Source organism: Salinirubrum litoreum (assembly GCF_020567425.1).
Lineage (GTDB): Archaea > Halobacteriota > Halobacteria > Halobacteriales > Haloferacaceae > Salinirubrum > Salinirubrum litoreum.
Window position 1 is genome coordinate 341105 of sequence record NZ_JAJCVJ010000001.1, and the last position, 56569, is coordinate 397673.

A 56569-nucleotide genomic window follows, 5' to 3' on the forward strand; every position below is an offset into this window, starting at 1 on the left:
GTTCCTTCAGTCACCCGAAGACACTTCTCCCCCGACTCTCTCGTCTGAAGCGATGCCCTCCACCAGTCACCGACTCGCGGTCGTCGGCCTCGCCGTCGCACTCGTCGGGACAGCTCTCCTCGCAGGTGTCCCGACCACCGACGCCCGCGCCCCACCGACACCGCTCTGTGGGGCCTGTAGCGAGCGACTCGACGAGTCGGCCGAACGCCGAGGTGTCGACCTCACGCGCGGCGAGACGGATCTCGTCGTCCAGGTTCACGAGAACGGGTCGACCTCGTGGCGCGCGACGGTCGAACTCACCGCCGGTGGCGACGCCCTCGAGAACGAGACACTCCGCGCGGAAGTCGTCGACTCGGCCGTCCAGCGCGGGGTCGGCGACCCGACCGACGTCCGGAGCCGACTCGACGGCGAGACGCTGGTCGTCACCCACCGAGATCGGAACGCGACCAGCCGTCATCTCGGCGTCGTCGTCTTCACCCACGTCGTCCCGGACAGTCCGAGTGTGCCGTGGGTGATCGGCGGCGAGGGCGCACGCTACGTCGGTGCCGACCGCGTGACCGTCGAAGCGCCGCCGGGCTACCGCGTCACCGGCGGCTACGAGTACGCGACCGTGAGCGAGGACCGCGTCGTCTGGACCGGTAGTGACGACGGCCGCCGGTTCATTGAGGGAGAGAACCAGCCGACGATGCTTCCGGACGGCTCGCTGTTCCCGAACCTGCGGACGACTGTCGCGCGCTGGTTGGTCTGAGAGGTCCGCGCAGACCGACGACGGGGACGTGTCTTTACTCGAATACGACGAGCCGTGAACGGTGGTACGTATTCATGCGGGTGTGTCACCTAGCCCCACGGTGCGATGCTACTCGAAGACAGCACGGCAGTCGTCACCGGTGGATCGAGCGGCAACGGGCGGGCGATCTCGCTGGCGTTCGCCCGCGAGGGCGCGGACGTGGTGGTCGCCGACATCCGCGAGGAACCACGAGAGGGCGGTACGCCGACCCACGAACTGGTCGAACAGGAGAGCGACGCACGGGCGACGTTCGTCGAGTGTGACGTGACCGACCTCGCCGAGTTGGAGGCCGCAGTCGACGCGGCCGACGAGTTCGGCGGTGTCGACGTGATGGTCAACAACGCCGGCATCTTCCGCTCGGAGGAGTTTCTGGAGGTCGAACCCGACGCATTCCAGCAGATGATGGACATCAACGTCCGGGGCGTCTACTTCGGCTCACAGTACGCCGCCCGGAAGATGGTCGAGTCCGGCGGCGGGTCGATCATCAACCTCTCCAGCGTCGCGGGACTGGAGGGGACCGGGCCGTACGTCGCCTACTGCACGAGCAAAGGCGCAGTCCGACTGATGACCTACGCGCTGGCGTCGGCACTCGGTCCCGAGGGGATCAGGGTGAACGCGATCCACCCCGGCCTGATCGAGACGAAGATGACGACAGAGGACGTGCCGATTCTCGGGACCGATGCCGGCGACCAGTACATGGAGACGATTCCCTCTCGCCGCGCCGGACAACCCGAAGACGTGGCCGACGCCGCGCTGTTCCTCGCCAGCGACATGGCGGACTACGTGAACGGCGAGTCGCTGGTCGTCGACGGCGGGATGACCTCGACCGGCTGAGTCGGTCGCCGGTGTCCGTCGGTGCGGGTCGGCACGGCCCCGACACGTGCCGACACGGACCGACGTTCGTCGAGCACCGGACGAAGATACAAGACGGTCACAGACCGAGTAGTGGTAATGGCGCAGAGATCGCTTGCCGACGAGGAGCGTGCGTCGGAGTCGGACGCACCCTCGTGGCTGGACGTGATCGAGGACGTGATGGACGCCGCGATGGAGGGCGAAGAGGAGTTCGAACTCACCTTCGAGGAGTTCGAGGTCGACGTCCCCGACCAGATGGGCGACGGGGCCGAGCACTACCGGTGGGGACTCGACGGGAGTGTCCGCATCCACGTCGAGGGTGCTCACGGTCCGCTCGCCGACTGGCTGAAGTGGTGGCACACTCGACTCTCCTGAGTTCGACGGCCACGCGACACGGGATCGGTGCGTATCGCTCTCAGGAGTCGTCCAGTCCCGCGACGACGACCGCGAGTCGCTCCGGATCGTACGACGTGAGATCGTAGAGGTTTCGCCCACCGCCGGAGCTGTGGACCGACAGCACGCCGAGATCACAGAACGCGGTCAACACACAGCCGAGCGTCCGAGCGTCGAGGTTCTCGGGTCCCTCGGCGAGAAGTTGGTTCGTCCGGGCGTAGCTCCGGTCGGTCGATTCGATGGCGTCACGGCCGGCTTCCCAGTGGTTCCGCAAGTAGCCGAACAGGGCTGGCTGGTCGGCTCTGTAGCCGACCACCGTCCTGTCCCCGCCTCCGGCGCCGCCCCCCGCGGACCTCCCACTCATAGTTAACACGACCGGTGCGAGGAATATAATCCCCCGAGCGTGGATTCAGGAACTGAAAGAGCCCGTCAGTCGCTCGCCGGAGGGTCCGCGCCGGGTGTCGGTGGACGGACTGCTCCGACCCGGTCAGTCGACGGGCGTCCCACACCGGGTGTCAGTCGACGAGTGTCCCATGCCGGGCGTCACTGGCCACCCCACTGCCGACGATCTGGACCAACCCCGCACAGACGACGAAGGTCCCGCCGAGGGCGGCGACCGCCATTCGAGCGTCGAACACGTCGGCGACGACGCCACTGCCGACCGCGAAGGGGATGCGCGAGAGCGCACTCAGCATCGAGACGGTCGAGAGGACCGTGGCCCGGCCGACCGACTCCAGCCTGTCGTTGAGGTACTGTCCCGAGATGGGGTGGAAGATGGCCCCACCGCCCTTCATGACGAAGAACATCGGGAACGCGAGGACCGGCACCACGACCGGGAGCAGGAACAGACCGGCGATGAGCGCCGGGATACCCAGCAGGGCGGTCCGGGTCCCGAGCACCGACTCGACCTGCTCGGCGCGGTCGCTCGCGATCGCCGAGACCACCGTGAACGCCGAGTAGAGGAAGCCCAGGGTCGCAGGCTCCGGGAATCCGATCGACGCGAGGGCGGCGTCCAGACTCCCCCGGATGGCGTCGAGCGTGACGGGCTGGATGTACGCGTCGGCCGTCATCAACAGTCCGCCGTACAGCGCGGTGAAGACGACGAACGACCGGAGCGGCGGCCGACTGAGTTGGTCCCGGATCAGCGGGAGCGTGTCGAACACGGTGAGCACCTCGTGGTCGTCGGTGTCGGGTTCGTCTTCGGACGTGGTCTCACCCGACTGTTCGCCCGCCGATCCCTCCACGTGAGTCTCGTCGGGTTCTCCCTCGCCCGACCGGTACTGTCGGTTCTTCGGAAGCGAGAGGACGAGGACGAAACTGACCGACTGGAGTGCGAGTCCGGCGACGAAGGGGTAGACCGGATTCTCGACGTACAGCAGGCCCCCGGCGATCATCGTCACCGCCATCGACCACTTCGAGGCGGCGCTCCCGCGACCCTGAACGCGCGTGAACTCGTCGGTGTCCAGTCGCTCCGCGAGGGTGTCGTAGAGCCAGGCCTGCCCCGATCCGGAGATGAACGTCGTCGCGAGCGAGAGGGTGCCGAAGGTGAACAGGAAGCCGAGCAGGTCGGTGACGACGAGAAACGACGCGGTCGAGACGAGAAACAGTCCCTGCGCGACGACGAGGCTGTTTCGTCTGCCGATCCGGTCCCCGACGTAGCCGGTCGGCACCTCGCCGGTCAGGACGACGATGGCCTGTGCCGTGCCGATCACCCCGACGGCGGTGTACGACAGGTCGTTCACGTCGACCATGAACAGGATGTAGATCGGATAGAAGAAGCCGGGGTTGGCTGCCGCGCGATAGAGGTAGTACTGGAGGACGACGCGTGTGTCGGGGTCGGAGTCGAAGGGGAACATACGGGGAGGGCGTGCTGCCGGTCGTGGTGTCACACTGCCGACTGGTCGTACTCGTGGGTCACCCGACCGGGCCCATTCAGTCTTGTGGTCCTCCGAGAAGTCTTGACACGGCGTGGCAGACGTAGACTCGACTCCGGGAGACGAGTGCGACTGGTAGCGACGCCGAGGGGTGAACGCGACCGAACGTGACTCCGGGCGGCAGAGTCGACGGGTACGAAAGGGGGGTGGGAGAGGGGGGCGAAGCGCGGTGGAGGGGGGTCCCCCTGTGAGCCAGAGGGGGTGGGTGGGAAGCTGTCGGGGTCCGACGCCCGTGGGGTCGGTGTGGGCGTGGGGGCTTTCGGGCGGGCGTCGGCGTACGGTACTACCGTTGCCATCCGCATAAAGTTGTCAGAGACTGAAACGACGATTTTACTGTCACGAGTTGACATACTGCGGAACCGTGCAACCGGGCCGAAGCAGGCCGCTGTCCCCAGGTTCCGAGTTACATACGACAACACACCACACGGCAGATCCGTATCGAATCGCTCGCCGAGTCTCGGCCGTCCGGGACGCGCTTCGGTGGGACCGACTACGAACTGTCCGCACGGGACGGCGAGCACACCGACGACCGGCGGAACCCCGGCGGACCTCCCACCGCTGGTGCTGGTTCCCGAAAGACGTCGACGAGGACGCCGTCACCGCTCGCTACGAGAACGGTGGCCTCGAAGTGACGCTCCGGCGGTGCGGACGCCACCGACGCCGAGCATCCGGTCTGTGCTCGACCGCCGACAGGCTTACTCCCGTACCGCGACACCACACACCGTGGACGAACTCGTCCGCGACGGACTGCTCGCGCTCCTGCCAGCAGTCGCGCTCGCGGGCTGTGTCGGCTGGCTCGCAGTTCCGGTGACGGCGACACCGGTAGTGGTCGGGGTCGCCGGGACGCTCCTGCTCGAACTCGTGCTGGCGACTCGCGCCGACACGGTGCGCAGGTACTGGCGGACGTCGTCCGTGCAGGCCGGTGCTGTCGGCGTCCTGCTCGTCGGACTGTGGCTCGGCTGGCAGACCCTCGGCGGACAGGTGTTGGTCGTCGCGCTCGCTGGACTCGTGACGTACCTCCTGCTGGTCGGTGCCGTGCTGGTCGGTCTCGTCCCACCGACGAGCCAGTGGGTTCGGGAGTGATGACGAGGGAGCCTGGTGAACTCAGGTCCAGCGATCCAGTCCGGTCTGGACCAGCGATTCCTCGATGCGCTCGAAGCCGCGTTCCACCTCGCCGGCGTCGACCTCCCACTCCTCGGTGACGAACGCGCGGGCGGCCTCGACGTCGGGGTCGATGTCCAGGTCGTACTCGTCGGTGTAGTCGTCTCTGACCGGCGGGTTCCGGAAGAACTCCCGCACACGCTCGGCGTGTTCGATGTGTTCGTCGCGCGCTTCGAGGACGCCCCAGAGGTCGCCGTGTGCCCGAATCTCCTTCAGGGCGGTCTTCGGGCCGATGCCGGAGATGCCGGCGTTGAAGTCGGTCCCGCAGAGCATCGCGGCGTCGATCAGTTGCTCGCGGGTCAGATCGAGGTCCGCGAGCGTGGCGTCGAGGTCCATCAGTTCGGGATCACCCTTGCTCGTCAACCCCCGGAGCGTGCGTGGCGCGCCGAACAGCAGGGTGTCGTAGTCCTCGCTGCCGACGTAGTCCGCGTCGCCGACCGCGTTCTGGTGGGCCGCCTGCGCCTCCCCCTCGGCGGGCGCGTCGTACCACGGCACGTCCAGAATGTCCAGCAGGTCGCGGGTCGTCTCCTGAATCGTGTCCGTCAGGCGCTGTGTCTGTGCGGACAACCGGGCCGCCTCGATCGCGTCGCCGCGCTCCTCTGCCGCCTGCTTGCGCTCTTCGGCCTTCTCGCGTGCCTCGCGTCGGTCGGCGACCTCCTCGCTCTTGAGGTCGGTGACGCCGCCGTCGAAGACGAAGACGGGCGTGATGTCGTGCTCGAAGAACTTCGGCAGTCCCTGCACGACACCGATCAGGTTCGCCACCTCGACGCCCTCGCCGGTGGTGTACTTCTCGTCGCTGGTCCACTTGACCGTCGTCGTCAGATAGCGGTAGAGCCAGTTGTGCGCGTCGACCGCGACGACGCTCCCCTCCAGGTCCGCGAACGGAACGTCACGGAGCGTCGCCAGCGACCGTAGGTCTGCGTTTCCCATTACCCCGTGGTTGGGCGTCGTCCGGTTTCAATTCCCCGAGTCGTCGGCGTGGTCGGGTGAGGTCTCCCGGGTCCCCTCGGCGTCGGTGACGAGCACCGTCGGCGGGGGGGTCCCCTGCTTCCGGGCGAGGAACGACGCCTCGGGGTCGTCGAGGTCTCGCGCCCGGTAGCGATCCAGCCCGGCTTGATACCTCTCGACGCTCGTGCCGTGTCGGTCTCGATACCGGTCGCGGTCTCCCGCGGTGCTCGGTGCTCGACCGTTGCCAGCGGTCTCGACCGGCGGCGGATGCTCCAAGACGAGTTCGGCCAGTCCCGTCTCCCCGCCGGTCCACGCGAAGCCGGCTTTGTGGAGCGCCTCGTAGGCGAAGGGGTTGTTGACCGCGATGCGGACGCGGTCGTAGCCTCTGTCGTGTGCGCGGTCGGTGACGAACCGGACGAGTCGCGGGCCGAGTCCCTCGCCGCGTCGGTCCTGCCGAACCGTGACGTACCGGAGCCAGAGCGTGCCGGAGTCGGTTCTGTCGGGGCTGAACGCCACCGCCGCCACGACGTCGGTGTCGAACTCGTCGGCGTCGAGTCCCGGCGGCAGTGGCTCGTCGAGTGGTGGCAGGTCCGCGTCGGTCACCGGAGCCGAGTTGCCGGCCGCCGACTCGACCGCCCGGCGTCTGACGACGGCCTTCCCGGTTCTGCCGACGACGAACTTCCCGGCGTAGCTGAACCGTCGGTAGTCCAGCCGCAGGGTCCGCTCCTCGCCGGGCCAGCCGAGAAGCGCGAGTTCGAGCGTCGGGTCGCCGAGGTCCATACCCGCCCGAACGTCGGGGAAACGTAAGAGGGTAGTCACTGGCTGTGAAAGTGAGACCGATGGACTACGGTCCCGGCGACACCCGCTTCTTCGACAGACTCGCCCGCCTGTACGACCTCGGGATGCCCCGCGCCCGCAAGCGCCACCTCGACGTGGGTCTCTCGCTGGCCGAGCGGCCGGTCGGGCGTGTGCTGGACGTCGGCGGCGGCACCGGCCGGGCGGCGGTCGAACTCGACGCGGCCGAACGAATCGTCGTGGACGCGGCACGCGGGATGCTGACCAGAGCGCGCGACCGGGGTCTCGACACGGTGCAGGGCGACGCACGCCGACTCCCGGTCGCCGACCAGTCGGCCGACGCGGTGACGATCGTCGACGCGTTCCACCACCTGCCGGACCAGCGCCGCGTCGTCCGTGAGGCGTGGCGCGTCCTCGCGCCCGGCGGTGTGCTCGTCGTCCGGGACTTCGATCCCGACACACTGCTCGGGCGCGGACTCGTGCTCGCCGAGGACGTCGTCGGCTTCGATTCGACCTTTACCGGTCCGGACGACCTCGCGGCGTTCCTCGGAGACGCCGGCTTCCGGACGGCGGTGCCGGACCGAGGGTTCGGCTACACCGTCGCGGGCGTGAAACCGGGAAGCAAATAAACCCAGTCGCCGACCGTGCCGATATGAGTAGCGAGGTCGGCTTCCTCGAAGAACGGATCGACCGCGCGAGCCTCCCGCTCGCGGCCGGCGACCTGTTGGTCATCGCGGTCGTGTTGAGTCTCGGAGCGTCGTTCCACGACGCGACCATCTTCTCGCGTCCCGGCGAACTGGCGATGGTACTCGCACCCTTCCTCGTCGGCTGGGTGATCGCGGCACCGTTGATCGGTGCGTACTCCATCGGCGCTCAGGAGTCGCGGTCGTCGGTCGCGCTGGTGATCCGGTCGTGGATTCCGGCCGACATCATCGGACTGGCGATCCGCGCGACCCCGTTCGTGGACGGCGGTATCGAACCGATCTTCGTCCTCATCACGCTCGTCACGGTCGGCACAGGACTGGTCGTCTTCCGACTCGTGGCGGCACGACTCTACTGACGCGGTCCTGCGTTTCGAGAGCCCGTCACCGCCGGGCCAGCACCACACCGATCACCGCCGCGAGCGCGCCGAAGCCGGCGAGCGTGGCGAACAGCACGGTCGGCGAGGCGTAGGTCAGGATCGTCCCCGCGACGGTCGTCCCGAGCGCACCGACGCCGAAGACACCGAGGTAGGTGTAGCCGTACGACAGCCCGCGCGTCCCGGCCGGGGTGTACTCCGCGACGGTCGCCTGATAGAACGGCTGGACGACGAACAGCGCGACACCGAGGAGTGCACCGAGGACGAGTAGCGGTGCGAGTCCGAGCGAGGCGACCGGCAGGAAAACCACCGCGAGGACCGCCAGCGCGCCGAAGCCGCCCGCGATACCCCACTCGACCGGGATGCGGTCGGTCAACTTGCCGCCGAGATACTGCCCGACGACACCGATGATGAGCAGGCCGGAGTAGAAGTAGCGGTTCGGTTCGATCGCTCGGCCCGACTCGGCGGTCAGACCGAGCAGGTCTGCGAGTGACGCCGGCAGGAGCGACGAGACCGGGATGGGCTCGAAGCCGGGGTACGACTCCAGCAGGCCGGGCAGGAACGTCAGGACCCCCCGGTAGTAGAGACCGGAACACATCACCACGACGAAGACGGCGGTGAACCCGCCCGCAAAGAGGAGACGCGACTCGGTGAGGAACTCGCCGAGTGAGTCGACGCCTGCGGAGGCTTTCGAGTCACTGTCGTCGGTCGTCGCCGAATCGTCTGTCGTCGTCGCATCTTCGTGTGCCGACTCCGCTCCTGTCTCCTCCCCGCCGTCGGTCGCCACCGCCGCAGTTTCGTCGAAATCGACTCGAACCGCGAAGACGGCCGCCGCGATGGCTGGCACCGCGAGCAGACCGGCGACGACGCGCCAGTCGAAGAACAGCAGGAGGATCGCAGACAGCAGTGGCCCGAGTCCGATCCCGACGTTGCCCGCGATGCCGTGATAGGCGAAGCCGGTGCCGCGCTGTTCGACACCTTTCGAGATCATCGCTAAGCCCGCAGGGTGGTAGACGCTGGCCGACGCCCCCCAGACGAGCAGTGCGAGTGTGATGGTCGGGACGCCGGGCGCGAGGAAGAGGAGCAGGAAGGAACCGGCCATCCCGAGTAGACAGGCCGTGATCAGTCGCCGGGAGCCGATCCGATCCACGAGGACACCGCCCGGTAGTGCACCGACGCCGAACAGGCCGTAGCCGGCCGTGAGGACCACGCCGAGGGTCGCGGCGTTGACCGGGAACTGTGCGACCCCGAAGTCGATCACGGAGAACTCGACGAGCCAGACGGTGAGGAAGATGGGGATGGAGAGTTCGTAGGTGTGGACCATCCCGTGTGCGAGCATCGCCAGTCCGGTGATGGCGCGGTCGTTCCGGTTCACGCTCCGTGGTCTGTCCAGCGTCGGTTTCAACGCTCCGATCCGGGCAAGCCGTGGGTATCGGTGTGCTCCGACTCTGTCGAACCGCGCGGGACGCTCAGGGCGTCGCGACCAGTTTGCCGAGGAAGCTGTCGTCCCGATGAAGCTGACGTCCCGACGAAACTGTCGTCTCGCACCGCACGCACGGCCGGGGCTACGAGGGTGAGAGCGAGAAGAGGCGGTCTCGGTCGGGAGCGACGACGGTCGCGTGTGTCGCGGCGACCGCGGTCGTCGGGGGGTGCTACTCGAACTGCCGAAGCGTCTGGAGGTCGTGTTCGGTCCGCATGAACTCGGCGAGTCGCCGAGTCGCGTGACAGCCGGAGCAACTGAAGTTCTCGCGGTGTCCGGGGAGATCGGTCGGACCGGTCTCCCACTCTTTGCCACACTCGGGGCACAACAGGCGGACGTACGCTTCGACCATACGCTACCGTGTTACAGGGTGACGTGAAAAACTTTGTGCGCGACGTGGCGGTCGGCAAGTGGACGAACTGTGCGCCGGTGGGCGATCAGTTCTCGAGCCACGTCGAAGGGAGGGCGATAGAGCGATGGGTGGCGATCAAGCGAACAGGCCCGCGTCGTCGGCCTCGAGCAGTTCCTTGTACCGGTTGCGGATGGTGACCTCGGAGATGTTCGCCACGTCCGAGACCTGGCTCTGCGTGACCTTCTCGTTGGTCAGCAGGGAGGCCGCGTAGACGGCGGCGGCCGCGAGACCGACCGGCGACTTGCCCGAGTGCAGTCCCTGCTCTTTCGCGTTCTTCAGCAGTTCGCGGGCTCTCCGCTCTGCCTCGTCGGAGAGACCGAGGTCGGAGGCGAACCGCGGCACGTACTGCTCGGGGTCCGCGGGCTGGATCTCGAGCTTCAGTTCGCGGACAACGTACCGGTACGTCCGGGTGAGTTCCATCTTGTCGACGCGGGAGACGCGCTCGATCTCGTCGAGCGAGCGCGGCGTCCCGGCCTGTCGTGCGGCCGCGTACAGCGACGCCGTGGCGACGCCCTCGATGGACCGACCCGGCAGGAGGTCCTCGGCGAGCGCGCGGCGGTAGATGACACTCGCGGTCTCCCGGACCGTCTCCGGGAGGCCGAGCGCCGAGGCCATGCGGTCGATCTCGCCGAGCGCCTGCTTCAGGTTGCGCTCCTTCGAGTCGCGGGTGCGGAACCGCTCGTTCCACGTGCGCAGGCGCTGCATCTGCCGGCGCTGTTTCGACGAGAGGCTCCGGCCGTAGGCGTCCTTGTCCTGCCAGCCGATGTTGGTCGACAGGCCCTTGTCGTGCATCATCTTCGTCGTCGGGGCACCGACGCGGGACTTGGAGTCGCGCTCCGAACTGTCGAAGGCGCGCCACTCCGGGCCACGGTCCACTTCGGCCTCCTCGACGACGAGACCGCAGTCTGCACAGACCGTCTCGCCGTGCTCTTCGTCGGCGACGAGTTGTCCACCGCACTCCGGACAGATCGTCGCTTCCGTGCGTTCCTCCTCGGTCGTCTCGGGTCGGTCCCGCTCGTTCTCGCGGGTCTGACTGTAGGTTCTGATCGTTGTATCGCTCATGTTGGGGTGGGGCGGACGACCCGCTGGTTGGGGGAGAGAGAGAAGTGAGAGAAACTCCGTTGGGGGCGGGTACGTCCTTACCAGTAGTGAAGGGCGGCAAGTATTTAAACTTGTCGCGGGTGTGTACCGGCCGTAACCGACAGACGTGAGCGGTTCTCCCCGGTATCTTTCGGTTCGTACAATATCGCACGACGTGATCGCCGTAACAGTTTTAATCGTTACGGTCGGACCGGTCGTATCCTCACCCGGCGGTCGGCCCGACTCAGACGAAGCCTGCTGGCTCGGTCGGTCGCCGTCCGAGTCTGGTCTCGACGCGCTGGGTCTCGCCGTCTCTGCGGATCTCCAGCGTGACCGTCTGGCCGGGGTTCGCCTCCAGCGCGAGATACCGGAGCAGGTCGCGTTCCGCCCCGACCGGGCGGTCGTCGATCCCGACGATCACGTCCCCGCCGACCGGGACGCGCTGGTTCCGGAGTGTGACGCGCTCCTCGGCCGTGACGAGTCGGTCCCCGACGAGGAGACTCGACACGACCGAGACGACGAGGTAGCCGGTCGCGGCTCGGAGGTCGTTCGCGACGGCGACCGTGGGCGTGACGGTCCGCCCGCGCACCCCGAGAAACGGGTGGTCGTAGCGCCGACCGTCGGCGAGTACGGGGACGACGCGCCGGGCGAGCGGTGCCGACGGAGCGAACGTGACGGTCTCGCCGCCGCCGGCGCTGACGACTCCGATCACGTCCCCGTCGTAGGTGACCAACGGCCCACCGGAGTTACCGGGGTTGACCGCGGCGTCGGTCTGCACCGAGTCCAGCACGAGGCCACCGGTCTCGCCGGTGAAGGTCCGGTGGAGTCCGCTGACGATGCCGGCGCTCGCGGACTGCGGAAGTCCGAAGGGGTGGCCGACTGCGACGACGCGTGTCCCGATCGGTGGGAGTTCGCCCGCGAAGGCGACGGGCGTGACGTAGTCGGGCGTGTCGGCCCGGAGGACCGCGAGGTCGCTGTGGCGGTCGGAAGCGAGGAGTGTCGCGTCGCGCCACTCGCCGCGTGGGAACCGGACTTCGAACACCGAGCGGTCGGTGACGACGTGGTGGTTCGTCACCAGTCCGGCGTCGGTCAGGAAGCCGGTGGCTTGTCCGCTGTCACTCGTCCCGTATGCCGTCACGAGCGCAGTCGTGTCGGCGACCGCCTCGTAGGCGTCGACGCTGGTCGGGTCCGGTTCCGGTGTCGGCGAGGGACTCGGTCTGGGTCGTGGCGTCGGCGTCGGTGTGTCGGTCGGGGTGTGCGTCGGGGAGGGCGGCGGCCCGGTGGTCGGTGCCGGCCCGTCCCGGTCGGTACAGCCAGCGAGGAGACCGGCGAGGACCGCGAGGAGGTGGCGGCGTCGGGGCACGCCGGGTGGTTCGACGGGTGGCCGGGAAACGTTTCCGGCGAACCGGGTCGGTAAATGAGTACCGCCCGGTCAGCGAAGTTTCTCGTAGGACTGTTCGAGGTCGAACACCGGTTCGGGGTAGTCGATGCCGAGTTCGACACCGTACTCCGCCTGCGTCGAATCCGACGTCTTCCACGGTTCGTGGGCGAGTCGCGGCGGCAGGGGGTCGAGTTCCGGGAGCCAGTGTGTCACGTACTCGGCGTCGCCGTCGTACTGCTTCGCCTGTTTGACGAGGTTGAAGTACCGGTCGCGGTTGTCGTTGCCCACGCCGGCGATGTACGCCCAGTTGCCGTAGTTCGAGCAGGGGTCGTAGTCGACCAGTTGGGTCTCGTAGTACGCCGCACCCTTCCGCCAGTCGATTCGACAGTTGTTGACGAGGAACGACGCCGCGTTCTGACGCGCGCGGTTGGAGACGTAGCCGGTCTCGTTCAGTTCCCGCATCGCGGCGTCGACGAACGGGATACCGGTCTCGCCGGCTTTCCAGCGCTCGAACAGTGTCTCGTCGTCGCGCCACGCGATGTCAGTGCGATTTCTGATGCCGCCCCGTCGCCAGAAGTCGGTGCCGTGTTTGGCGAACTGGAACTGGAAGAAGTCACGCCAGACGAGTTCGAAGAGGAGCCAGTACGTCGAGTCGTTGCTGACACGCTGTTCCTCGTACCGGCGCACCTCGCGTTCGACGAATCGAGGCGAGAGACAGCCCTCGTTGAGCCAGGCAGAGAGCTTCGAGGAGAACCCCTGGCCGAGCAGGCCGTTTCTCGTCTCCTTGTACTCGCGCAGGCGGTCTTCGTCCCACAGGTACGTGTCGAGGCGGTCGAGCGCGGCCGACTCCCCGCCAGTGAACCGGAGCGCGCCCCGTTCGGTCGGTTCGCCCTCCGAGTCCGCACCGTGGGGCGCGTCGACGCCGAGGCTGTCGACGGTCGGAATCGCGCCGGCACCGATCTCGTCGCCGTCGGTCGTGGTCGCCACGGGCGGCATCGACTCGGCCTCGGGTGCGCGGAAGGGCGGCCGGACCGTCGAGCGGTTCTCGACGGACTTCCGGAAGGAGGTGTAGGTGTCGGGAATCTCCTCGTAGCCGTTCGGCAGGTCGTCGAGGTGGTAGAGCGTGTGCCCCCAGCGTCGTTCCACGTCGGTCCCGAGTTTGCCGAGGAGGTCCGTGACACCCTCCTCGACGGCCATCTCCTCGCCGGTCGGGTAGGTGTGGAAGTAGACGGCGTCGGCGTCGGTCGCTTTGGCGAGTGCGGGGACGATCGTCTCGGGCTTGCCCTCCCGGACGATCAGGTCGCTGTCCAGATCGCGGAGCGACTCGCGGAGGTCAGCGAGCGACTCCCGGCGGAACCGGGCGCGGTAGGGACCGGTCTTCTCGTAGTCGAAGGAGTCGCGGCCGCCGAACGGTCTGCGGCCGTAGTGGCGTGGATCGACACAGTACACCGGCAGGAGGTGGTCGGCCCCCAGTGCGTCCGACAGCGCCTCGTTGTCGTGGAGTCGGAGGTCGCGTCGGAACCAGACGAGTGCGGTCTCGGCCGTCATGAAGAACGACAGTTCGTATGGGTTACAGCGTCTTGAAACCGCAGGCCACGAGGCCGGGACGATTCTGTGGGGTGGCCGGGACTCCACTCCGCTGGCACGTTCCTGCGGCGAAACCGGGACTTCACTCCGCCGGCGCTTTCCGGTAGATTCGTCGCTCGCTGTCGACCGACTCGAACGTCTCTTTGAAGTCGCGGTGGACCGTCTCCGTCCGGCCGATGACGAGATACCCACCGGGCCGGAGCGCCTCGTCCAGCGTCTCGAAGATCGGTCGTTTGTACTGCGCGTCGATGTAGATGAACAGGTTCCGACAGACCACCATGTCGAACTCCCCGGGCGGCCTGTCCTGAATCAGGTCGTGTTGGCTGAACTCGACGAGAGACTGCACCCGGTCCGTCACCCGGAACTCGTCACCTTCGCGGGTCACGTACTCCCCGGCAGTCGAGAGGGGATCGAGTTCCGCCGCGATGTCGGTCGTTCGGGTCGTGTGGTAGACGCCGTCCCGGGCACTTGCGAGGGCGTTCGGGTCGATGTCGCTGGCGAGGATCGAGAGCCGACTCGCCGCCACGTCCGCGTCGTCCAACGCCAGCATCGACAGCGTGTAGGGCTCTCGCCCGTCCGCACAGGGGACACTCCAGAGAGTCGCCCGCTGTCGCTCCTCGGTGAGCGCCCGAAGGATCGGGACGACCGCCGACCACGTCTCCGGGTTGCGGAAGAACCCGGTGACGTTGACGTTGAGCGAGTCCAGCAGGAGCGCCGGTTCGTCGGGGTCCGCCCGGAGTCGCTCGCGGTACTCGGCGTAGTCGTCGCAGTCCGTCCGGCGCATCCGCGCCGAGATTCGTCGGTCGAGGTACGCGTCGTTGTAGTAACTCGTCGCGAACCCGATCTCACGCTCGACGTAGTCGAGCAGGCGCTGGAAACTCATCGGGGTCTTCGTCCCAGCGAAGGACGGCAGGCGATTAGAGTGTTGCCGTCTCGGGAGTCGATCGAACGAGTTGCGAGTTCGAAACGAACTCGCTTCTCGGGGACGGGTCGGCACCCACTCGTCGGGTATCCACTGGCGCGTCCGAGATCGAACGGCCGGGGGTTTTTACCACCCGTCCGACTGACTTCCAGTACGATGGTGTTCTGTGCGACGGAGGTCGACTCGCTCCGCACGGAGGGCGTCGCAGGGCCCCGGCGATTGCTCCGGTGGGTGAGACGCTGAGATGGACATCGACCTCCAGTCGCTCGAACGGTACAACAGACTCGCTCGGGTGGGGGCGGAGCGGGCGGCCACGTCGCTGTCGGAACTCCTCGGTGTCGAGACCGTCGTCGACGTCACTCGCGTCAGTCTCGTCTCACCCGAGAGTGCGCGCCGGTCGCTGATCGAAACTGTCGGGAGCACGTCACGATCTCGGACGTCGGGCCCGCACCGAACAGACGACTCGGGAACAGACGGCACGAATGGGACGGACGGCGTGAGCGGAGGAGACGGCGTAAGTGGGGAAGACGGCGCGAGTCGGAGCGTCGCTGATGATCGGAGAGACGGAGGTAGGAGCGAGACGAGTGGTGATACCGGAGAGCCGACGTGTGTCGGTATCACGCTCGAGGGCGGCATCTCCGGTCGGGCACTCCTCGGACTGGACGAGTCGAGTCGGGACAGACTCGTCTACGAGTTTCTCCCCTCTGTCGTCGGGTCGAGCGATCCGGCACACGCGGCCGGCGGTGTCGTCGAGGTGGGCAACATCGTCCTGCGGGGCTTCGTCGATGGCTGGGCGGACCACCTGGGGACGAGCGTCGACACGACGCCCCCCAGGCAAGTGGACCCGAGAAGTCTCGACGGCGAATCGGCGTCGAGCGGCATCGAGGAGTTCGTCTTCCTCTTCGAGAGTGAACTCCGAGCAGTCGACGCCGACGTGCGCTTCGACGTCTGTATGCTCCCGGACTACGCGACGCTGACCACACTCGTCGGGGGCGCGACCGGCTTGACCGGTCCGACCGTCTCGCTCCGCCGACTCCGCCAGTTCCGGGCGGTCGTCGAACGCGGGACCGACCGCGCGAGCGACGACATCGCGGCCATGACCGGCTTCGAGACCGACGTGGACGTAGACCGCTTCAGTTTCCTCCCGATCACGGAGACCCCGAACCACGTCGCTCCCGGTCGGCGAGTCGGCACCGTCTTCCACTTCGACGGGCCACCGTCGGGCTACGCGGTACTGTTGTTGTCCGAGCAGTCGGCAGCGCGAGTCGCGGACGAACTGCTCTCCGGAAGCGCGTCTGTCGCCGGCGACTCTCCCGCCGGTCGGTCGTCAGAGAGCAGGAGACGAGGACCTGATAGCACAGACGAGACTGGCCTGACTGCACTAGAGCGAAGTGCTGTCGGGGAGTTCGGAACCGTCGTGACGAGCGGGTTCGTGGACGGGTGGGCCGACGTGTTCGAAAGCGAGATCGACCTCTCGCCGCCACAGGTCGTCGAAGATGACGGGCGGTCGATCCTGAGTCCGATCGCGGGCCGACTCGCTCGAAGGCAGTCGTACGCCTTCGTACTCGACATCGGGGTCGAACCCGACCGGGTACGCTGGGGAGGAGACGTCCGTGAGCCCGCGGACGAAATCGACTTCAGGCTCTCGATCTTCCCCGAGGAGACGAAACTCAGTCACGACTCACGAGAGCAGTCACGGCGTGTTCGGAACGCGGACGTGAACCAGCGACGCGGGCGTCGAAACTCGGGGAGCAGTCGCTGGCGTGGGTACACGCCTCGGCGAGACGAACCTCGACGTCCTCAGGAGCATCGGTCCGGTGTCGAGACCGGCCACGGTGTCGCTGGCGATGACTCCGACGTGGACGGCGGATCAGCCGACAGGAACGACGAACCGGACGACAGGAACGACGAACCAGCCGACGGGAGCACCGAACCGGACGATAGGCACGACGAACCGGACGACGCGGGCAGCGTGCCCGACGGGACATCGAGGAGTCGGGGACAGATCGGAGATACGGACGGCGACCGCCAGCAAGTCGGACTCGGCGAGTGTGCGGTGACGACAGACGGAGAGATACTGGCGACGAGCGGAATCGGCTCCAGTCTCGCACTCTGTCTGTACGACTCGGCTGGCACCGCGGGCTTCGCTCACGTGATGTTGCCGCGATCACGTGATCGTGACGACGCCACCGACGCGACGTTCGTCGATACCGGGATCGAGGCGCTCGTTCGACGGCTGGAGAAGACGGGTCTGGCTCGCGAGGATCTCGACGCGAAACTCGTCGGCGGGAGTCGAATGTTGGAGTTCTCGGCGGACGCGGGCGACATCGGTGCGCGAAACGTTCGCGTAGCCCGGCAGGAGTTCGGTGAACACGGTATTCCGGTCGTCTCGACACACGTCGGCGGTGACTACGGCCGGTCTGTCGTCTTCGACGGGGAGACTGGTGAGGTACTCGTTCGGACGGCCGACGGAACCGACAGTCGTCTGTGAACTGATCGGCGGGACGCAGAGTGTGCACACCGCCGAAGCGTCAAATAGCCGAACCAAACGCCGAAGTAAACAAAACATCGATTATATTACAATTCAAAACATCGATTATACTACGATTAAGTGGGCCGTGAGTCGGGAGGGACGACTCCCGGAGGTGCTCCGGCCGGCGCGGTTCGTTTCTTTCAGCGGGGTAGTCGCGTATCGGCACAACGATCATTACTCCCGGCCACGAGTACGTGATCATGAACCCACGTGACGATATCTCGTTTCTGGTCGGATCGGACAGCAGAGTCCGTGTTCTCCGACTCTTACACGAACAGTCGCTTCGACCGACCGAGATCGTCGATCGCTGTACGTGTACGCGAGAGACAGTGCAACGAACGCTCTCGGGGTTCGGCGATCTCGGGTGGGTCGAGAAGACGGACAAACACTACCACACGACGCTCGCGGGCGACATGGTGCTGGAGTCGTACGAAGACCTCTCGTCGGTCGTCACCGAGGTTCACGAGTTGCGGCCGTTCCTCGAACACGCCAGCGAGGAGTTCCACGACCTCCCCCCGGGTGTGCTCTCCTCGACGACCATCACCACCGCGACGCGGGAGAACCCACACGCGCCGATCAATCGCTATCTCGAACTGATGCGTGACGGCCACGTGGGCCGGTTCCGTGGCGTGACGCCGATCGTCAGCGGTGTGTTCAACCAGGCCTCCGAGTCGGCTATCGGGCCGGAGACCGACATGGAGTTGGTGATCGACGACTCGGTGCTGGAACGGTCACAGGAGGACTACCAGGACGCACTGCAGGTGGCGTACGACCTCGATCAGTTCACGCTGTACCTCTCCTCTGAGCCGATCGAGTTCGGACTGGCGATCATCGACGACGTCTCCTGGCTCGGTGCGTACGACGACAACGGAAATCTGGTCGCGTGCGTCGATAGCGACCATCCGGCGTTGTTCGACTGGGCGATGTCCGTGTACGAACGTCGACGTGAGATGTCGATCGAACTCGACGCACCCGCAGACGAGGCGAGCGTCGCTGTCGCGTCCGACGGTGGAGATGCCACCGCAGAAGGCGAAGCCGAGTCGTCCCTCGAGTCGGAGTAACCGCTCGAGTTGGAGTGACCGCTCGAGTCGGAGTGACTGGCCGACTCGATAGGGTGTTCCGATCTCTCGACTCGATAGGGTGTTCCGGTCTCTCGACAGGGGTGTTCCGCCCGTTCACCCCGATTGTGTGTCTTCGGTCAGCACCTCTTTCACGACGGTCGGTTCTTCGAGCAGTTGGTGTTTCGTGTAGCTTCCTTCCGCGCTTCCGCCGCTGTGTTTCGACTGCTCGATGATGTCGAGGAACGCGTGTTCTTTCAGTAGATCGCGAACCCGGCGGAGCGAGAGGCTGTCGGAGCCCTCCTGTCGGCAGATCTCCTCGTAGATCTCGTAGACGCGACTCGTCCGGAAGCCGTCTTTTCTGCTGTTCGACAGCGAGAGGACCGCGAGCGCCTGCAGGACGTACCGCGAGTGTGGCGTCGAGCCACGGATGAGTTCCCGAAAACGGTCGGTCTCGGCGCGTTCGCGGGCCTGGGTGACGAACTCCTCGCGGACCGTCGTCTCGCCGTTCGACTGCGCGATCTCACCCGCGTACCGGAGAATGTCGATTGCCTTCCGGGCGTCACCGTGTTCGCGGGCGGCGAGCGCGGCGGCTCGCGGGACGGTGGACGGGTCGAGAACACCGTCGCGGAACGCGTCGGACCGCGCTTCCATGATGTCGCTGAGTTGGTCCGCGTCGTACGGCGGGAAGACGAACTCGCGTTCACAGAGACTGGATTTGACGCGCTCGTCCATCCGATCTTTGTACTGGATCTTGTTGCTGATGCCGATGACGCCGAGTTTGCAGTCGGTGATCTTCCCCGCCTCCCCGGCACGGGAGAGTTGCATCAGGATGTCGTCGTTCTCCAGTTTGTCGATCTCGTCCAAGATGATGAGTACCACGTCGTACAGCGCGTCGAGCACGCGCCAGAGTCGTTTGTAGTAGGTGGACGTGGACAGTCCCTTGTCGGGGACGCGGATGCCGGTGACCTCGGGGTCGTTCACGTCGGCGGCGATGGTCTGGACGGCCTGCGTCTCGGTGGTGTCCTGCGCGCAGTCGACGTACGCGAACATCGCCCGGACACCCTCCTCGTCGGCGGTGTCGACCAGTCGTTGGGAGACGTACTTCGCGCAGAGCGACTTTCCGGTGCCGGTCTTCCCGTAGATGAGAACGTTGCTCGGACTCTGGCCGAATATCGCCGGGTTGACTGCGGTCGCGAGGTTGCCGATCTCGTCGTCGCGGCCGACGATCCGACCCTCTCCGGGGAGGTGGCTGATCTCCAAGAGTTCCTTGTTGGCGAAGATGGGGTCGTTCCGCGTGAAGAGTTGTTCGCCGGAGTCGGGCATAGACGTAACACCACGTTTCCGGTGAAATGCGTGTCGCTTCGTCGTCACTGGCGTCGGGGGGAGATCACGGTCGTTCTGTCGTGACGTGTCAGGGATCGTCTTCGAAGACACACACACCGGGTTTCCGGTGAAAGAGGTGGAATGGGGGGTCGGGAGTAGAAACGTCGGTGTGGTTCGGTGGTGGTCGGGATTTGTCGGGGATCCTCGAGTACCGTCGTCCCTTTCACCGGAAACGAGGTGTCTCGGTGGAAGGAACACCCCTACTCGACTGGTGAGCGTTCCTATACTGTCCAATCTAAGAATCTGTACTACACTATCCTGCCGAGAACCTCTACCGGTCACTGTCGCGTCACGACTTATCGACCGAAGACAGCCTCTGTCGGAGTTCTCCGACGTCCCTCGAAGGATCACCGTGACAGTGATCGGAGATCAGAGATTCACACCAGACAACCCTCGTTTCGTCTGGCGGTCAGCCGCGACTACTCATCGTGATTTCGTGCGACTTGTTTAATGAGCTGTAGTCAATTTAGTCACTTAATTCTTGCTGAGTGACTCTCGTTCTCTCTTTCTCTCTCCCGTTCGATTCGGGTCTCACCCGCCGGGCGCGGTTGCCCCAACTGATCACTACACACCGCTATCGCTCCGATTCCAGACCACCACCGAACTGATTCACGGTTTCACCGGAAACCCGGTGTGTGTGTCGAACGGTCGTATCCTCTCGAACTCCGGATAGGTTCGAGTCTCGGGTCGACTCAAGCGGGTCCCGTGCCGAATCGACTTTCACCGGAAATCCGGTGTGTCGCACCACAGTCCACCGAAAGCCCACCCTCGAGACGAGAGTCTACGAACGACACGACAAGGGCCTGCGGACGACACGACAAGGGCCTGCAGACGACGCCACAAAAACCAGCGAACGACACGACAGGGGCCGACGAAGCGGTTTGCTCGATTTCACCGGAAACGCGGTGTCCCTGTCGACCGGAAACGCGGTGTCCACGTCGATCCGATCACGTCCACGTGAGACTGCTGGAGTACTCGGATGGGGTCGACACACCTCCAGAGTGTTCCGTACCACTCCGGAGCACTCTGTCACGCTTTTCACCGGAAATCCGGTGTCCGTGTCGACAGAAGTCGACGTCTGTCGAGACACTCCGTCGAACGGACGGGTTCCGACCGGCGTCAGGGTTAACAACGTCGGGGAGAAAACAGGGAGTATGAGTACCGACGCGGCAGACAGCGGTTCGAAAGGTGCGGTCACCGTCACCCCGGCGGCCGCAGAGGAGGCGCTGTCGCTACTCCGGAGTGAGGAGATGGACACCGACGAGGCCGGCCTTCGACTGTTCGTCCAACAGGGCGGCTGTGCGGGTCTCTCCTACGGGATGCGGTTCGACGACGCGCCCGAGGAAGACGACACGGTGACGACACACCACGGCCTGCGCGTGTTCGTCGATCCGGCCAGCCTGAACTACGTCGGCGGGTCGACCGTGGACTACGAGTCCGGTCTCCAAGCGGCCGGCTTCCACGTCGAGAACCCGAACGTCGTCAGCGAGTGTGGCTGTGGCGAGTCGTTCCGGACCTGACCCGGTCTCCGCCTACTCCTGCGAGTTCTCCAACTGGAAGGCGACCTCTACTTCCGCCTGGTACTCCCGCCCCTCGACGGACGCGACCTCGACACCGAACTCCTTCACCTCGATCCAGTGGACGTTGTTCAGCGTCGCCTCGGCGCGGTCGATGGCGTCGTCTGTCGCGGCGTCGAACCCCTCTGTACTCCGACCGATCAGTGTGATCTTCTTGAAGACCATGTGCGCCGGTAGTACGTCACACGATGACAAAAAAGCACCCGTCGAGCCGGTCGTCGTCGGCCGGTCCTCGCTCACGCACTCCTGACGTGGCTCCCACCTCGCCTCACACGCGTCTCCAGCCAGCTCCCACCGCGGCACACCTGTCCGTGCGCCTCCCACCGCACCACACCTGTCCGTGCGCCTCCCACCGCACCACACCTGTCCGTGCGCCTCCCACCGCACCACACCTGTCCGTGCGCCTCCCACCGCACCACACCTGTCCGTGCGCCTCCCACCGTGCCGTACCCCCATCGATGCGTCTCCCACCGTGCCGTACCCCCATCGATGCGGCTCCCAGCCCGCTATACGCCCGTCGATGCGTCTCCCGACGCGTCGAACGTCCCACACCGTTCCCCAGACGCCTCTCCACTGTCGCACGTGGTGGTTACCCGGCGCGTCGGGCCTCCAGTCGCTCGACCACTGCACCGACCACGTCCGTCAGGTGTGCGGTGCCCCACGTCGCCACCACCACTCCACCGACCGCGTCGAAACAGAGGTCCAGCATGGTGTCTTCCAACCCGTACTGCGTCAACACGGGCGACCCACCGGTCAGCGTACTCAGTTCGGTCACCCCGAACTCGATCACCTCCCAGACGACGCCGAAGGCCAACACGAACAGTATCACGAAGACGAAGGTGAACTGCGGCGGAAGCTGAATCTCGGTCGTGTGAATGTCCAGCGCCCGAACCACGGTGTAGCCGACACCGGCGACGACACTGGCCGATAGGGCGTGGGTCATGTGGTCCCACCAGCCGACCGACTGGTAGAAACTCTGGAGGCCGGTCCCCGGAATGCCGACCGTCCCGAGAGCGTGGAGGAAGACGGCCGACGTGAGCCACAGCGTCAGTCCGGCGTCCATCGGGATCTCCAGGTCACGCTCCAGCACACCGGGGAGGAACGTCACCCCGAGAGCGATGCCGGCGTTCACCAGCACGCCCACGTCTCGACGCCAGACCCCCACTGCGAGGACACCGACGAGCAGAATCTGCAAGACGCGACTCACCTGTCGCTGGCGACGCGCAGACACGTTCAGCCGATCCCGGAGTCTCACGTCCGAGGCACCTCCTCGCGGTCGTCGCCGCCGTTCTCACCGTCATCAGCATCGTCGACGTTGTAGCCGTCGTCCGTATCGTCGGGGTCGCCTCTGCTCACGGCGACCGCCCCTCCGTCGGTCTCCTCGGCCGTACGAACCGCGACCGTCTGCAGTCTGGCTGTGGCGTCGGCGTACCGGCGGAAGTACACCTCGAAGACGACGCCGGCCACCAGTCCAGCGACCGTCGCGGCCACGAAGTCGAGCATCAGCGCGCGTTCGACGACCGACTCCGGGTCGCCGGTCAGAACGAACGCGGTCCCGAGATAGACGTCCGAGAGCCACTGGACGACCGCCCAGACGCCGGCAGCCGCCATCGTCGTCACGACGACGAACAGCACTGCAAAGGAGTAATTCATCCGGACCGGCGTGAACACGTCCAACTCGACGGCGACGATCAGGGCGACCGCCGCCACCGCGAGATAGGTCACGATGCGGCCGGTGAGAACGACGCCGAACAGCGTCTCGCCCACGATCAGTGCTCGCCCGAGTACCGGCAACGACGCCAGTGCGAGCACCTCCCACGGAAGCATCGCCCACGGACTGCGATAGACGACCGCCGGGACGACCGCCAACACCGCGAGTGTCGTCACGAACCCTGCCCAGAGCAGTTCGCCGACCGCCGCTTGCGCGCCGGCCATCCCGCCGAGAAACGCGATCAGCAGCCAGCAGAGCCCGGCGTTGAGTCGCTGACTCCGCAAAACTGGACGGAGTCCGGTCGTATCCATACCCAGCCAGACGCGACGACGGCACAAACCGTTTCGGGCGAACGAGTCGACACATCGTCACACGACCCCCCACGTCGTCCCCCGGTCAGAGTGCGAGATACGCGAGTCCGTCCCGGTCAGAGTGCGAGATACGCGAGTCCGTAGGCGACCCACGCGAGCGTCACCGCCGAGAGACCGGTGACCGCCGCACCGAGTGCGTCTCGGCCGACGCTCTCCTCGCCCAGACCGCCGTCCGACCGCACAGCGAGGTTCTGCGTCGGACTCGGCACGGTGTCGAGTCGGTCGCGTCGGAGTCGGTCGAGTCGGAGTCGGTCGCGTCGGAGTCGGTCCAACAAGCGATGCCGGCGCGACAGCACGGGCGCGACACCCACCACGCCGACCGCGAGGACGCTGAAGACGAAGTGGTAGGAAACGGCGAGTGTCGGCGGCGGCAGGAGGACGACCACGACCGCGTAGCCGGTCCCGAGACCGGCCCACGGACTCGCCACGTCACGAACCGAGACACTACGGAGTCGTGCCCAGACGACCAGCGCGAGCCAGACGGTCGCCAGTTCGAGGCCGAACGCCGACAGCAGGTGGAGCGTCGGGTCGGGATGGAGCGTGACACGCGCCGTGACCAGCGTCACGTCGAAGGGGTAGACCATCGCCGGGGGCTGGCCGGTGAACAGGTCGCCGAACGGGTGCGACAGCAGGCCAGCGGCGGCGGCGAGTCCGACTGCCGTGGCCGAGTGGTCGGTTCTGCGAGCGACCTGTTCTGTGACCAACACGATCAGACCACAGAACAACACGGTGATCGCGGCACCGAGTGGCCCGCTCTCGACACCGGCGACGAGGACGACGCCGCCTGCGATCAGAAGCGCGCCAGCACCGAGCAGACGCCCGCCAGCCAGCGACGACTCGACACGACGCCGACCGGCGAGCCACAGTGCGGCAAGGAGTGCGCTTGGAACTGCGAGGACGAGCGAGTGTGTGACGGCGCGGTGGACGACGTTGCCGGTCGCCCAGAACGCCTGTGCGAGTGTCAGCGCGTCCGCAAGGCCGACACCGGCGACGCCGAGCAACGCGTAGGCCATGTCTACGTCGGGAACGGCGGCGAAGACGGCGGCCACGACACCGATCGACAGCGACCGCTCCCGAGACCACCCCAGAGTGCGGGCGACCGTGGCGGCGAGGACGAAGCCGAGCAGTGCGTGGCCGACGAACACGACGAGCGATACGCGGTCGTCGGAGATAAGCCCGGTGGCGCAGAGCGCGGGGGACGGCAACGTCTCTGCTCCGGGCACCGATACGGTTCGAGCCAAGTCGACGTGGAGTGCGTCGGCGCGGTGTCGATCGACGTCACCACTCCTCGTGAGTCCACGAAGAATGCGACGGAGAGTCGGCGAGCGATCCAGTCTGTGTGCGTATCAGGCGACTGCTCCCTGCTCGCCCCGGACCACGTCGTAGTCCTCGGAGCCGTCGACGCCGATGATGGCCCACTCGTAGCTCGGATCGGCCCGCCGGAGCTGTTCTCGGAGGTCCCCTGTATAGTCTTTCCACGTGACGAAACAGCGAAGGAGCGGTCCCTCCGTCGTTCCGCCGTCTGCGAGTACTCGCGTCGGTGCGGACGCGTCGTCGGCGTCCATCGCGGTCACCTGAACGGTGCGCCACTTGCGCTCGGCGCGGAGTTCCGTCCCGTTGCCGGAGACGGTGTAGCCGAGCCGATTGAAGACCTGTTTGGCCTCCTCGACCGGTGGCATGGTAACAGGGGCCATGTACCCGATAGACGTTCACCAGGGGACATAAATCTTGTTACGGATTAACACAGCAACTGGTGTCACTCGACGTTCGTCCCTCTCACTCGTGGGCCGCGTCCCACTCGTCGGGTTTCCGGATGTTGCCGCAGGTGTTGCACTCGATGCGTCCCATGGTGTCCATCGCGTTGTCGAACGTCTCGCAGTTCGAACAGAGGTAGCCCCAGCGCGTCTCGGCGTCGCTGTCCGTGTAGACGACGAGAAACGGGCCTTTCGAGCCACGCTCTCGGGCCGATCTGTCGACGTAGACCGTCGCGCCGGCGTCGGTCGTGAGCGTCTCCAAGTTCATGTGTGATCAGTCGGCGGCCGAGGGTTTAGCTCTTGACTCTCCTCCGTCGATTCGACGGGCCGTCACGACTTCCAGACACCCGCCGCAGTCGCACGCGCCCGGACCGTCTCCGCCTGAGCGATCAGCGGGGCGTCGATCATCTCCCCGTCGACCTGGAAGACGCCTCTCCCCGCCTGTTCGGCCTCCTCACGGGCCGACAGGACGCGGCGCGCCCACTCGACACGCTCCGGGGCGGGGGTGAAGGCGTCGTTGATCACCGGCACCTGTGCGGGGTGGATCGCCAGTTTCCCGTCGTACCCCAGTTCCAGTCCGAAGGCGGTGTCTTCGGCGAGGCCCTCGGTGTCGTCGAAGTCTGTGTAGAGCGTGTCGATGGCGTCGATACCGGCGGCACTCGCGGCCAGGACGACGTGCTCGCGCGCGTAGAGGACTTCCGTCCCCTCGGTCGTCCGTGTCGCCCCCAGGTCGGCGGCGAGGTCCTCAGCACCGAAGACGAGGGCGTCGGTCGCGTCGGCGTCGGCAATCTCCTCGGCGTGGAGCACGCCCGCCGCGCTCTCGATCAGCGCGACGATCGGAACTGAGCGGCCCGCTTCCGCGAGAGAGTCGGCCACGCTCGCGACGTCCTCGGCCGCTGCGACTTTCGGTACGACGACAGCGTCGAGACGGGTGTCGTCTCCGAGAATCGCGTCGAGGTCCGTCTCCGCGACCCTGCCGGCGTTGACGCGCACCGTCACCTCACAGTCGGGGTCGAAGTCGGGGTCCGACAGAACCGCACGAACTGCCGCGCGGGCCTCTGCCTTGCGGTCGGGTGTGACCGCGTCTTCGAGGTCGAAGACCACCGTATCGGCTCCCGAGCGCGGCGCTTTCCGGAGCAGTTCGGGCTGATCGCCTGGAGAGAAGAGGACACTTCGTCGGGACATACGTCCTCGGTCGTCGGGCGTCGGTTTCAACCTACGGGACGTCAGCCGACGTCGAGGGGAGAGGTTCTCGACGACGTTACGTCCGCCGAGCCACGAACAGTGCGGTTCCGATCAGTGCGACGAGAGCGACCGTCACGCCGAAGCCGGGCGTGCTGGTGGTCGTCTCGCCGTCGCCGTTCTCGTCGTCACCTCCAGCCGAGTCGTCGCCGTCCATCGAGTCGTCGTCGCTGTCGGTCGCGGTGCCGTCGTCGTCGTCACCGTCGGACGCGCCGATCGTCAGCGTCGCGGTCGTCTCGCCGCCACTACTCTGTGGGTTGATATCGATCGTCACGTCGTACTCGCCAGCCGAGGGGTTCGTGAGACCGTCGATGACGACGACGATCTCGTCGCCGGACTCGATACTGTAGCTCCCGCCGGTGTCGATCGTCAGTGTCTCGCCGTCGTTGCTGGCCGAGACGCTGTCGAGGTCGTCGTTGGCGTTCTCGTCGGTCTCTCTGCCGTCGGCGTCGTCGTCACGGTCGATGCCGATCTTGACGATGTCTGACTGACTGACGTTGTTCAGGTCGATGCCGCTGCCCGAATAGTCGACCTCGAGTCCGGTCAGCGAACCGGCCGAGTCGTCGCCGACCGTGACGCTGACGACGTGTTGTGCGGTCTCGCCCGGTGTGGACGGTTCTGCCTCGACAGAGCCGTCACTCGCGGCGACCGCGCCGCCGGTGAACGCACCGGCGACGACGATCACGACGAGAAACAGCGTTCGTGCGTAGCTGTGGTCCTTCATTGGTGGAGAGCGACGGTCCCGACGGAGGGAACACTCACGCGGTGTCCGCCGAGCGCGTCACGTTCTCACCTCTCCGGCCATGAGTAAACCAGTTCCGGCGGTGTAAGTCAGTCGTCGGACACCGACTGGGTCGTCGCTCCCGAGGATCCCGGCCGTCCACGACCGGCACCGTTTTGCAACCGACGCCCGACGACGTGGCTATGTCCGGTCTCTACTACGAGGAGTTCAGGGTCGGTGAGACGATCCGCCACGAGAAGCGGCGAACCATCTCCGAGAGCGACAACCAGCGTTTCTGCGACATGACGATGAACCAGCAACCGCTCCACCTCGACGCCGACTTTGCGGAGGACACCGACTTCGGCCGGCGACTGGTCAACGGACTCTACACGATGAGTCTGGCCGTCGGTCTGTCGATTCCGGACACGACCGACGGGACCATCGTCGCCAACCTCTCGTACGACGAGGTGTCGCATCCTGCGCCGGTGTACCACGGCGACACGATCCGGGCTCAGTCGACCGTCACCGACAAACGAGAGACGTCGGACGGCGAACGTGGCGTCGTGACGATGCACGTCGAGGTGTTCGTCGTCGCCGGCCCCGAGAGAGACGCCGACGAGGAGACCCTCGTCTGTGAGTTCGAGCGGACGGTGTTGTCACTGAAGCGGGCGAACGCGGCGTGATCCGCTCGGCGCGAGGACGACTCTCGGACGAGAACTACGAGGTCCGACGAGTGGGCGATCGTAGGGCGAGCAGACGACGCGGACGGCCCGGTCGGTGCTGCGTCGTACAAGCGCGGGACACCGACCGGCACCGAGTCAGGACACGGCGTCGGTGGTCCCGTTCTCTGTGATAAACTCTCGGCGGTAAGGAGGAACGCAGAGCTCTCAGACGACCGAGAGGATCAGCGTCGCGTTGATGATCACTGCCGTCCACCAGGGGACCGCGAGACAGGCCGGGACGACCGCACGGGCGACGCGCGGGACGATCAGCCACCCGAGACCGCCGACGATCAGTGCTACCGACTTCAGGAGGACCATCGCCCCAAGTGGCGAGTAGGCAGCCATCAGGTCGCGGGCGACCGGGTTCAACTCGGTGAGTCCGAGCGAGAGACCGTAGGCAGTGAGTCCGATGTCCAAGAGGAGCCCAGCGAGCGCGAGTGCCCACAGCGTCGGTTCGTGGGGCCCGAGGCGGACACAGCCGTCGAGGATCGACGCCTCGACTCGTTTCGTCGGAAGTGTCGCCTCTCCCGGCGAGGTGGAGAGTCGGTCGAACAGTGCGTCGCGCCGTGTACTCATCGGCGAGAGACAGCACGGCCAGAGGCGTAGTTATCGGCCGGCTACTCGCCTGTATCGGAGACCTTACCGGTTCCCGCCCGTCGCCTACCACGCCGGTAGGCCCGCCCGGCCGTCTCCCCAGCAGCGTAGTTCGGGGCTCTCGACGTCAGAGGATCGTGCCGTGCTTCTTGTCGGGGAGGTCTTTCTGCACGTCCGCGTAGAAGTCGAAGCGATTGACGAGTTCCTCCCGGAGCGTCGACGGTGGGACGATCTCGTCGATGACGACCTCACTGGCCATCCGGTGGGCGTCGATGTCCTCGCGGAACTCCGCGCGGAGTTCTGCCTCTCTCCGTTTGCGTTCCTCCGGGTCGTCGATCGCGTCGAGTTTGTTCGCGTAGACTGCGTTGATCGCCGCCTCCGGACCCATGATGCCGATCTCGCCCGAGGGGAGCGCGATCACGCTCTCGGGGTCGTAGGCCGGCCCGCCCATCGCGTAGATACCCGCGCCGTAGGCTTTCCTGACGACCACGGTCTGTTTCGGGACCGTCGCCGAGGAGGTTGCGTAGATGAACTTCTTGCCCTTCTCCAGGATGGCGTCTTTCTCGACCTGCGACCCGGCCATGAACCCCGGCGTGTCACAGAGGTAGAGGAGCGGAACCTCGTAGGCGTCACAGGTCCAGATGAACTCGGCGGCCTTCTCGGCGGCGTCGGGGAAGATGGCCCCGGACCGGTGGGCTGGCTGGTTGGCGACGATGCCGACCGGGCGGCCACCGAGGCGAGCGAAGCCGGTGACGATCTCCTTCCCGTAGTCGGGTTTGAGTTCGAAGAAGGAGTCGCCGTCGACCAGTCGGTCCAGCAGGTCGGTCGCGTCGTACGCCTTGTTCGGTGCCTCGGGGATCAGTTCGTCGATGCCGGCAGGGGACTTGCGGGGATCGACCGGGTCACGCTGTGGCGGTTTCTCGCCGGCCTTGTCCGGGAGGTAGGTGAGCAAGTCGGCCACGAGTTCGCGGGCGTGTGCCTCGTCGCGGGCCACGAGGTCGGCCGACCCGGACTCCTCTGCGTGCATCCGCGCGCCGCCGAGGGCCTGCATGTCGATCTGTTCGCCCGTCACCATCTGGACCATCCGAGGACTGGCGATTGCCATCGCGGACATCCCCTCGACCATGATCGTGAAGTCGGCGAAGACCGGGGTGTAGGCGGCCCCGGCGATGCAGGGGCCGTAGAGGACGCAGATCTGCGGGACAGCGCCCGAGAGCATCGAGTGGTTGTAGTAGTACTTCCCGATGCCCTCGCGGTTGGCGAAGAAGCCGCTCTGCTGGTCGATGCGGCCGCCGGAGGAGTCCATCAGGTAGAGCACCGGTTTCCCGGACTTCAGCGCGCGCTGTTGCATTCGGAGGAACTTCTCGACGCCCTTCGCGGCCATCGACCCCGCCTTCACGGTGAAGTCGTTCGCCATGAAGTGCAGGTCGCGACCCTCGAAGGTCGCCGCGCCGGTGATCAGGCCGTCGGCCGGGAGGCGGTTGTTCGGGTCGGACTCCTCGACTTCGGGGCTGTCGGGGTGCCACGAGTCGAACTCGGCGAACTTCCCGTCCTCGAACTTCAGGCCGTTCTCGCCGAACCAGAGGTCGAGTCGGTCCCGGACGAACAGTTTCCCCTGCTCGGAGAGGCGTTCCTTGTACTTCTCGGGACCGCCGTCGAGGATATCCTCTATCTCCGCGACAAGATCGGCCTCGCGCCGGGTCGGGCCGAGGTCGTCTGTCGCCGCGCCTGCGGTCCCGGCCGCCGACTCGGGGGCCTCGGCGGTCGCAGACGGTTCGTCGGCGTCGCCGACGTGGACCTCGATCGCCGTCCCGAGATGTTCCGCGAGGGCGGCCGCGACGGCGCTGGCCTCCGCGTCCGTCGCACCCTCGCCGATTCGGACTCTCATGGATCGCACTGCGGCGGTGTGTTGGAAATGGTTTTCCATGTGGGATTCGCGTGTGACCGGTTCGCTCGCCGGGCGAACGATTTCGGCGGCACGGTGGGGAACACGGGTCGCTCGTACGCCCCACACCACCCCGACTGCTGGCGATTCGGACTGCGAGCAGGGTCTCGCTGTCGCTCGACGACTGCTCGGTGGTGGTCGCCAGCAGATCGCGTCCGGTCGGATTCCGGATCGTCGTGTGGGTGACTGTCTGCGGTCGGTCGCTGTCGGTGTGCCGGGCGGCGGGGTGCGCTTCAGTCGGCGTCGAGCGCCGACGCGAGGCGAGAGTCGTCCGGGACGGCCCGGTGGAACGACTCGGAGTCGAAACCCACCTCGCCGTTGATCGAGAGGAAGCCGAGTTCGCCCGCGTTCGCCCGGTCGAGATTCGTCAGGAAGGCGACCCGGTACGACGCCGGCACCTCGCCGACGCTCCCGGACTCCTCGACAGACTCGTACAGCGCGCGGTGCTCCCGGACGTGGCGGACGCAGGCCGGCGTCGGGGCGAACAGCAGGAGGGCGTGGACCCCCGGTCCGTCGCGGGCGAGTTTGACCCGGACCTCGTGTTCGTCGTCCTTGTAGAAGTAGCGCGTCATCCGGCGGTACTGGCGGAGGACCTCGTTCGCGCCGGTCGCGTGGCGGAGCGCGGCGTCGGCTTTCAGTTCGACGAGGTAGTCGACCGGCGCGGGGTCGTGGACCCGAGCGTACACGTCCACGGACCCCCGGTTGCCGTAGTGGTCGTAGGGCTCTTCGAGCCGGATCCGTGGCTCGTCGAAGGCCGACCGGAAGTGCTCGACGACGGCGGTCGCCAGTTCGTCTTCCCGCATCCACCGACCGGTGGACCGGCCGGGACAAAGCTCCGACGGTTCTGCGAGTCCCGTGCCACGACCGCCGCTGGCGCGTTCGCTCTACCGGAGTCCCCCGAGCGTGACGTCTCTCCCTTCGCGTCGACTTCGACTGTGGAGGAAAACGGCGTCCACCACGCGACCGCCCACCTACCGCGTCGCGGCCAGATACCGACCCACGTCACCGAGGAACAACAGCGTCCCCGAGACCGGCAGAACGACCAGTCCGAGTACCACGAGGAGCGCCAGCGCGGCCGGCACCAGCGTCCCACCGGCGACGACGACCAGGGGTGCGAGCGCACCCAGCAGGTAGAGGTACGCCGTCCCCTGCCCGAACTTCAGGACGACCCCGCCGAACACCAGCGGGAGCGCCGCCAGTCCGACCGGGAACAGCAGTGCCGGCCCCGAGGCGGTGAGCGACGCCTCCAGAAACGCCATCGGCACCTCGACGCCGAACGATCCGCCGAACAGGTTCGCCGGCGACGCGGTCACCGCCGAGAGGAACGACGACAGCGCGTCCGCGTTCGCGGCGAGATACTGGCCGACACCCGCGAGGTACGCCAGGCCGGCGAGCAGGACCGCGAGCCACCCGACGAACAGCGGGGTGAGCGGCGGCAACAGCGACCGGGAGTCGCCGTACTTGCGGTCGAACTCCTCGGCGTCGAAGGTCTCCGGGTCGAACCGGTCGTCGTCCACCGAGGGGCGCGCACCCGAACGCGTCGTGGGACTCGTGGTCACCGTCTCCGTCTGACCGTGAGCGTTCGTCCCACCCGACCCTGCGGCGGTGTCCGCGTCCGTACCTGCGTTCTCGTCGGCCGACGGGGCGTCCGAGTCGCCCCAGCGGGCGGTCGGACCCGCCCCGCCCATCGTTGGGTAGCCGTCCATCTGCTCCGCGACGTACCGCGAGTGGCCCATCTCGTCGTAGACGCGACGCTCCTCGGTGTCGGTGAGAATCTCGTAGGCACGCCGGATGGTCTTGAACTGGGCGTGCGCTCGCGGGTCGTCGTTCACGTCCGGGTGGTACTGCCGGGCGAGCCGACGGTACGCCTGCTTGAGGTCGGACTCGTCGGCGTCCTGCTCCACGCCGAAGAGGTCGTAGAAGTCGTCCATGCGCCTGTCGTTGCGACGGCTACCGCACCGGGTCGGTTTAATCTATCGGACACCGGACACACGCGCGGCTCGCCCGACCCGGTCGCGTCACACGGCCAACAGGCCGACGGCGTAGATGACGACCGTGCCAGCCAGCGCCGCCCCGACCGAGTAGACGTGGATCTGTCGGGCGCGTTTCCTGTCTGCTCGCCGGTCTGACTCGTCTGCGACCTCGTGTCGTTCTCCGCCGCCGGCGCTCACGTCGTAGATACCCGCCAGCGCGAAGCCGGCACAGAAGTTGAACCGGGCCTGAAAGAACCCCTCGGCGACCCCGATCAGTGGGACGACGCTCGCCAGCAGGTACCACGTCGGGTACTGGAAGGCGACGACCCCGACCACGAGCGCCAGTGTCGCGAGCGAGGCCAGCGCACCGAGTGCGTACCGCCTCCGCTGTTCGGCCTCGCCGATGTTACAGACGCCGGGTTGGTACTCGGCCATGCCACGTGTTCGTGATCTCTCCCGAAATTGTTTTCGCCAGCGGCGAGATCCTCGCCGTGGGGTACGACCCTGCGACCTGTCCCCCTCTCGGCGCAGACGTTGCCGCGACCGGAAGTCCGAACGCTCTTGTCGCCGCCCGCCGGAGTCGATGGCGTGAAGCGAATCAGGTTGCACAACACGGTGTTCGAGGGCGCGAACAACGTCTACGTCCTCGACGGGGCGACGACGACACTGGTGGACGCCGGCGTCGCCACCGACGACACGCGGGCGGACCTCCGGGACGGTCTCGCGGACTTCGGCCTGACGTTCGGTGACGTCGACCAGATTCTCCTGACGCACTGGCACTACGACCACACCGGTCTCGCGGGCGAGATTCAAGCCGAGAGCGGTGCGACGGTCCGGGTCCACGAGGCGGACGCGGGACTGGTCGCGGGCGACCACGAGGCACTGGCCGAGGAACGCGAGCGACGGGAGGCCTGTTTCGACGAGTGGGGCATCCCCGAGGGTCCGCTCGCGGAACTGACCGACTTCCTCGGCCACCACGAGGCGTTGGCCGGTGCAGACGTGGACGTGACGCCATTCGAGGACGGCGAGAGGGTCCCGGTCGGCGACCACGAGGTCGAGACACTCCACCTGCCGGGTCACGCCGGGGGATTGTCGGCGTTCGTCTTCGACGCTGACGGCGGCGTGGCCGACACTGCCGAGGCCGAGGTCGGAGACCTAGCCGGCGAAGAAGCCTTCGTCGGGGACGCCATCCTGCCGAAGTACACGCCGAACGTCGGCGGGGCCGACGTGCGACTCGACGACCCACTCGGCGACTACGTGGACTCGCTGACTCGACTGATCGACCGCGACCTGACGCGGGCCTGGCCCGGCCACCGTGATCCGATCGAGGACCCCTCTGCCCGCGCCGCCACGATTCTCGACCACCACCGCGAGCGCACCGAGCGAGTGCTCGGCGTCCTGCGCGAGTACGGTCCCTCGGACGCGTGGACCGTCAGCGCCCACCTGTTCGGCGACCTCGAGAACATCCACATCCTGCACGGCCCCGGCGAGGCGTGGGCACACCTGAACCACCTCGAACGCCACGGCGTCGTGACCCGCGACGACGACTGGAACTACGAACTACGCGACGCCGACGCCGACGCCGCCGACCTGTTCCCGAGCGTCGAGCGTTCGACCTGATTCGTCGGATCGCCCCGCCGAGTCTCCGATCCGGTCCCGGTCGCCGTGTCCGACTCAGGTCTCGCCGACCACGTCGAGTCGCTGGACGGTCCCGTCGTCGTACATCGCGAAGACCTCTTCTCGACCGTCGTCGTCGACGTCCGCGAGTGTCGCGTGGGTGAACGAGCGCGCGTTCCGGGTCGCGGTCAGACGGACCTCGCCGGTCGCCGGGTCGACGACCGAGACGGTGCCGTCGTTGCCCGTGACCACGAGTTCGGGGTCGCCGCCGCCGTCGACGTCGCCGAGCACTGCGGGGGGTGTCATCTGCACCTCGGTCGACGCGAGGCTGGCGGTCCACTCGACCGCTCCCGTCGCGGCGTCGAGACTCCGGAGCGTCCCGCTGGCGTCGGTGACGTACACCTCCGCCTCGCCGTCGGCGTCGCCGTCGTAGATCACGTCCACCGCCGTCAGGCGGTCGAACTCGGTGCGCCAGAGCACCGACCCGTCGTCGTCCAACGCGACCGTCTCGCCGCGTGCGGTGGCGAGGACGGTCTCCAGTCCGGCGTCGCCGTCGGCGTCCCCGACCGCGAGCCACGTGATCCCGCTGTCGGTCGCGTTCGTCCGCCACCGGACGTCGCCGTCGCCCTCGTAGACGGTGACGCGGCCGCTCCGGGAGCCGACGAGGGCCTCCTGCTCGGCGTCGGCGTCGACGTCCGCGACGGTCGGCTGGGCGAAGACGAACCCCGGCACGCGGTCGCGCCAGCGTTCCGTCCCGTCCGCGCCGAAGACGTGGACCACACCGCGCACGTCGGCGACGACGATCTCCTGTCCCTCGGCTGGGTGGAGGTCTGCGACGACCGGTTCGGTGTACCCGTAGTCGGTCAGCGCGTAGCCGAACTGCTTCTCGCCGCCGGGGGCGAAGCCGGCGACCTCCGACTCGGTGGTCGCCGCCAAGACCTCCCGCTGGCCGTCGTCGTCGTAGTCCGCGACGGTCGGATCGGCGACCGCGTGGATCTCACAGTCCTCTGGCGGAATCTGGTAGTCCCACGCGGCGGTGCCGTCCTCGGCCGAGAGCGCGACGAGGGCACACTGGTCGCTGTCGGTCTGGCCGCTGATCGGGGCGTAGACCTGCCCGTCGGCGACCGCGACCGCGTGGTGGTTCCCGCCGACCGGACGGGCGGTGTCGCTCGTCCACGTAACCGTCAACTGCTGGCCGCCGCCGAAGCCGAGGGCGACCACGCCGACCGCGAGGAGGCTCCCGACGAGGAGTGCGACCGCCAGCAGGGTCCGGGTTCGCATCGGTCCGTCTTGGGGGTGTGGCGGTTTAACGACGTTCATCTGGGCGCGTGGCCGACCGACTGCGCTCGGAACCGCCGCCCCGACCGCGTGCTCACGCCGAGACGACCTCGTAGCGCGTCACCAGCACCCGAACCAGCAGGTACGCACCGACCGCCAACACCCCGTAGCCGGCGACCGTCAGATACGTCACCGCGTCGGCGCTCCCGATAGCCAGTTTCGCCACCGTGTTCGCCGGACTGCCCGGCAGCAGTGTCGCGCCGCCGAAGACCGCCAGCACGCCGATGGAGTAGAGGAACTGTGCGGCCCGCCGGTCCGGAGCCAGCAGGCCGACCGCCGACCCCAGGCCGACCACCAGCAGCGAGAACGCCGCCACCAGGCCGATCAACACGACCGGGTTCGAGACGGCGGTCCCGTTGAACCGCAGGAGTGCGATCCAGAGCCCGGCCTGTGCAGGTGCGAGCACTGCCGCCGCGAGCAACTTCCCGTCTACGATGTCCAGCAGGCTGATCGGCGCGACCCGCAGCAGTTCCAGCGTCCCGCGCTCGAACTCCTCGGTCAGGGAGTCCACCGCGATAGAGCCCGAGATGAACACCGGCAGAAAGAGCAGCAGGGGCACCAGCACGGTGTAGGTGAAGCTGTAGTACGGCGACGAGGTTCCCTCGGGCGGCAGGTCCAGCGGCGTCGAATCGAGATAGGCCGCCCGGTCGGCGCGCTCCCCGCGCTCGAACGCCCGGAGCGCGTCCCGGAGTTGGACGACCACCAGCGTCGTCCGGACGTTCGAGTCCGGCGCTAGCGCCTCGACCTGCACCCGTCCCTCTACCGTCTCCGTGGCCAACACCGCGTCCACCTGCCCGTTCTCGAAGGCCGTCAGTGCGGCGTCTCGGGAGTCGTACCCCTCGCCCCCGAGACTCGGCGTCTCCCGCACCGCGTCCAGCAGGTCCGCTCGTGCGTCGCCGGTCACCGCGACCTCGACCTCGTACCCCTCGACGCTTCCAGGGTCGTACAGCGAGACGAGGCCGACGACGAGGAACGACGAGAACGCGGCGATGAACAACTGGATCAGCAGTGCGAGCACGATGGTCTTCTCCCGTCCCAGCACCCGGAGTTCCCGCCCGGCGATCGTCAGGCGCGGGTCAGCCAAGGAGACTCACCACCGCGAGGTTGTAGGCCGCGTGGACCACGACGGCGGCCGACAGGCCGACGCCGTACCACCGGAGGTTCGCCCGCGCGCCGAGTGCCGACAGCGATGCGGTGACGGCGTGGAGTGCGAGCGGTGCGAGCAGGAGCGCCAGCGTGAAGGCCAGACTCGGTCCACCACCACCCGCACCCGCGACACCGACACCCGAGGGGGCGAACGCCGCCTCGCCCAGTGGTAGCTCCGGCAACCCGATCAACTGGACGACGACGGTCAGTTTCTCGCCGACGAAGAAGCCGAGGCCCGACAGCACGCCGAGGACGAGTGCCACGCCCACGGTTCGTTCGAACCGCGCCTTCTCGAAGCCGGCGTAGACGTGGACGCTCTTCGCCACCTCCTCGACGCCCGCGATGGTGACGAGGAGCAGTGGGACCGACACGTCGATGGGGAGCGCGAACAACACCGCGACGGCCAGCAACTCCGCGATGAAGACGAACGGGATGAACAGCCCCGACAGCACCGCGACCGACGAGGCCCCGCGAAGCCGACTGTCCAGCGCGTCCAGCACCTTCAGCGGCACCGGGCGCTGGGTGAACATGTCCTCCTCGCGGTAGACGCCGAGTCCCAGGAGGAACAACACCGAGGAGCCGAAGTAGAACGGCCCGGTCGAGAACAGATACTCGACGAGTGTCGCGCCGCCGCCCTGCAAGTCTCTGACGACGAGCGTCAGCGGCGAGATGAGCGCGATGGGCGTCACGTCGGCGAAGATGGCCGGCACGAAGGCGTAACTCGTCAGGAACGTCGAGATGGCGACCGTGACGAAGGTGAGTTCCTTGAACGACCGGGCGAACATCCCCGCCGTGAAGGTCGCAGAGAGAAACAGCAGCGCGACCGGCACGACCGCGACGACCGACAGCAGGCCACCACCGATGGCGAGGGCGATGCCGGTCGTCACCGCGACCATCCCGAGGAGGTACGGCGCGGTCTTCCCGGCGACGATGTCACCCGGCGTGACCGGCGAGACGAGCAGGAGTTCGCCGCGCCGGCCGATTCGTTCGTCGAGGATCGTACTGCCGTAGGCCTGGATGACGAAGTTCATCGGGACCAGAAAGGCGAACGCGAGGATCAGCGACTCGAAGGGGAACGGCGGGTCGATGTCGGCCGGCGACCCGGAGTCGCCGCCGGACACGAGACCGCCGCCGAATCCGGGAACACCGACGCTCCCGCCGGAGTCGCCGTCTCCGCCCGCGCCTCCACCGCCCGCGCCGACACTCCCGAAGTCCGTGTCGCCGGACCCATCGCTCGATCCGCCATCTGCGCCCGATCCGGTGCCACCGCCGTCGCCGCCGCCACCGGTCTCACCACCGCTCCCGACGTCGGCCCGACTCTCGTAGCGCAGATCGACCAGCACCGGGAACGCGGCCGACTGGTTCGCTTCCCCGGCGAGGAGTCGGTCGTTGTGCGCCTGCACCGCAGCGCGGAACTCCGCGAGCGCCGCCTGTCCTTTCTGTCCCGGCACAGGTCTGACGCGCCCGTCTGCGAGGACGCGGAGGTCGACGTCGTCGGCACCGGGCGGTTTCGCGGTCAGTGCCGGCCGGTCCTTGACGACCTCGTGGTACTGGCTGTCGTCGTCGACGGCGACACGGTAGACGCCCTCGTCGAGTGCCAGTCCGCCCGCGCCGGTGGCGACGACCGTGCCGACGACCGCGACCGAGACGAGAATACTGACGACGCCGAGTATCGCGGTGGTCCGGTCCACGCTGCCGACGCCTCGAGAGACCTCCCACCGGGCGATGCGGGTCACGTCCCGCGTGTGCTCGCGGAGCCACGTCGGAAGACGTTGGAGGCGAGCGAGCAGGGCAGTGAGCCGACTGCTCACCGGCCACCACCCGTGCGGTCCTCCGGCGAACTTGGTCCTGCCCGCTGGGTGCGGTCGGTCCCCGACTCGGCCTGCTGGCCCCCGGCGAGGTCGAGAAACACGTCTTCGAGACTCGGTTCGCGGGTCCGGATGTCCTCGACCGCGCCGCCCGACCGCTCGGCACGCGCCCGGATCGACTCGACCGCCTCCATGTCTGGGACGATCACGCGATGACGGTCGCCGACCTGGTCGCTCCCGTCGACCGGGACCGACGTGAACACGTGGTAGGTCGTCTCGCCGTGTTCGGCGCGGATCTCCGGGACCGTGCCGCGTGCGATGATCTCGCCGCGGTTCATGATGACGACTCGGTCACAGACGCTCTCGACGTGGTAGAGGTTGTGCGCGCTGAACAGCACCGTCTTCCCCTCCTCGCTCAGTTCCTTCGTGAACTCCAGGACGTAGTTCGTCGTGAGTGGGTCGAGTCCCGAGGCGGGTTCGTCGTAGATCAACAGGTCGGGATCGTTCACCAGTGACCGGGCGATGGCGACCTTCCGTTTCATCCCCTTCGAGACGTCGCCGAGTCTGCGCTCCCGGTGGTCGAGTTCCAGTCGGTCGAGCGCACTCCCGATGCGTTCGTCCGCGACCTCGCGGGGGACGTCGTACAGATCGGCGAAGAAGCGCAGGTACGAGTGGGCGGTCATGTCTTCGTACAGCGGCGACTCCTCGGGGAGGAAGCCCAGTTCGTGGCGCATCTCGGGGTCGCCGGCGTCGTACTCGCCGACGCGGGCGGTTCCACCGGTCGGTTCGATCAGACCGGCGAGCATCTTCAGCGTCGTCGTCTTCCCGGCCCCGTTCGGGCCGACGATGCCGAATATCTCGCCCGACTCGACCGAGAAACTGCTCCCGACGACCGCCGCGAAGTCGCCGTACTCCTTCCGGAGGTCCTCGACTGTTATCATCGGGTACTGAACTGGTAAACGGAATCGTCCGCCGTAAACGTGCGGGTAGCTGTCAGTCGTGAGTCGTGTCGGCGGTTGGAAGCCAGTCTTTAGTCGTCGGTCGCCGAACCCGGACCGTGAACCGCGATCTGACACCAGCCTCGGTCCTGTTCGTCACGGGGTTCGTGGCCGTGTTGTTCTTCATGGCTGGCGGACTCGTCCTCGTCGTCGTCGGCGACGTCGGCGTCCCCGCACTCACCGGGTTGGCCGCCGCTCTCGCCGGACTGGGTGGCGTCGTCCTGTTCGCGGGACTGGTCCTCGCTGGACTTCTCCGCGTCCGCCAGAAGGGGTGAGTCGGCCGTCGGTCTCGTCGCCGTACCGGTCGCGTCGGTCGTCTCCGTCAGTCGTCCGTCTCGCGCGTCTCGTCTGTGCCCCGGTCCCAGACGTTCGTCACCGAGTCGCCGGTTCGCGGTGTGTGGCTCACGTCTTTCATCGTCTGCTTCGAGTCAGTCATCGTGGGACACGCTACCACTGGTGACAGCTTAAGCCTTCCCGGAAAGGTATAATAAGATTCTATAGCATATAAGGTCTGGACGTTCGGTCGGAACGACACCCGCTCACGCCGGCGAGACGAACGCTTTTCCACTTGTTGTCCGTATCCTCACCTCGTGAGTCCGAGAGCGAGTCGTGGCCCGCCAGCAGACCACGACCGGGTCACCGACACCGAGAGATCCGGCGAGATCGGTCTGCTCACCGACGGTGGACGACCACGCGAGGGGAGACGACTGGCGAAGACGCCCGACGGACGACGACTGGAACTCTGGCGGGAGATAGACGCCCCCGCCGAGACCGTCTGGTCGCTGTTCACCGACACCGACTACTGGGCGGACTGGGGGCCGACGATCAGCGCGGTCGAACTCGACACGCTCGGGGGTGACACGGCCGACTCCGAGGCCGCCGACTCGACACGAATCGGCCAGGGAACGACCGGCCGGGTTCGCGTCGCGGGTGTCTGGGTTCCCTTCTCGATCACGACCTGTACCGACTGCCGCTGGACGTGGTCGGTCGCACGAATCCCCGCCACCGGCCACCGCGTCGAGTCACTCGGACCCACCCGGTGTCGCGCCGTCTTCGAGCTATCGCCACTGGCCGCCGGCTACGCTCCGGTCTGCCGGACCGCACTCCGCCGACTCGACCGCCTCGCTCGGGAGTCGACGGGCTGAGACACCACCACGTCGGTCACTGTGTGACAGCGATAGTTACAAAAGATTTACGTGGAAAGATACAGAATGGGAGTGTATGTCGTTCGACTTCGACGCCCACGAGACGCTCGCACAGCACCCGAAACTCCTCTCGGCGCTCCTGACCACCGGCGCACTGCTCTCGATGGCCGGGTCCGCCGTGGCGGTCTCCTCGTCGGTCGCCGGCCACTTCGGTCCGTAACCGGTCACTGAACGGCGTAGTCTGTCGACCACCCGAGGGTCCCGTCACGGACGACCGGCATCTCGGCTTGGGTGACGAACTCCCGAAGCGTCGCCTCGTCGACCTCGTACGTCTGACTCTCGCCTGCGACGAGTTCGTACAGACTCTCCTCGGTTACTTGCAGACTGCACATGCTTCCCATCCCCTGGTTCGTCGGGGGGTACGTCGTCACCGACAGGCGGTAGTCGTCGTCGCGTTCGTCGACGTGACAGACCGCCGGTTGCACCGTGTCGAACTGCGTCAGCGCCGCGCCGCCGTCGCCGACGACGATGTACTGGGTGCCGACGAAGCTGTGTTCTCTGACGATGTTCAGCGCAGAGCGCATCGGGAATCCGCAGTTCAGCAGTCGCGCGAGTAACTCGCCGACACCGACCGCACCGGTGTTGCTCACGTCGCTCAGGGTGACGACCCCGCCGAAACTCCCGCGTTCCAGCATGGCGAGTCCCTGCTGGTAGGAGCGACAGGCGTTCAGGAGGAAGGCGTCTACGCCGACGCGGTCGAGTGTTCGCACGTCGAGTCGCCCGTCGCGACACTCGAACCCGTTCGCGTCGATGTGGCCGATGTAGTGCAGAAAGTCGGTGTCGGTCCGCAGCACCTCCGTCAACTCGTCGGCCGACAGCGCCCGGTGATCGGTCACGGTGACGTTCGGAGCGTCACGCGATCCGTAGATGTCGTCGGTGCTGTCCAACTCTGCGGTCATCTCCTCGTCGTTGCAGACGACGGTGATGTCGATGTCGTCGGTCTTCGGGGTGCGAGCGATCCGATTGCGGTAGCCGGCGGCCACGGCCTTCGACGCGCCGACCGGACAGCCCCTGCCGGCCCACATCTGTTCCAGCGAATCGGCCGGTTCGGGCTGGACGAAACTCGGTCGGGGGTCCGCACGCCCCTCGGGGTTCGGGACGCCCTTGCTCCGCGTGAACTCGTCGATGATCGCGTTTCTCGGCGACTCGGTCGGCGTGTACGACTCCGGACAGCGGACGTGGGCGAGTTCGTTGACGACGAACGGGAGCAGTTCGGCGTTGCCCGGTACCGGTACCACGTCGCTCGTGAGTCGCCACTGCGGGAGAGTCGGTTCGACTCGCTCGTAGGGAACCGAGAGGTACGCCCGCAGTTGTTCGGGGATCGACCGGTCGTACAACGCCGGGAAGTCGAGGTCGACGACGTCGGCGATCTCCCGACGCTCGACGAGGGCCACGTCGTAGAACCCCTCGTTGCGGGTGATGCAGTCGAAGAAGAGTACGCGCTCCAGCGTCCGCGCGACGCTCGTCTCGAACCCCGCTGGCCCGTCTAGCCGGTGGGAGAATCCCGTCTCCGTCACGACGCGCGGGACACCCCCCGGCACGACCTCGGCACCGAGGTAGTGTGCCAGCGACGCCACCGTGAAGATGGCGCTCGGGTCGGGCGGCACCTCGATCCTGACGCCCGTCTCCGGGCGGACGACGCCGTCGGGGATCGACAGTTCGTCGCCGAGTTCGACCTCCGGTGGGTGGCCCCGGAGCGTCGGGTAGGAGCGCTCGGGTGAGGTCGTCTTCAGCGCCGACCCGAAGGTCGAGACCGCCCGCATCAGGTCGCGGGGTCGCTCGGTCGTCGTCACGGTCGCGGCCGGCCTGTCGTGGTACGACCGGGCCCCGAGTTCTACGCGGGCCGGCCGCCCGAAGTCGATCCGCATCGTGTCTCTCTCCTCGTCGGTCGTCACCGACAGCGGCCCGACAGCTCTGAGGTAACACTTGATCGGTGCGGACAGTTCGACGATGTACTCGCCCGCCGAGAACGACTCGTCAGGGCCGTAGCCGACCTCACTCAGCATCTCGCCGTCGGCGTTCCGAACTGGAGTGAAGACGACACTCGGCAGTGTTATCGAATCGGTGGTGAACGAGACAGCACTGCTGACCGGGAAGTAGAACCGGTCCGGATCGATCTCGGTCGGGTCGACCGGGGTCGGCGTCGAGAGCACGTAGTGGCGACGTTCGATCGGATCGTGGATTTCGATGCCGGGCTCTGGAACGCGTTCGAACGACGGTGTCTTCATCGAAACCACGTAACAGAAGTTTACCGATCCGGCGAACAAAACTGTGGTGGCTACCGCTTCGTCTTCTAAACTCTCGCCACGAGGTCTATCGCGTCTGCTCAGAGGCCGACGCCGACCGCGTAGGGCCACGGCGTCGTCGAGAGCGTGAGGAAGACGAGTGCCACGCCGAGCAGTGCGGCGTTCTTCAGGAACTGCGTCATCTCGGACTGCTGATCTTCCTCCGGAACGGCCCAGAAGTCGTGCATCAGCGGGGTCGTCACCAGGAGGAAGACGGCGATGGCTCCGGCCGCCAGCAGCGGGAACGCCCCGAGTGCGATCCCGAGGCCACCGAGTATCAACAGTCCGCCGGAGAACGGCACGGCGAGACCGGGTGCCGGGACGCCCTTCGCGCCGGCGTAGCCGACCATCGCCTCTGTGTTCTGGAAGTGGTTCAGGCCGGTGAACGCCATGACCAGACCGAACAGAAGCCGCCCCAGCAAGAACGCCAGACTGCCGCCGGCGGTGTCGAACACCATCAGTCGTCACCTCGTGGGGTCTCGCTGGTCACGTTACGGGTCGTCTCACGTCGCTCTCCTGTCGCTCCGACCGACACGGATTGTGGTTGCGTCACGTTACTTGCTTACGTAGTGCTACCTATTTATCCGTTCCCGGACATAGGAGTCACCCGGTAACACCGAAGTGAGTTGGCGAGTCGTCAGGTCCGAACACCGAAACGACCGACAGGGACTCTGAAGTCGGAGAAACGACAGGTTTAGTCCGACTCTCCTCGAACACGGTCCCGCGTACCAACGGCCGACACAGATATTAAATATATTTTATAATTCCGTAGAACGGGGCCGTCGACCACCAGTCTAACACCAGTCGATCTCTCCAGGTGGCGGTGTACCCTCCCGGCGCGACCGACCACCCGGCGTGGTTCGACAGAACGGTTTTGTAGCCGCCCGACCGTAGCGAAGGATAGATGTCATCCGAACTCTCCGAGTCCTCGGCCGGCGGCGAGGGCTTCTGTGCGGTCGCCGACGCCCTCGAACAGATCGGCTCCCGGTGGCGGCTCGTCGTCCTCAACGACCTCCAAGACGGCGAGAAGCGGTTCAACGAACTGAAGCGGTCCACCAGCGCGAACTCCCGGACGCTCTCGCGGGTGCTCGACGACCTCGGCGAGATGGGCTTCGTCGACCGACGACTGGAGGAGGACGCGCCGGTCGCGACCTACTACAGTCTGACGGCGAAGGGCGAGTCGCTCTGTCCGGTGTTCGAGGAGATCGAGTCGTGGGCCGGCGAGTGGCTCACGAAGCCGTGACGGTAGTCGGCGTCGACGGCTGTTCTGCGGGGTGGATCGCCGTGGTCCGGAGCGACGGCCGTCTCGACTGGGGCGTGTACGACTCCCTCTCGGCAGTCGTCGCCGACACCGCCCCCGACAGTCTGCTCCTCGACATTCCCATCGGCTTGCCGACTGCGGGTCGCCGAGCGTGCGACGAGGCCGCGAAAGAGCGTCTCGGCTCGCGGGCGTCGACCGTCTTCTACACGCCCGCTCGGAACGTGCTGACCGCCGACACCCACGCCGACGCCAGCGACGCCAACCGCGAGGCGACCGGTTACGGGCTGTCGATCCAGGCGTGGCACCTCGTCCCGAAGATCCGTGCGGTGGACACGTTTCTCCGGGATCACCCGGAACTGGTCGGCGTCGACGACGCCGGAGAGGACGGGCCGAGAGACCCCGACGCTGCGGTGGTCCGGGAGAGCCACCCGGAACTCTGTTTCGCCGAACTGAACGGCGGCGGCCCGATCACGGAACCGAAGTCCAGCGAGGAAGGACGCGAGGCCCGACTCGCTCTCCTCGAGGAGGTGCTACCGGAGAGTCGCAGACTGTACGACGAGGTGCTGGCGGAGACGTACCGCAAGCACGTCGCCCGCGACGACGTGCTCGACGCGCTGGTGCTCGCCGGCGTCGCGGATCGCCCACTCGACTCACTCCCGGTCGACCCGCCGCTGGACGCGGTCGGTCTCCCGATGGAGATCGTCGCACCGGCTTCACGATGAGACCGTCCCGTCGGCGTGAGTGACGTCGACGAGGTTCTACGGGGCGGGAAACTGTTCGTCCGGTCGGCCACCACGGGACGACGACGGTGCGTCTGGACGTTTGCGCGAGTAATTGACGAATATGGCCGAATTGAGAGATATATAATGGAACTTAGTGGCTGTGTATTCGCTAAGCCGAAGACTTTTACCTATGACCGGGTATTCTCGAACTGGCGCGACAGACCGTGTGATCAATCCTGTCATGTGAGCCATCAACCACCCACTGCCCGTCGCGCCCGCGGTACCCTCCGTGATCCGGGTCGGTCCAGCCGTCCGGACGGGCGTCGGCTCTGGGTCGACGGCACGGGCGTCCCCCCGTCGCCGTCGCCGACGTTCACGACTTCGAACGAACAGTCACAAGTTCTCACAGCCGTACTGTCGGCCATGTACACCGGGAAGACCGAACAGCCCTGTTGTCTCTGCGGTGATCCCGACACGGCCGCCAGACTCGACCTTCCGCCGCGTGCGGTCCAGTTGATGCAGAACGGCGATCCGATCGCGTGGCGCGACATCGTCGGGGAGGTGTCGATCCACTTCTGCCAGAGCGACTGGGACCTCGTCCGTGATCTGGTGTTGAACGTCGGCGTCAGCCCACTCTCGCGGTGTAACGTCGCCCACGCCTCCTTCGACCTCCGTGAGGACTTCGAGGCGCTGTTGAACCAGACGCGCGAGGAACCGGACCAGACCGAACTCGAGTCCCGACTGCTCGCCCAGAGCGAGGAGGTGTTAGACGCCGACGCCGACGCACTCGTCGAGGAACGCGACGTGGTCGAAGCGACCGTCGTCCGGTGGGCACTCGCGGAGTTCGATCTCCTCTCGTAACTGTCACGTCCGGCCCCGATTCGCGCGACAGTCGACGTATGCCGTCATCTGATCGGCCCTCTCGAACGTGTAAACTAACCAAATTAATATACTACTCGACAGTATCACTCGAGACACGACCAGTCTCCATGTCACGGCCCGCAGTGCTCGTCGTCGACAGGCGCGGTCGCGCCGTCGAGACGGCCGCAACCATCGACGACAGGTACCGAACCCGAACAGCCAGCACGGTCGACGCTGCCGTCGACCTCGCCGGACGGTGTGACGCCGTGCTCTTAGACGGCGCGACGCGCGCGGAGTCCGACGCGAGCGTCGTGGCCAGACTTCGCTCCGTCACTCCACTCCCGCCGGTCGCACTGCTGGTGCGAGAGCGCCCCGACGTTCCGCTCTTTCGGTCGCCGTTCGCCGACTACCTGCGACGACCAGTCACCCGAACCGATCTGTTGGACACGGTCGAGCGACTCCTCGTTCGCGGGGCGTGTGATCGGGTGCTCCGCGCGTCGTACGCGACCGCCAGACGACTCGCCACGCTGGAGACCGACCGCGAGACGGAACGCGCGGAGTACGCCGCCCTCAGAGGGCGGTTCGACCGCCAGCGCGCGCGGCTCTGTGAGCATCTCGGCGACCTCGAAACGGCGAGTTACGACGTAGCGACCCGTCACCGACGCGGCTCCGCCGCCGACCGGACCGATACCTCGCCCGCGAGCCACGACAGCGACGACCCGGCGACCGTCCGTCTCGAGACACGACGACCGGAGGTCGCGGCCGACGAGACGAAGGACCGTCCACACTGAGTCGACGCTGCTCTCTCGTCGTCGAGTGGGGAACGATTTATGTACCCGGTCCGGCGAACTCTCACCGATGTCCCTCCGTTCGGTGATCGACGGCGTCGAGGGGTCGGAGAAGACGCTGACCGTCTACGACGCGGACGACGCGCTCCTCGCGGAGCTACGGGAGTACTTCGGCTCCCAACAGGTGATCGTCGAGGAGGGGACCGCGGTCGGCGGGCCGGTCGGGTTCGCCACGCTCAGCGTGGGCGACAGACTCCTGACCGCCATCGACCTCGACGACCTCTCGACACCACTCGGCGGTGGGCGCGATCTGAACCCCGCGTTTCAGACGCTGCTCGGCCACCTGGATGGGACGACGTTCTCCTCGTACGACACCGGACAGATGGTCGCCACCTCACGAGAGATCGAAGACCGGGCGTGGCGCGCCGGCACGGGCCAACTCCACGCCGGTTTCCAGTACTTCACCGCGCTGGCGACCCAGCAGTCCGTCTACACCGACCTCGCAGAACGCGACCTCGACATCCACGTCTACGCCGCACCGGACGGGACCGAGGTGGACCTGCCGGGTGTGACGGTCCACGCGGAGTCGGTCTCGGAGATCACCGACACGTGGTTCGTCGCCTTCGACGGCGGTGACACCCCTTCGGACAAGTGCGCCCTCCTCGCCGAGGAACGGCACCCAGACGCCTACTACGGCTTCTGGACCTACGATCCCGACATCGTCGACGACATCCTCGCGCATCTCACCGAGCAGTATCCGACGGTCGTCTGAAGGGTCTCGTTCAATCGCTGTTGTGAAGACTCTCGTTCGGTCGCTCTTGTGAAGGGTCTCGTTCGGTAGCAGGTGACGGTGAACCAGTGGGGCGTGAGTCGGTGGCTCATCCAACAGTATCGACTCCTGCAACGTGCCGCCGTCGACGAGAATGGCGCGACAGTTCGTCCGCGTTCGTGTCGAGAATCGAGGTTGTAGAAAAATACAACACCTTATTACCCCGGCGTCCGTTAGCCGTCACGAAGACAGCCACCGACTGATCGACGCCTGGCAGTCGTCGGTGGGCAGTCGCCGGGCATCCAGTCTCCATGAAACAGTCCACGTTACTCGTCCTCGCCGTCGTCGCACTCCTCGTCGTGCCGGCCTCGGCGGTGGCTATCACCGAAGGCGAACCGTCTCTGAGCGTCGACCTGTCCGACAACCGCGTCACCGCCGGTCAGGTCACGGCACTCGAACTGACAGTCCAGAACAAAGGAAACATCGAACGCAGCAACAACCCCTCGCTCAACTCGCAGGTGACGACCGCGAACGGGGTTCGCATCAGTCTCTCGAAGGGTGACGCGCCGGTCACCGTCAAGACGGACACGCAGGCCATCGGCACCCTGCCACAGACCGCCCGGAGCGTCCCCTTCCGCGTCGTCGTCGACGAGGACGCAGAACCGGGCAAGTACAAACTCGACGGCCAGATTCGCTACCGCTACACGAGTCTGATCGATCCCGCCTCCGGTGCGGCACAGGAGGAGGACGCGGTCCGGCGGTTCTCCCTGACGCTGATCGTCGAGGAGGAACCCCGGTTCGAGATCGTCGAGAGCCAGTCCGACGTCGCGATCGGTGACGACGGGCCGATCACCCTGACCCTGCGGAACAACGGGACCGAGGCCGCCAGCGAGTCGGCGGTGACGATCAGATCCGGCAACGACGAACTCACCTTCGCCGGGTCAAAGACGGCACGCAGTTACGTCGGCGACTGGGCACCCGACGAGACCCGGACTCTGACGTTCAAAGGCTCGATGGCCTCCGGCGCGGAGGTCCGCCCGTACAGCCTGAACGCGACCGTCAGCTACGAGGACGGCGAGGGGGTCCCCGGTCGCTCGAAGGGACTCCAGTTCGGCGTCACGCCGCGCGGTGAGCAGACGTTCGCGGTCGAGAACGTCACCAGCAGTCTGCGCGTCGGCGAGGAGGGCACCGTCACGGGTGAGGTCGTCAACACCGGCCCGCAGACGGCGAACAACGCGGTCGTCGTGCTCTCGACGGGCAACGGGAACCTGAACGTCCGGGAGTCCGAGTTCGCCATCGGCGACATCGCCTCCGACGATCGCGCGACGTTCGCGTTCGACGTGGACGTGACCGACTCGGCGGAGGCCGGCCCGCGCCAGTTGACCGCCGAGGTCCAGTACCGGAACAGCGACGGCGATCAGCGCGTCAGTGATCCCCTCGACGTGCGTGCCGACGTGGGCGAGAAGCGCGACGAATTCGGCGTCTCGCCGGTGAACGCGACCTTCCAGGTCGGCTCCGGTGGCCAACTCGAACTGTCGGTGACCAACGCGGGCGAGGAGACCGTCTCCGACGTATCGGCGAAACTGTTCGTCGACTCGCCAGTGTCGGCCAGCGACGACGAGGCGTTCATCGACGAACTCGCGCCGGGCGAGACGCGGACGATCACCTTCGGCGTCGGCATCGCCGGCAGTGCGACCGCGAAGATCTACCCGGTCGAACTCGACTTCCAGTACACCACCGAGGAGGGTGACACGCTCGTCTCGGACACCTACAAACTCCCGGTCGAGGTCACGCCCCGGCAGGGCGGTGGCGGACTCCCCCTCCCGCTGATCGGTGGCGTCCTCCTCGTCGTCCTGCTCGGGGTCGGCGGTTACCTCTACATCCGTAGGTAACAGATGGACTACCAACGTCTCGTCGATTGGGTCGACTCGCGGATCGTCGGCAGCCCCGGCAAGGTGATCGTCGCCTTCCTGCTGGTCTCGCTCGTGTTCGCAGGCGGACTCGGCAACGTCTCGACCGAGGCCGGCACCCAGCAGTTCGCCGAGGACATCCCGGCGAACAACGCCCTGGAGGACATCAACCGGGAGTTCGGTCCGTCGTTCTCGGCGGACACCGGCAGTACCCAACTCATCCAACGAGCCGACAACGTCCTCTCGAAGAAGGAACTGCTGCGGATGCTCGAAGCCCAGAAGCGCGTCGCAGAACAGGAAGAACTGCGCGTGACGGGTACCTCCAGTGCGGCCCAGGTCGTCGCCCGGACCATCGACCCGCAGGCGACGACGCTCGGCCAGCAGATCGACGCACTCGAGGGTGCGACCCAGCGTGAGGTGGCGGCCGCAGTCCGCGCGAACGCCGACAACCCCGCGCTGACGGGCACCGTCAGCAACGACTTCAACCGTCGGTCCGCGTCGTCGTCGGCGACCATCGGCGTCGTCCAGCACACCCTCCCCTCGGGGCTCTCCGGGGGCGGCGCGGGGATGGGCGGATCGAGTCCGCTGACCGACATCCAACTCCGGATCGACCGGATCGTCGGCACCGTCGGCGGCGACATCACCGTCTTCGGGAGCGGCCTGATCGCCGACGAGTTCAGCGGCGTCATCACCGACTCACTGCTGATCGTGACGCCCGCCGCAGTGCTGTTCATCATCTTCTTCCTGATCGTCGCGTACCGTGATCTGGTCGACCTCCTCTTGGGGACGTTCTCGCTCGGGATGGCCGTGATCTGGACGTTCGGCTTCCTCGGCCTCGTGGGGATCCCCTTCAACCAGATCATGATCTCGGTCCCGCCGCTGTTGCTCGCGGTCGGGATCGACTTCGGGATCCACGCGATCAACCGGTACCGCGAGGACCGGGAGACCGGTCTCGACATCGGCGACGCGATGACTCGGACGACCGACCAACTGCTCGTGGCGTTCTTCATCGTCACGGGGACGACCGTCATCGGCTTCCTCGCCAACTTCGCGTCGGATCTCCCGCCGATCAAGGACTTCGGCCTCGTCGCGGCCGCCGGTATCGTGTTCACGTTCCTCATCTTCGGCATCTTCCTCCCCTCGGCGAAGGTGTGGGTCGACCGGAACCGCGAGCGGTTCCCGATCCCCACGTTCAGTCAGAAACCGCTCGGTGCAGAGGGCACGTCGCTCGGCCGCGTCCTGCAGGCCGGCGTCGTCGTCGCCGACAAGATTCCGGTCGGGTTCCTGCTCGTCGCGCTCCTTTTGTCTGCGGGGGCCGGGTACTACGCCACCGGCGTCGACACGACGTTCACCCAGGAGGACTTCCTGCCGCCCGAAGAGGTGCCGGCGTACCTCCAGGCGCTCCCCGAACCGTTCGCCCCGGGCGAGTACAGCGTCGTGGCGACACTGAACTTCCTCGAAGAGAAGTTCCAGACGACACAGGGCGGGAGTGTGACGATCTACGTCGAGCGCCCGATGCAACAGGACTCGGTGTTAGAGGAGATACACCGGATGGGCGACAGCCCACCCGACTCCTTCGTCCAGAGCGACGGGCGCGCCCAGTCACAGAGCATCGTCACCGTGATCCAGTCACAGGCGGCGCGTGATCCGGAGTTCCGACAGGTCGTCGCCAGAAACGACCGCGACGGGAACGGCATCCCCGACCGGAACCTGGAGACGGTGTACGACGAACTGCTCCAGACCGAGTCCCGCGACGAGGCGCTGAACTACCTCGCCGAGGACCGGCAGAGTTCGCGGGTCGTCTACTCGGTGACGGCCGACGCCTCACAGGACGAGATCACGGCCGACGGTCGGATGGTCGCAGACCGGTTCCGTGGCAGTGCCATCGCCACCGGGAACACCATCGTCTTCGCGGCTGTCTCCGACGTGATCTTCGAGTCCGCCATCGTGAGCCTCGCTATCGCCCTGTTCGGGACAGCAGTGTTCCTGCTGTTCATCTACTGGGTGCTGGAGGGCAAGCCCTCGCTCGGACTCGCCAACCTCGTGCCCATCGTCGTCGCCGTCTCGCTGGTCGCGGGATCGATGCGCGTGCTGGGCATCGCGTTCAACGCCTTCACGGCGACGATTCTCGCCCTGACCATCGGGTTGGGGATCGACTACTCGGTCCACGTCGTCCACCGGTTCATCGACGAGCGACACGAACGGCCGCTCGTCGAGGCACTGGAGGTGACGGTGCGCGGGACCGGCGGTGCGCTGCTTGGCTCGATGCTGACGACCAGTTTCGGCATCGGTGTGCTGGTGCTCGCGGTGCTCTCGGTGCTCGGGCAGTTCGGGACGCTGACGGCGCTGTCGGTCGTCTACTCGTTCCTCGTCTCCCTGCTCGTGCTCCCCTCGGCGCTGGTCATCTGGGACCGACTCGTCGGCAACGATCCGGACCGACCGATCGGTGCCGGATCGGGGCGGACGCCGCCCGACGACGACGGGAGTGACCCGATGTTCGGCCCGACGCCGGCGGCCGACGCCGAACCACGAACTGACGGCGGCGAACCGCTCGCCGACACCTGCACGGACGCCGGTGAGCAGACTGCCCTGGAGCGAGGTGGCTCCCGGTGAGCCAACACGAGGCGGTCGAGGCGCTCGAACGACTCGGTCTGTCGAACTACGAAGCACGGGTGTTCGTCGCCCTCCAGCGACTCGGCACCGGGACCGCGAAGGAAGTCCACTCGGTCGCAGACGTGCCCCGGTCGCAGGTGTACGGCGCGGCCGAAGAACTGGAAGAGCGCGGGCTGATCGAGATTCAGCGGTCGACACCCAAACGATATCGGCCGGTCAGCATCGAGACCGCGAAAGCACAGCTTCGGGCCCGACTCGAACGCGAGCAGGAGCGTGCGTTCACCTGCCTCGACGAGATTCAGCGCTCGGGCGGCGACGTGGAGTCACGCGACGACGTGTGGACAGTCCGGGGGACCGAACCCGTGACGGACCGACTCGTCGACCTCGCAGAACGCGCCGAGTCGGAACTGTTCTTCGGTGCGGCCAGTCCCGAACTCGTGCCGGACCACCTCGTCGAGACGCTCCGCCGACAGGCCGAAGCCGGGTTGTCGGTACGCGTCGTCAGCGAGTCGGCCGAGGTGCGGGACCTCTTTGCCGGCACGGAGAACGTCACGGTCGAACAGCCAGTCGAGGAGGCCCCGCGTGGGTTCACCAGTCGGTTCCTGCTGGTGGACGACAGCGCGATTCTGCTCTCGGTCGTCACCGGCGACGGCGGGCAGGTGCCGGGAACTGCCGAGGAGACGGCGATCTGGAGCGCCGACACCGCCATCGCGGCGGTGCTGTCGCTGTTCATCCGGTACGGTGTGGACGCGATTCTCGGCTGAACAGACCGTCCGGTCCGCGCCGTCCGGGAGGTCTCCGCTCGGAGTTCGTCGGATGCGGAAGGCTACGAAGTACGGTCGATTCGAAAGGGGGGAGTGGGCGACCGCGCCCTACCCGTGTGGGCCATGAAGTTCCCACGGCGTGGTCGCCCTGCCGGTCCGGGGTCTGCGACCGGCAGTCGTCCTATGCACCACAGACATATTCGACTTTCGCCCTCGTGCGGGCGACAGAAACGACCGCGAGATGCGGGGCGCTTTTCGGGTCTGCGACAGAGTTCGGTGACATACCGACCGTCGCCGTCCTGCAGACGAGCGTCGCCGACCTGGACCCAGCGGTGCTGGCCGAACAGCGCGAGTTCGTCCCCGTGTTGGACTGAGCGGTCTCCCTGTTGGTGACGTTCGAGCGGGAGCGACTCGACAACTCTCCCGCTGTTGTTCGTGTGCTCTCGTCGGTGGCGGGACTGGTGTCGAGTGTCATCGATTCGCACGATCTCGGTTCGGAGGCGTCCAGAGACGGCAAAACGTCGACACTGTTTTCCGAGAGTGAAATTCGGCTTTCTGAAAACCAAAGCTGAGTTTTCGGTTGCCAAGCTTTATGTCCGATGCGTGCGTATCTGTGGATGTCTATGAGTACCCAGAAGTCCGTCCGCAGACAGTTCGGTAGCGTCGAGTCCAGCCCCGCCCTCCGACTCGAACAGAAGAAGGTCGAACAGCTCGTCGACGCGCTGAACACCGATCTCGCGGCGACCTACGTCCTCTACCACCAGCTGAAGAAGCACCACTGGAACGTCGAGGGTGCCGAGTTCCGCGACATCCACGTCTTCCTCGGCGAGGCGGCAGGCCGCGCAGAGGAGTTCGCGGACGAACTCGCAGAGCGCGCGCAGGCGCTCGGCGGCGTCCCGATGGCCGGCGGCAAGAACTACGAGGAGCACGCACCGGTCTCGCCCGAGGGCGACGACGTGTACGACATCCGCACCTCGCTGGAGCACGACATGGAGATGTACGGCGACATCATCGAGACGCTCCGCGAGCACGTCGAACTCGCCGACAGCCTCGGTGACCCCACCACGGCCCACATGCTCCGCGAGAACCTGATCCACGTCGAGGAAGACGCGCACCACATCGAGCACTACCTCGAGGACGACAGCCTCGTGCAGGGCTGAAACGCGGGCTCCGAACTCGATTTTTTCGCGTGCTCACACGAGTAGCGACGCGACTCCCGTCCCCCACCGATCCACACGATACGTCGACGAACCCGAAACGCTAAGTCGGTCGTTGCCGGAGCAATTCCCGATTGATGCTCGTCGTCGTGTGCGGTTTACCGGGGGTAGGAAAGACGACCGTCGCGGAGTACGCCGTCGACCTGCTCGACGCCGAACTGCTCAGAACCGACGTGGTCCGGAAGGAACTGTTTCCGGACCCCGACTACACCGACGCCGAGCAGTCGGCGGTGTACGACGAACTGCTCGCGCGCGCCCGCGACCGACTCGTGGACGGTCACCCGGTCGTCCTCGACGGGACCTTCCACGCCTGCGAGTACCGCGAGCGAGCACTCGGTGTCGCCGACGCGACCGACAGCGCGGGCCACCTGCTCCGGGTCGTCGGCGACCAGTCGACCGTCGAGGACCGGATCGTCGACCGCGAGGACGACGCCAGCGACGCCGACGTTCGCGTCCACCGACACTACCGCGATCTGTTCGAAGCCCTCGAACGCGATCACGTGACGGTCGACAACTCCGGCGACCTCGATCACACCTACGACCAGATCGAGACCGCCATCGGCGTCGAACCGGCAAAGTAAACCGGCCGGGTAGCCCGTCTCAGCACCGACCCCGACTGCACCAGTGCGAACCGTGAAGTGTCACGCTAGACAACTCCGACCGTGACACGCGACTCCGCCCGCACCCTCCGATCCCGCCTCCCCGATCCGACCCTGCTCTCTCTGTTGGGACTCCTGTCGATCCCCGGGTTCCTGTTCCCGTCGCTCGCCGACCTCCAGGTCTTCGGTCTCTGCTTCCTGTTCGCACTCTGGCCGTTGGTCGGGCCACTCTTCTCGACCAGCGGCGACACCGACGACCCGACCGACTGGATCGAGTCCGGCGGCTCTGTCGGCCGGTTCCTGCTCTCGATGGTCGTCCTGCAGGTGAACGTCTTCGTCCAGTGGCAGAGTCTGCAACAACTGGTCGGACAGGTCGTGATCCTCGCCCGCCACAGGGGCCGCGTCCCGAGTCCCGAGACCTTCGAGAGCGCGGTGGAGTACCGCCTCCCCTTCGACGGCGAGTGGACCGTCGCCGCCGGGAGTCACCGACGCGACCAGTCTCACTCGTGGGGAATCCTGACCCAGCGATACGCCTACGACGTCCTCGCCACCGACGAGGCGGGCCGGACCTACCGGGCCGCCGGTGCGGACGACGCCGGAGAACCGAACGACTCGACCGACGACGCCGGAGTCAGAAGCGACCTCGAGAGCGACGCGCCGGACGACCCTGCCGACTACTACTGTTTCGACAGACCCCTCTGTGCGCCGGCGGACGGCGAGGTGGTCGTCGCCAGCGACGGTCACCCGGACCACGACCGGATCGGCTGGCTGGACTTCGATCAGCGCAGTATTCTCGGGAACCACCTCGTGATTCGTCACGCCGACTCCGAGTACTCGCTGTTCGCCCACCTTCGACAGGGGAGCGTCACGGTCGCGGAGGGGGAGTCGGTCGCCGCCGGTCAACACGTCGGCGACTGCGGCCACTCCGGTAACTCGACCGAACCGCACCTGCACTTCCACCTGCAAGACGGCGAGAACTTCTTCACCTCGGCGGGTCTGCCGATCAGGTTCACAGATGTCGAGATAGCCGAGGGACCGGCCGGCGAGTTCCGGCGTCACGACGCGGTGGCGATCAGTGCCGGGCAGCGCGTTCGACACGCCGGAACCGCAGAGGGGGAGAGCCTCCGGTCGAACTGACAGATGGCTCAGTCCCGATTCGTCTCGAACCACTCGACCGCGTAGTCCACCAACTCGGTCTGTTCCACGAGCGCCGCGTCACCGACACCGACCTCGCCCCGCCGAACCGCGTCCGGCCGAGCCGCCTCGAAGTCGTCACCCACCGAACCGAAGTCCTCGTCGTCGATGGCGATATCACTGAACTCGGCCCAGACGCGTTCGCCGTCTCGGAGGATCGGCCCACCCTGCGTCGTCTCCGCCACGTCGATGTCGGCGCGGTACTCCGCGAGGTGGAGTGACGTGTTGCGCTCGTGGCCGACACCGAGCAAGAGGACGCGCGCGTCGAGGTCGTAACACCGCGCGAGCGGCGACCCCTCGCCGAGTGAGTCGTCGTAAGAGTGCTCCGAGACGACGAACTCGGCGTCCGGGCCGAGTGCGGCGAAGGAGTGTGCCGGGTGGCGACTCCGGGTCGCCTCGGGGTAGTCACGGAACGTCTCCGGAATCGCCCCCATTCCGCGCGTCGGCGTGATCTCCGGGCGGTAGGCCGGCATCGTCTCCCGGATGGCCCCCTCCCAGTCGTCCGGGACCGACGGGTTCTGCCAGTCGGCGGGGTCGGAGAAGTCGGTGGAGTGTGTCGGACAGACGACCGTCCCCGACTCGCCGACCGCGTCGAGAAGCGCGTCCACGACCGCGACCGGGCCGCCGGAGACCCACCCCAGCGAGGAGAGCGAGGAGTGGACGAGGAGCGTGTCGCCCGACTCGACGCCGAGGTCGCGCAGGTCGGTGACGAGTCGGTCGGTCGTGATCGGATCGGGCGACTGTTCCTCGGGACGGGGTCGGTCTGTCATGCTCGACCGACCAGTCGCGGGTCGGCTCCTTCGTGGTTTCGGGGTCGGTCCGGCTAGTCCGCCATACTGGTCGCCGCGCAGTTGTTCGGGCCGAGCTCCAACTCGAAGGCCGTCTCCGGGTCGGTCTCCCGCTTGCCGAGGTTCGTGGCGATGATCTCCTCGTAGTTCGCCGGGCGGGGCGGCATGTCCCGCAGGACGAACTCCACGAACGCCTCCTCGTCGCCCGCGAGATCACCCAGTCGTTCCTCGACCTCGCCGACGGTGACCGTGTAGGTCCCGTCGTCGGCCGGGTCCTCCTCGGTGCTGT

General features: G+C 66.7%; 58 protein-coding genes (1 of these 58 only partly in view). 25 read left to right on the plus strand and 33 right to left on the minus strand.

What is annotated here, in order from left to right; translation table 11 throughout:
- Window positions 1-52 precede the first annotated feature (52 nt).
- The 3 genes from LI337_RS01585 (at window position 53) to LI337_RS01595 (ending at window position 2014) form a co-directional block, all read left to right on the plus strand.
- The gene (locus LI337_RS01585; RefSeq protein ID WP_227227962.1) at window positions 53-748 is read left to right on the plus strand and encodes a hypothetical protein; all 696 of its coding nucleotides are present in this window, start codon (window positions 53-55) and stop codon (window positions 746-748) included.
- A 105-nt stretch (window positions 749-853) separates the two neighbouring features.
- Complete coding sequence (locus LI337_RS01590; RefSeq protein WP_227227963.1) at window positions 854-1621, plus strand: SDR family oxidoreductase; 768 nt, start codon at window positions 854-856, stop codon at window positions 1619-1621.
- A 117-nt stretch (window positions 1622-1738) separates the two neighbouring features.
- Window positions 1739-2014, plus strand: coding sequence for a hypothetical protein (locus LI337_RS01595; protein ID WP_227227964.1), 276 nt, complete (start codon window positions 1739-1741; stop codon window positions 2012-2014).
- 40 nt (window positions 2015-2054) lie between these two features.
- On the opposite strand, the gene LI337_RS01600 is transcribed toward LI337_RS01595, so the two are convergent.
- A complete protein-coding gene (locus tag LI337_RS01600; protein WP_227227965.1) occupies window positions 2055-2348 on the minus strand; it encodes a hypothetical protein in 294 nt (97 codons plus the stop codon).
- Window positions 2349-2547: 199 nt separating this feature from the next.
- Window positions 2548-3888, minus strand: coding sequence for an MFS transporter (locus tag LI337_RS01605; protein ID WP_227227966.1), 1341 nt, complete (start codon window positions 3886-3888; stop codon window positions 2548-2550).
- Window positions 3889-4689: 801 nt separating this feature from the next.
- Between LI337_RS01605 and LI337_RS01610 the strand changes: the two genes are divergently transcribed.
- Window positions 4690-5049 (plus strand): hypothetical protein, encoded by a 360-nt coding sequence (locus tag LI337_RS01610; RefSeq protein WP_227227967.1) that lies wholly within the window; start codon window positions 4690-4692, stop codon window positions 5047-5049.
- 21 nt (window positions 5050-5070) lie between these two features.
- Here LI337_RS01610 and fen read toward each other — a convergent pair whose 3' ends face one another.
- Entirely contained in the window at window positions 5071-6057 is a 987-nt protein-coding gene (gene fen / locus LI337_RS01615) for a flap endonuclease-1 (RefSeq protein ID WP_227227968.1), read from the minus strand.
- A 27-nt stretch (window positions 6058-6084) separates the two neighbouring features.
- Window positions 6085-6855, minus strand: coding sequence for a GNAT family N-acetyltransferase (locus LI337_RS01620; RefSeq protein ID WP_227227969.1), 771 nt, complete (start codon window positions 6853-6855; stop codon window positions 6085-6087).
- Window positions 6856-6914: 59 nt separating this feature from the next.
- On the opposite strand from LI337_RS01620, the gene LI337_RS01625 reads away from it, so the two are divergent.
- A complete protein-coding gene (locus tag LI337_RS01625; RefSeq protein WP_227227970.1) occupies window positions 6915-7499 on the plus strand; it encodes a class I SAM-dependent methyltransferase in 585 nt (194 codons plus the stop codon).
- Window positions 7500-7522: 23 nt separating this feature from the next.
- Window positions 7523-7930 carry a DUF3054 domain-containing protein gene (locus tag LI337_RS01630; RefSeq protein ID WP_227227971.1) on the plus strand — a complete coding sequence of 136 codons (408 nt, stop codon included), beginning with the start codon at window positions 7523-7525 and terminating at the stop codon, window positions 7928-7930.
- Between the two features lie 25 nt (window positions 7931-7955).
- Here the strand turns inward: LI337_RS01630 and LI337_RS01635 are convergent, their stop codons facing one another.
- The 6 genes from LI337_RS01635 to LI337_RS01660 all read right to left on the minus strand — a co-directional run bounded on the left by LI337_RS01635 (window position 7956) and on the right by LI337_RS01660 (window position 14771).
- The gene (locus LI337_RS01635; RefSeq protein ID WP_227227972.1) at window positions 7956-9323 is read right to left on the minus strand and encodes an MFS transporter; all 1368 of its coding nucleotides are present in this window, start codon (window positions 9321-9323) and stop codon (window positions 7956-7958) included.
- 277 nt (window positions 9324-9600) lie between these two features.
- Entirely contained in the window at window positions 9601-9780 is a 180-nt protein-coding gene (locus LI337_RS01640; protein WP_227227973.1) for a DUF7836 family putative zinc-binding protein, read from the minus strand.
- Between the two features lie 135 nt (window positions 9781-9915).
- Entirely contained in the window at window positions 9916-10902 is a 987-nt protein-coding gene (locus LI337_RS01645; RefSeq protein ID WP_227227974.1) for a transcription initiation factor IIB, read from the minus strand.
- A gap of 262 nt (window positions 10903-11164) precedes the next feature.
- Window positions 11165-12283, minus strand: coding sequence for a S1C family serine protease (locus LI337_RS01650; RefSeq protein WP_227227975.1), 1119 nt, complete (start codon window positions 12281-12283; stop codon window positions 11165-11167).
- Between the two features lie 69 nt (window positions 12284-12352).
- On the minus strand, window positions 12353-13849 hold the full coding sequence (locus tag LI337_RS01655) for a DASH family cryptochrome (RefSeq protein ID WP_227227976.1): 1497 nt from the start codon (window positions 13847-13849) through the stop codon (window positions 12353-12355).
- Window positions 13850-13970: 121 nt separating this feature from the next.
- Complete coding sequence (locus LI337_RS01660) at window positions 13971-14771, minus strand: CheR family methyltransferase (protein ID WP_227227977.1); 801 nt, start codon at window positions 14769-14771, stop codon at window positions 13971-13973.
- 283 nt (window positions 14772-15054) lie between these two features.
- Here LI337_RS01660 and LI337_RS01665 point away from each other — a divergent pair, with 283 nt between their 5' ends.
- Together LI337_RS01665 and LI337_RS01670 are read left to right on the plus strand one after the other, a co-directional pair.
- A complete protein-coding gene (locus tag LI337_RS01665; RefSeq protein ID WP_227227978.1) occupies window positions 15055-17301 on the plus strand; it encodes a chemotaxis protein CheC in 2247 nt (748 codons plus the stop codon).
- 242 nt (window positions 17302-17543) lie between these two features.
- Window positions 17544-18404 (plus strand): helix-turn-helix transcriptional regulator, encoded by an 861-nt coding sequence (locus LI337_RS01670; RefSeq protein ID WP_465269959.1) that lies wholly within the window; start codon window positions 17544-17546, stop codon window positions 18402-18404.
- A gap of 114 nt (window positions 18405-18518) precedes the next feature.
- Here the strand turns inward: LI337_RS01670 and LI337_RS01675 are convergent, their stop codons facing one another.
- Window positions 18519-19727 (minus strand): Cdc6/Cdc18 family protein, encoded by a 1209-nt coding sequence (locus LI337_RS01675; RefSeq protein ID WP_227227980.1) that lies wholly within the window; start codon window positions 19725-19727, stop codon window positions 18519-18521.
- A gap of 1214 nt (window positions 19728-20941) precedes the next feature.
- Between LI337_RS01675 and LI337_RS01680 the strand changes: the two genes are divergently transcribed.
- Entirely contained in the window at window positions 20942-21307 is a 366-nt protein-coding gene (locus tag LI337_RS01680) for a HesB/IscA family protein (RefSeq protein WP_227227981.1), read from the plus strand.
- A 12-nt stretch (window positions 21308-21319) separates the two neighbouring features.
- Here LI337_RS01680 and LI337_RS01685 read toward each other — a convergent pair whose 3' ends face one another.
- From LI337_RS01685 to LI337_RS01720, 8 genes are all read right to left on the minus strand, one after another.
- Window positions 21320-21529 carry a dodecin gene (locus LI337_RS01685; protein ID WP_227227982.1) on the minus strand — a complete coding sequence of 70 codons (210 nt, stop codon included), beginning with the start codon at window positions 21527-21529 and terminating at the stop codon, window positions 21320-21322.
- Between the two features lie 424 nt (window positions 21530-21953).
- The gene (locus LI337_RS01690) at window positions 21954-22619 is read right to left on the minus strand and encodes a DUF2238 domain-containing protein (RefSeq protein ID WP_227227983.1); all 666 of its coding nucleotides are present in this window, start codon (window positions 22617-22619) and stop codon (window positions 21954-21956) included.
- Entirely contained in the window at window positions 22616-23386 is a 771-nt protein-coding gene (locus tag LI337_RS01695; RefSeq protein WP_303645187.1) for a hypothetical protein, read from the minus strand. The genes LI337_RS01690 and LI337_RS01695 overlap by 4 nt, the downstream gene beginning before the upstream one ends.
- A gap of 116 nt (window positions 23387-23502) precedes the next feature.
- Window positions 23503-24591, minus strand: coding sequence for a metal-dependent hydrolase (locus LI337_RS01700; RefSeq protein ID WP_227227984.1), 1089 nt, complete (start codon window positions 24589-24591; stop codon window positions 23503-23505).
- Window positions 24592-24792: 201 nt separating this feature from the next.
- Entirely contained in the window at window positions 24793-25140 is a 348-nt protein-coding gene (locus tag LI337_RS01705) for a DUF7116 family protein (protein WP_227227985.1), read from the minus strand.
- Window positions 25141-25222: 82 nt separating this feature from the next.
- Complete coding sequence (locus LI337_RS01710; RefSeq protein WP_227227986.1) at window positions 25223-25468, minus strand: DUF5816 domain-containing protein; 246 nt, start codon at window positions 25466-25468, stop codon at window positions 25223-25225.
- A gap of 62 nt (window positions 25469-25530) precedes the next feature.
- Entirely contained in the window at window positions 25531-26385 is an 855-nt protein-coding gene (locus LI337_RS01715; RefSeq protein WP_227227987.1) for an HpcH/HpaI aldolase/citrate lyase family protein, read from the minus strand.
- Between the two features lie 76 nt (window positions 26386-26461).
- Window positions 26462-27166, minus strand: a complete 705-nt coding sequence (locus tag LI337_RS01720; protein ID WP_227227988.1) for a PGF-CTERM sorting domain-containing protein — start codon at window positions 27164-27166, stop codon at window positions 26462-26464.
- A gap of 200 nt (window positions 27167-27366) precedes the next feature.
- Here LI337_RS01720 and LI337_RS01725 point away from each other — a divergent pair, with 200 nt between their 5' ends.
- Entirely contained in the window at window positions 27367-27846 is a 480-nt protein-coding gene (locus LI337_RS01725) for a MaoC family dehydratase (RefSeq protein WP_227227989.1), read from the plus strand.
- Between the two features lie 204 nt (window positions 27847-28050).
- On the opposite strand, the gene LI337_RS01730 is transcribed toward LI337_RS01725, so the two are convergent.
- From LI337_RS01730 to LI337_RS01750, 5 genes are all read right to left on the minus strand, one after another.
- Window positions 28051-28461, minus strand: coding sequence for a DUF5658 family protein (locus LI337_RS01730; protein WP_227227990.1), 411 nt, complete (start codon window positions 28459-28461; stop codon window positions 28051-28053).
- A gap of 145 nt (window positions 28462-28606) precedes the next feature.
- Window positions 28607-30367, minus strand: a complete 1761-nt coding sequence (locus tag LI337_RS01735; RefSeq protein ID WP_227227991.1) for an acyl-CoA carboxylase subunit beta — start codon at window positions 30365-30367, stop codon at window positions 28607-28609.
- Between the two features lie 290 nt (window positions 30368-30657).
- Window positions 30658-31227, minus strand: coding sequence for a hypothetical protein (locus tag LI337_RS01740; RefSeq protein WP_227227992.1), 570 nt, complete (start codon window positions 31225-31227; stop codon window positions 30658-30660).
- 168 nt (window positions 31228-31395) lie between these two features.
- Complete coding sequence (locus LI337_RS01745) at window positions 31396-32355, minus strand: DnaJ domain-containing protein (RefSeq protein WP_227227993.1); 960 nt, start codon at window positions 32353-32355, stop codon at window positions 31396-31398.
- Window positions 32356-32442: 87 nt separating this feature from the next.
- Complete coding sequence (locus LI337_RS01750) at window positions 32443-32832, minus strand: hypothetical protein (protein WP_227227994.1); 390 nt, start codon at window positions 32830-32832, stop codon at window positions 32443-32445.
- A gap of 153 nt (window positions 32833-32985) precedes the next feature.
- On the opposite strand from LI337_RS01750, the gene LI337_RS01755 reads away from it, so the two are divergent.
- Complete coding sequence (locus tag LI337_RS01755) at window positions 32986-34017, plus strand: MBL fold metallo-hydrolase (RefSeq protein ID WP_227227995.1); 1032 nt, start codon at window positions 32986-32988, stop codon at window positions 34015-34017.
- A gap of 54 nt (window positions 34018-34071) precedes the next feature.
- Here the strand turns inward: LI337_RS01755 and LI337_RS01760 are convergent, their stop codons facing one another.
- The 4 genes from LI337_RS01760 to LI337_RS01775 all read right to left on the minus strand — a co-directional run bounded on the left by LI337_RS01760 (window position 34072) and on the right by LI337_RS01775 (window position 39247).
- Window positions 34072-35295, minus strand: coding sequence for an outer membrane protein assembly factor BamB family protein (locus LI337_RS01760; RefSeq protein WP_227227996.1), 1224 nt, complete (start codon window positions 35293-35295; stop codon window positions 34072-34074).
- 91 nt (window positions 35296-35386) lie between these two features.
- Window positions 35387-36436: an ABC transporter permease gene (locus LI337_RS01765; protein WP_227227997.1), complete on the minus strand. Its 1050-nt coding sequence runs from the start codon at window positions 36434-36436 to the stop codon at window positions 35387-35389.
- A complete protein-coding gene (locus LI337_RS01770; protein ID WP_227227998.1) occupies window positions 36429-38309 on the minus strand; it encodes an ABC transporter permease family protein in 1881 nt (626 codons plus the stop codon). The genes LI337_RS01765 and LI337_RS01770 overlap by 8 nt, the downstream gene beginning before the upstream one ends.
- Window positions 38306-39247: an ABC transporter ATP-binding protein gene (locus LI337_RS01775; protein WP_227227999.1), complete on the minus strand. Its 942-nt coding sequence runs from the start codon at window positions 39245-39247 to the stop codon at window positions 38306-38308. The genes LI337_RS01770 and LI337_RS01775 overlap by 4 nt, the downstream gene beginning before the upstream one ends.
- 116 nt (window positions 39248-39363) lie before the next feature.
- Between LI337_RS01775 and LI337_RS01780 the strand changes: the two genes are divergently transcribed.
- Complete coding sequence (locus LI337_RS01780; RefSeq protein WP_227228000.1) at window positions 39364-39579, plus strand: hypothetical protein; 216 nt, start codon at window positions 39364-39366, stop codon at window positions 39577-39579.
- Between the two features lie 47 nt (window positions 39580-39626).
- Here LI337_RS01780 and LI337_RS20345 read toward each other — a convergent pair whose 3' ends face one another.
- A complete protein-coding gene (locus LI337_RS20345; RefSeq protein ID WP_465269958.1) occupies window positions 39627-39740 on the minus strand; it encodes a DUF7989 family protein in 114 nt (37 codons plus the stop codon).
- 154 nt (window positions 39741-39894) lie between these two features.
- Between LI337_RS20345 and LI337_RS01785 the strand changes: the two genes are divergently transcribed.
- Both LI337_RS01785 and LI337_RS01790 read left to right on the plus strand, forming a co-directional pair.
- On the plus strand, window positions 39895-40449 hold the full coding sequence (locus LI337_RS01785; protein ID WP_345777721.1) for an SRPBCC family protein: 555 nt from the start codon (window positions 39895-39897) through the stop codon (window positions 40447-40449).
- 76 nt (window positions 40450-40525) lie between these two features.
- Entirely contained in the window at window positions 40526-40669 is a 144-nt protein-coding gene (locus LI337_RS01790; protein ID WP_227228001.1) for a DUF7503 family protein, read from the plus strand.
- A 4-nt stretch (window positions 40670-40673) separates the two neighbouring features.
- On the opposite strand, the gene LI337_RS01795 is transcribed toward LI337_RS01790, so the two are convergent.
- Both LI337_RS01795 and LI337_RS01800 read right to left on the minus strand, forming a co-directional pair.
- Window positions 40674-42737: a hypothetical protein gene (locus LI337_RS01795; protein WP_227228002.1), complete on the minus strand. Its 2064-nt coding sequence runs from the start codon at window positions 42735-42737 to the stop codon at window positions 40674-40676.
- A gap of 98 nt (window positions 42738-42835) precedes the next feature.
- A complete protein-coding gene (locus LI337_RS01800; protein WP_227228003.1) occupies window positions 42836-43252 on the minus strand; it encodes a DoxX family membrane protein in 417 nt (138 codons plus the stop codon).
- 446 nt (window positions 43253-43698) lie between these two features.
- Here LI337_RS01800 and LI337_RS01805 point away from each other — a divergent pair, with 446 nt between their 5' ends.
- The 11 genes from LI337_RS01805 (at window position 43699) to LI337_RS01855 (ending at window position 55435) form a co-directional block, all read left to right on the plus strand.
- Window positions 43699-44037, plus strand: a complete 339-nt coding sequence (locus LI337_RS01805; protein ID WP_227228004.1) for a winged helix-turn-helix transcriptional regulator — start codon at window positions 43699-43701, stop codon at window positions 44035-44037.
- Window positions 44019-44777, plus strand: coding sequence for a DUF429 domain-containing protein (locus tag LI337_RS01810; RefSeq protein WP_227228005.1), 759 nt, complete (start codon window positions 44019-44021; stop codon window positions 44775-44777). Before LI337_RS01805 ends, LI337_RS01810 begins: the two co-directional genes overlap by 19 nt.
- A gap of 423 nt (window positions 44778-45200) precedes the next feature.
- On the plus strand, window positions 45201-45638 hold the full coding sequence (locus tag LI337_RS01815; RefSeq protein WP_227228006.1) for a DUF7960 family protein: 438 nt from the start codon (window positions 45201-45203) through the stop codon (window positions 45636-45638).
- A 128-nt stretch (window positions 45639-45766) separates the two neighbouring features.
- Window positions 45767-46429: a HalX domain-containing protein gene (locus tag LI337_RS01820; protein ID WP_227228007.1), complete on the plus strand. Its 663-nt coding sequence runs from the start codon at window positions 45767-45769 to the stop codon at window positions 46427-46429.
- A 67-nt stretch (window positions 46430-46496) separates the two neighbouring features.
- Window positions 46497-47198: a DICT sensory domain-containing protein gene (locus LI337_RS01825; RefSeq protein WP_227228008.1), complete on the plus strand. Its 702-nt coding sequence runs from the start codon at window positions 46497-46499 to the stop codon at window positions 47196-47198.
- A gap of 308 nt (window positions 47199-47506) precedes the next feature.
- A complete protein-coding gene (locus LI337_RS01830) occupies window positions 47507-49087 on the plus strand; it encodes a COG1361 S-layer family protein (protein ID WP_227228009.1) in 1581 nt (526 codons plus the stop codon).
- 3 nt (window positions 49088-49090) lie between these two features.
- Window positions 49091-51718 carry an efflux RND transporter permease subunit gene (locus LI337_RS01835; protein WP_227228010.1) on the plus strand — a complete coding sequence of 876 codons (2628 nt, stop codon included), beginning with the start codon at window positions 49091-49093 and terminating at the stop codon, window positions 51716-51718.
- The gene (locus LI337_RS01840; protein ID WP_227228011.1) at window positions 51715-52482 is read left to right on the plus strand and encodes a TrmB family transcriptional regulator; all 768 of its coding nucleotides are present in this window, start codon (window positions 51715-51717) and stop codon (window positions 52480-52482) included. The genes LI337_RS01835 and LI337_RS01840 overlap by 4 nt, the downstream gene beginning before the upstream one ends.
- 623 nt (window positions 52483-53105) lie before the next feature.
- Entirely contained in the window at window positions 53106-53642 is a 537-nt protein-coding gene (gene dpsA, locus LI337_RS01845) for a DNA starvation/stationary phase protection protein DpsA (RefSeq protein ID WP_227228012.1), read from the plus strand.
- Between the two features lie 134 nt (window positions 53643-53776).
- Entirely contained in the window at window positions 53777-54280 is a 504-nt protein-coding gene (locus LI337_RS01850; RefSeq protein WP_227228013.1) for a P-loop nucleotide/nucleoside kinase family protein, read from the plus strand.
- 81 nt (window positions 54281-54361) lie between these two features.
- Window positions 54362-55435: a M23 family metallopeptidase gene (locus LI337_RS01855; RefSeq protein ID WP_227228014.1), complete on the plus strand. Its 1074-nt coding sequence runs from the start codon at window positions 54362-54364 to the stop codon at window positions 55433-55435.
- Window positions 55436-55443: 8 nt separating this feature from the next.
- On the opposite strand, the gene LI337_RS01860 is transcribed toward LI337_RS01855, so the two are convergent.
- Window positions 55444-56262 carry an AAC(3) family N-acetyltransferase gene (locus LI337_RS01860; protein ID WP_227228015.1) on the minus strand — a complete coding sequence of 273 codons (819 nt, stop codon included), beginning with the start codon at window positions 56260-56262 and terminating at the stop codon, window positions 55444-55446.
- Window positions 56263-56315: 53 nt separating this feature from the next.
- Window positions 56316-56569 carry the 3' end of an MBL fold metallo-hydrolase gene (locus tag LI337_RS01865; RefSeq protein ID WP_227228016.1) on the minus strand. The gene runs 934 nt beyond the window's last position, so the window shows 254 of its 1188 coding nt (coding positions 935-1188); its start codon lies off the right edge, out of view — the gene reads right to left on this strand; its stop codon occupies window positions 56316-56318.

Bases quoted from the DNA above. Each gene is read 5' to 3' on its own strand.
- LI337_RS01585 (WP_227227962.1), top strand. From the start codon at position 53: ATGCCCTCCACCAGTCACCGACTCGCGGTCGTCGGCCTCGCCGTCGCA.
- LI337_RS01590 (WP_227227963.1), top strand. From the start codon at position 854: ATGCTACTCGAAGACAGCACGGCAGTCGTCACCGGTGGATCGAGCGGC.
- LI337_RS01595 (WP_227227964.1), top strand. From the start codon at position 1,739: ATGGCGCAGAGATCGCTTGCCGACGAGGAGCGTGCGTCGGAGTCGGAC.
- LI337_RS01605 (WP_227227966.1), bottom strand. From the start codon at position 3,888: ATGTTCCCCTTCGACTCCGACCCCGACACACGCGTCGTCCTCCAGTAC.
- fen (WP_227227968.1), bottom strand. From the start codon at position 6,057: ATGGGAAACGCAGACCTACGGTCGCTGGCGACGCTCCGTGACGTTCCG.
- LI337_RS01620 (WP_227227969.1), bottom strand. From the start codon at position 6,855: ATGGACCTCGGCGACCCGACGCTCGAACTCGCGCTTCTCGGCTGGCCC.
- LI337_RS01625 (WP_227227970.1), top strand. From the start codon at position 6,915: ATGGACTACGGTCCCGGCGACACCCGCTTCTTCGACAGACTCGCCCGC.
- LI337_RS01630 (WP_227227971.1), top strand. From the start codon at position 7,523: ATGAGTAGCGAGGTCGGCTTCCTCGAAGAACGGATCGACCGCGCGAGC.
- LI337_RS01640 (WP_227227973.1), bottom strand. From the start codon at position 9,780: ATGGTCGAAGCGTACGTCCGCCTGTTGTGCCCCGAGTGTGGCAAAGAG.
- LI337_RS01645 (WP_227227974.1), bottom strand. From the start codon at position 10,902: ATGAGCGATACAACGATCAGAACCTACAGTCAGACCCGCGAGAACGAG.
- LI337_RS01655 (WP_227227976.1), bottom strand. From the start codon at position 13,849: ATGACGGCCGAGACCGCACTCGTCTGGTTCCGACGCGACCTCCGACTC.
- LI337_RS01660 (WP_227227977.1), bottom strand. From the start codon at position 14,771: ATGAGTTTCCAGCGCCTGCTCGACTACGTCGAGCGTGAGATCGGGTTC.
- LI337_RS01665 (WP_227227978.1), top strand. From the start codon at position 15,055: ATGGACATCGACCTCCAGTCGCTCGAACGGTACAACAGACTCGCTCGG.
- LI337_RS01670 (WP_465269959.1), top strand. From the start codon at position 17,544: ATGAACCCACGTGACGATATCTCGTTTCTGGTCGGATCGGACAGCAGA.
- LI337_RS01675 (WP_227227980.1), bottom strand. From the start codon at position 19,727: ATGCCCGACTCCGGCGAACAACTCTTCACGCGGAACGACCCCATCTTC.
- LI337_RS01680 (WP_227227981.1), top strand. From the start codon at position 20,942: ATGAGTACCGACGCGGCAGACAGCGGTTCGAAAGGTGCGGTCACCGTC.
- LI337_RS01685 (WP_227227982.1), bottom strand. From the start codon at position 21,529: ATGGTCTTCAAGAAGATCACACTGATCGGTCGGAGTACAGAGGGGTTC.
- LI337_RS01695 (WP_303645187.1), bottom strand. From the start codon at position 23,386: ATGGATACGACCGGACTCCGTCCAGTTTTGCGGAGTCAGCGACTCAAC.
- LI337_RS01705 (WP_227227985.1), bottom strand. From the start codon at position 25,140: ATGGCCCCTGTTACCATGCCACCGGTCGAGGAGGCCAAACAGGTCTTC.
- LI337_RS01710 (WP_227227986.1), bottom strand. From the start codon at position 25,468: ATGAACTTGGAGACGCTCACGACCGACGCCGGCGCGACGGTCTACGTC.
- LI337_RS01715 (WP_227227987.1), bottom strand. From the start codon at position 26,385: ATGTCCCGACGAAGTGTCCTCTTCTCTCCAGGCGATCAGCCCGAACTG.
- LI337_RS01720 (WP_227227988.1), bottom strand. From the start codon at position 27,166: ATGAAGGACCACAGCTACGCACGAACGCTGTTTCTCGTCGTGATCGTC.
- LI337_RS01725 (WP_227227989.1), top strand. From the start codon at position 27,367: ATGTCCGGTCTCTACTACGAGGAGTTCAGGGTCGGTGAGACGATCCGC.
- LI337_RS01730 (WP_227227990.1), bottom strand. From the start codon at position 28,461: ATGAGTACACGGCGCGACGCACTGTTCGACCGACTCTCCACCTCGCCG.
- LI337_RS01735 (WP_227227991.1), bottom strand. From the start codon at position 30,367: ATGAGAGTCCGAATCGGCGAGGGTGCGACGGACGCGGAGGCCAGCGCC.
- LI337_RS01740 (WP_227227992.1), bottom strand. From the start codon at position 31,227: ATGCGGGAAGACGAACTGGCGACCGCCGTCGTCGAGCACTTCCGGTCG.
- LI337_RS01745 (WP_227227993.1), bottom strand. From the start codon at position 32,355: ATGGACGACTTCTACGACCTCTTCGGCGTGGAGCAGGACGCCGACGAG.
- LI337_RS01750 (WP_227227994.1), bottom strand. From the start codon at position 32,832: ATGGCCGAGTACCAACCCGGCGTCTGTAACATCGGCGAGGCCGAACAG.
- LI337_RS01760 (WP_227227996.1), bottom strand. From the start codon at position 35,295: ATGCGAACCCGGACCCTGCTGGCGGTCGCACTCCTCGTCGGGAGCCTC.
- LI337_RS01775 (WP_227227999.1), bottom strand. From the start codon at position 39,247: ATGATAACAGTCGAGGACCTCCGGAAGGAGTACGGCGACTTCGCGGCG.
- LI337_RS20345 (WP_465269958.1), bottom strand. From the start codon at position 39,740: ATGACTGACTCGAAGCAGACGATGAAAGACGTGAGCCACACACCGCGA.
- LI337_RS01790 (WP_227228001.1), top strand. From the start codon at position 40,526: ATGTCGTTCGACTTCGACGCCCACGAGACGCTCGCACAGCACCCGAAA.
- LI337_RS01795 (WP_227228002.1), bottom strand. From the start codon at position 42,737: ATGAAGACACCGTCGTTCGAACGCGTTCCAGAGCCCGGCATCGAAATC.
- LI337_RS01800 (WP_227228003.1), bottom strand. From the start codon at position 43,252: ATGGTGTTCGACACCGCCGGCGGCAGTCTGGCGTTCTTGCTGGGGCGG.
- LI337_RS01805 (WP_227228004.1), top strand. From the start codon at position 43,699: ATGTCATCCGAACTCTCCGAGTCCTCGGCCGGCGGCGAGGGCTTCTGT.
- LI337_RS01815 (WP_227228006.1), top strand. From the start codon at position 45,201: ATGTACACCGGGAAGACCGAACAGCCCTGTTGTCTCTGCGGTGATCCC.
- LI337_RS01820 (WP_227228007.1), top strand. From the start codon at position 45,767: ATGTCACGGCCCGCAGTGCTCGTCGTCGACAGGCGCGGTCGCGCCGTC.
- LI337_RS01825 (WP_227228008.1), top strand. From the start codon at position 46,497: ATGTCCCTCCGTTCGGTGATCGACGGCGTCGAGGGGTCGGAGAAGACG.
- LI337_RS01830 (WP_227228009.1), top strand. From the start codon at position 47,507: ATGAAACAGTCCACGTTACTCGTCCTCGCCGTCGTCGCACTCCTCGTC.
- LI337_RS01835 (WP_227228010.1), top strand. From the start codon at position 49,091: ATGGACTACCAACGTCTCGTCGATTGGGTCGACTCGCGGATCGTCGGC.
- dpsA (WP_227228012.1), top strand. From the start codon at position 53,106: ATGAGTACCCAGAAGTCCGTCCGCAGACAGTTCGGTAGCGTCGAGTCC.
- LI337_RS01850 (WP_227228013.1), top strand. From the start codon at position 53,777: ATGCTCGTCGTCGTGTGCGGTTTACCGGGGGTAGGAAAGACGACCGTC.
- LI337_RS01860 (WP_227228015.1), bottom strand. From the start codon at position 56,262: ATGACAGACCGACCCCGTCCCGAGGAACAGTCGCCCGATCCGATCACG.